The organism is Bacteroides sp. OF04-15BH, assembly GCF_003477995.1.
GTDB lineage: Bacteria > Bacteroidota > Bacteroidia > Bacteroidales > Bacteroidaceae > Paraprevotella.
This window is the reverse complement of record NZ_QUEM01000019.1, coordinates 16764-72952: the sequence shown is the minus strand read 5'-3', so window position 1 is coordinate 72952 and position 56189 is coordinate 16764. Positions and strand designations below refer to the sequence as shown.

General features: G+C 50.0%; 43 protein-coding genes, 1 tRNA gene and 1 riboswitch. Of the genes, 26 read left to right on the top strand and 18 right to left on the bottom strand.

The window, feature by feature from the left end:
- The first annotated feature begins 42 nt into the window (after nt 1-42).
- Entirely contained in the window at nt 43-2289 is a 2247-nt protein-coding gene (locus DXA74_RS09845) for a glycoside hydrolase family 95-like protein (protein WP_370448498.1), read from the top strand.
- Nucleotides 2290-2552: 263 nt separating this feature from the next.
- Here the strand turns inward: DXA74_RS09845 and DXA74_RS09840 are convergent, their stop codons facing one another.
- The 11 genes from DXA74_RS09840 to DXA74_RS09790 form a co-directional block, all read right to left on the bottom strand.
- Nucleotides 2553-5036 (bottom strand): glycoside hydrolase N-terminal domain-containing protein, encoded by a 2484-nt coding sequence (locus tag DXA74_RS09840; protein WP_118527120.1) that lies wholly within the window; start codon nt 5034-5036, stop codon nt 2553-2555.
- 97 nt (nt 5037-5133) lie between these two features.
- Complete coding sequence (locus tag DXA74_RS09835) at nt 5134-6441, bottom strand: S28 family serine protease (protein ID WP_118527118.1); 1308 nt, start codon at nt 6439-6441, stop codon at nt 5134-5136.
- A gap of 50 nt (nt 6442-6491) precedes the next feature.
- On the bottom strand, nt 6492-6836 hold the full coding sequence (locus DXA74_RS09830; protein WP_118527116.1) for a translation initiation factor: 345 nt from the start codon (nt 6834-6836) through the stop codon (nt 6492-6494).
- Nucleotides 6837-6918: 82 nt separating this feature from the next.
- On the bottom strand, nt 6919-8616 hold the full coding sequence (gene ettA / locus DXA74_RS09825) for an energy-dependent translational throttle protein EttA (RefSeq protein ID WP_118527114.1): 1698 nt from the start codon (nt 8614-8616) through the stop codon (nt 6919-6921).
- Between the two features lie 15 nt (nt 8617-8631).
- On the bottom strand, nt 8632-9534 hold the full coding sequence (gene menA / locus DXA74_RS09820; RefSeq protein WP_118527112.1) for a 1,4-dihydroxy-2-naphthoate octaprenyltransferase: 903 nt from the start codon (nt 9532-9534) through the stop codon (nt 8632-8634).
- On the bottom strand, nt 9515-10306 hold the full coding sequence (locus tag DXA74_RS09815) for an EFR1 family ferrodoxin (RefSeq protein WP_118527110.1): 792 nt from the start codon (nt 10304-10306) through the stop codon (nt 9515-9517). The genes menA and DXA74_RS09815 overlap by 20 nt, the downstream gene beginning before the upstream one ends.
- Nucleotides 10307-10345: 39 nt before the next feature.
- Nucleotides 10346-12367 carry a YgiQ family radical SAM protein gene (locus DXA74_RS09810; RefSeq protein ID WP_118527130.1) on the bottom strand — a complete coding sequence of 674 codons (2022 nt, stop codon included), beginning with the start codon at nt 12365-12367 and terminating at the stop codon, nt 10346-10348.
- A 12-nt stretch (nt 12368-12379) separates the two neighbouring features.
- Nucleotides 12380-12709: a hypothetical protein gene (locus DXA74_RS09805; RefSeq protein WP_118527108.1), complete on the bottom strand. Its 330-nt coding sequence runs from the start codon at nt 12707-12709 to the stop codon at nt 12380-12382.
- 63 nt (nt 12710-12772) lie between these two features.
- Nucleotides 12773-15676 (bottom strand): hypothetical protein, encoded by a 2904-nt coding sequence (locus tag DXA74_RS09800; protein ID WP_233550507.1) that lies wholly within the window; start codon nt 15674-15676, stop codon nt 12773-12775.
- Between the two features lie 5 nt (nt 15677-15681).
- Nucleotides 15682-16233: a 1-acyl-sn-glycerol-3-phosphate acyltransferase gene (locus DXA74_RS09795; protein WP_118527104.1), complete on the bottom strand. Its 552-nt coding sequence runs from the start codon at nt 16231-16233 to the stop codon at nt 15682-15684.
- Nucleotides 16230-16505 (bottom strand): hypothetical protein, encoded by a 276-nt coding sequence (locus DXA74_RS09790; RefSeq protein WP_118527102.1) that lies wholly within the window; start codon nt 16503-16505, stop codon nt 16230-16232. Before DXA74_RS09790 ends, DXA74_RS09795 begins: the two co-directional genes overlap by 4 nt.
- A gap of 191 nt (nt 16506-16696) precedes the next feature.
- Between DXA74_RS09790 and DXA74_RS09785 the strand changes: the two genes are divergently transcribed.
- From DXA74_RS09785 to DXA74_RS09775, 3 genes are all read left to right on the top strand, one after another.
- Nucleotides 16697-18334 (top strand): diphosphate--fructose-6-phosphate 1-phosphotransferase, encoded by a 1638-nt coding sequence (locus DXA74_RS09785; protein WP_118527100.1) that lies wholly within the window; start codon nt 16697-16699, stop codon nt 18332-18334.
- A gap of 87 nt (nt 18335-18421) precedes the next feature.
- Nucleotides 18422-19318: a glycoside hydrolase family 25 protein gene (locus tag DXA74_RS09780; protein WP_118527098.1), complete on the top strand. Its 897-nt coding sequence runs from the start codon at nt 18422-18424 to the stop codon at nt 19316-19318.
- A 175-nt stretch (nt 19319-19493) separates the two neighbouring features.
- Entirely contained in the window at nt 19494-20843 is a 1350-nt protein-coding gene (locus DXA74_RS09775) for an OmpP1/FadL family transporter (protein ID WP_118527128.1), read from the top strand.
- Nucleotides 20844-21030: 187 nt separating this feature from the next.
- Here the strand turns inward: DXA74_RS09775 and prmA are convergent, their stop codons facing one another.
- A complete protein-coding gene (gene prmA / locus DXA74_RS09770; protein ID WP_118527096.1) occupies nt 21031-21894 on the bottom strand; it encodes a 50S ribosomal protein L11 methyltransferase in 864 nt (287 codons plus the stop codon).
- A gap of 150 nt (nt 21895-22044) precedes the next feature.
- Between prmA and DXA74_RS09765 the strand changes: the two genes are divergently transcribed.
- Both DXA74_RS09765 and DXA74_RS09760 read left to right on the top strand, forming a co-directional pair.
- Nucleotides 22045-23064 (top strand): hypothetical protein, encoded by a 1020-nt coding sequence (locus DXA74_RS09765; RefSeq protein ID WP_118527094.1) that lies wholly within the window; start codon nt 22045-22047, stop codon nt 23062-23064.
- 35 nt (nt 23065-23099) lie between these two features.
- Nucleotides 23100-24680, top strand: coding sequence for a hypothetical protein (locus tag DXA74_RS09760; protein WP_118527092.1), 1581 nt, complete (start codon nt 23100-23102; stop codon nt 24678-24680).
- A 122-nt stretch (nt 24681-24802) separates the two neighbouring features.
- Here the strand turns inward: DXA74_RS09760 and DXA74_RS09755 are convergent, their stop codons facing one another.
- Entirely contained in the window at nt 24803-25753 is a 951-nt protein-coding gene (locus tag DXA74_RS09755; protein ID WP_118527090.1) for a LysR family transcriptional regulator, read from the bottom strand.
- 196 nt (nt 25754-25949) lie between these two features.
- On the opposite strand from DXA74_RS09755, the gene atpD reads away from it, so the two are divergent.
- The 14 genes from atpD to DXA74_RS09685 all read left to right on the top strand — a co-directional run bounded on the left by atpD (nt 25950) and on the right by DXA74_RS09685 (nt 40885).
- Nucleotides 25950-27473: a F0F1 ATP synthase subunit beta gene (gene atpD, locus DXA74_RS09750; RefSeq protein WP_118527088.1), complete on the top strand. Its 1524-nt coding sequence runs from the start codon at nt 25950-25952 to the stop codon at nt 27471-27473.
- A 7-nt stretch (nt 27474-27480) separates the two neighbouring features.
- On the top strand, nt 27481-27750 hold the full coding sequence (gene atpC / locus DXA74_RS09745; protein WP_118527086.1) for an ATP synthase F1 subunit epsilon: 270 nt from the start codon (nt 27481-27483) through the stop codon (nt 27748-27750).
- Nucleotides 27751-27763: 13 nt separating this feature from the next.
- Complete coding sequence (locus tag DXA74_RS09740) at nt 27764-28177, top strand: hypothetical protein (protein WP_118527084.1); 414 nt, start codon at nt 27764-27766, stop codon at nt 28175-28177.
- Nucleotides 28174-29235, top strand: coding sequence for a F0F1 ATP synthase subunit A (atpB, locus tag DXA74_RS09735; protein WP_199666147.1), 1062 nt, complete (start codon nt 28174-28176; stop codon nt 29233-29235). Before DXA74_RS09740 ends, atpB begins: the two co-directional genes overlap by 4 nt.
- Nucleotides 29236-29279: 44 nt before the next feature.
- Nucleotides 29280-29534, top strand: coding sequence for an ATP synthase F0 subunit C (gene atpE, locus DXA74_RS09730; RefSeq protein ID WP_118527082.1), 255 nt, complete (start codon nt 29280-29282; stop codon nt 29532-29534).
- Between the two features lie 17 nt (nt 29535-29551).
- On the top strand, nt 29552-30055 hold the full coding sequence (gene atpF / locus DXA74_RS09725; RefSeq protein ID WP_118527080.1) for a F0F1 ATP synthase subunit B: 504 nt from the start codon (nt 29552-29554) through the stop codon (nt 30053-30055).
- A gap of 5 nt (nt 30056-30060) precedes the next feature.
- Nucleotides 30061-30618: a F0F1 ATP synthase subunit delta gene (locus DXA74_RS09720; protein ID WP_118527078.1), complete on the top strand. Its 558-nt coding sequence runs from the start codon at nt 30061-30063 to the stop codon at nt 30616-30618.
- 46 nt (nt 30619-30664) lie between these two features.
- Nucleotides 30665-32251 (top strand): F0F1 ATP synthase subunit alpha, encoded by a 1587-nt coding sequence (atpA, locus tag DXA74_RS09715; RefSeq protein WP_118527076.1) that lies wholly within the window; start codon nt 30665-30667, stop codon nt 32249-32251.
- Nucleotides 32252-32256: 5 nt separating this feature from the next.
- Nucleotides 32257-33144 carry a F0F1 ATP synthase subunit gamma gene (locus DXA74_RS09710; RefSeq protein ID WP_118527074.1) on the top strand — a complete coding sequence of 296 codons (888 nt, stop codon included), beginning with the start codon at nt 32257-32259 and terminating at the stop codon, nt 33142-33144.
- Nucleotides 33145-33369: 225 nt separating this feature from the next.
- Nucleotides 33370-33576: riboswitch (cobalamin riboswitch) on the top strand.
- Nucleotides 33577-33802: 226 nt separating this feature from the next.
- Nucleotides 33803-35752, top strand: a complete 1950-nt coding sequence (locus tag DXA74_RS09705) for a TonB-dependent receptor (RefSeq protein ID WP_118527124.1) — start codon at nt 33803-33805, stop codon at nt 35750-35752.
- Nucleotides 35753-35773: 21 nt separating this feature from the next.
- The gene (locus DXA74_RS09700; protein WP_199666145.1) at nt 35774-36985 is read left to right on the top strand and encodes a YncE family protein; all 1212 of its coding nucleotides are present in this window, start codon (nt 35774-35776) and stop codon (nt 36983-36985) included.
- 35 nt (nt 36986-37020) lie between these two features.
- Entirely contained in the window at nt 37021-38058 is a 1038-nt protein-coding gene (locus DXA74_RS09695; protein WP_118527070.1) for a PKD domain-containing protein, read from the top strand.
- A gap of 45 nt (nt 38059-38103) precedes the next feature.
- Nucleotides 38104-39525: a DUF5074 domain-containing protein gene (locus DXA74_RS09690; RefSeq protein ID WP_118527068.1), complete on the top strand. Its 1422-nt coding sequence runs from the start codon at nt 38104-38106 to the stop codon at nt 39523-39525.
- Between the two features lie 16 nt (nt 39526-39541).
- Nucleotides 39542-40885 (top strand): DUF5074 domain-containing protein, encoded by a 1344-nt coding sequence (locus tag DXA74_RS09685; RefSeq protein ID WP_118527066.1) that lies wholly within the window; start codon nt 39542-39544, stop codon nt 40883-40885.
- 78 nt (nt 40886-40963) lie between these two features.
- Here DXA74_RS09685 and DXA74_RS09680 read toward each other — a convergent pair whose 3' ends face one another.
- Nucleotides 40964-42583, bottom strand: coding sequence for a DUF6377 domain-containing protein (locus DXA74_RS09680; RefSeq protein ID WP_118527064.1), 1620 nt, complete (start codon nt 42581-42583; stop codon nt 40964-40966).
- Nucleotides 42584-42853: 270 nt separating this feature from the next.
- Between DXA74_RS09680 and DXA74_RS09675 the strand changes: the two genes are divergently transcribed.
- The 3 genes from DXA74_RS09675 to DXA74_RS09665 all read left to right on the top strand — a co-directional run bounded on the left by DXA74_RS09675 (nt 42854) and on the right by DXA74_RS09665 (nt 48988).
- Entirely contained in the window at nt 42854-45130 is a 2277-nt protein-coding gene (locus DXA74_RS09675) for a TonB-dependent receptor (RefSeq protein ID WP_118527062.1), read from the top strand.
- A gap of 55 nt (nt 45131-45185) precedes the next feature.
- A complete protein-coding gene (locus DXA74_RS09670) occupies nt 45186-47375 on the top strand; it encodes an alpha-galactosidase (RefSeq protein WP_118527060.1) in 2190 nt (729 codons plus the stop codon).
- Nucleotides 47376-47653: 278 nt separating this feature from the next.
- On the top strand, nt 47654-48988 hold the full coding sequence (locus DXA74_RS09665) for a GTP-binding protein (RefSeq protein ID WP_118527058.1): 1335 nt from the start codon (nt 47654-47656) through the stop codon (nt 48986-48988).
- A gap of 155 nt (nt 48989-49143) precedes the next feature.
- Here the strand turns inward: DXA74_RS09665 and DXA74_RS09660 are convergent, their stop codons facing one another.
- Genes DXA74_RS09660 through DXA74_RS09645 form a run of 4 tightly spaced genes read right to left on the bottom strand, consistent with a single transcriptional unit; the run spans nt 49144 to nt 53683 of the window.
- Entirely contained in the window at nt 49144-49959 is an 816-nt protein-coding gene (locus DXA74_RS09660; RefSeq protein ID WP_118527056.1) for a Cof-type HAD-IIB family hydrolase, read from the bottom strand.
- 5 nt (nt 49960-49964) lie between these two features.
- A complete protein-coding gene (locus tag DXA74_RS09655) occupies nt 49965-52109 on the bottom strand; it encodes a Tex family protein (RefSeq protein ID WP_118527054.1) in 2145 nt (714 codons plus the stop codon).
- On the bottom strand, nt 52093-52635 hold the full coding sequence (locus tag DXA74_RS09650; RefSeq protein ID WP_118527052.1) for an FHA domain-containing protein: 543 nt from the start codon (nt 52633-52635) through the stop codon (nt 52093-52095). The genes DXA74_RS09655 and DXA74_RS09650 overlap by 17 nt, the downstream gene beginning before the upstream one ends.
- 31 nt (nt 52636-52666) lie before the next feature.
- Complete coding sequence (locus tag DXA74_RS09645; RefSeq protein ID WP_147401075.1) at nt 52667-53683, bottom strand: SPOR domain-containing protein; 1017 nt, start codon at nt 53681-53683, stop codon at nt 52667-52669.
- A 194-nt stretch (nt 53684-53877) separates the two neighbouring features.
- Here DXA74_RS09645 and DXA74_RS09640 point away from each other — a divergent pair, with 194 nt between their 5' ends.
- The 3 genes from DXA74_RS09640 (at nt 53878) to DXA74_RS09630 (ending at nt 56174) form a co-directional block, all read left to right on the top strand.
- Nucleotides 53878-55191, top strand: a complete 1314-nt coding sequence (locus DXA74_RS09640) for a UDP-glucose/GDP-mannose dehydrogenase family protein (RefSeq protein ID WP_118527048.1) — start codon at nt 53878-53880, stop codon at nt 55189-55191.
- Nucleotides 55188-56003, top strand: coding sequence for a DUF4738 domain-containing protein (locus DXA74_RS09635; RefSeq protein ID WP_118527046.1), 816 nt, complete (start codon nt 55188-55190; stop codon nt 56001-56003). Before DXA74_RS09640 ends, DXA74_RS09635 begins: the two co-directional genes overlap by 4 nt.
- A gap of 97 nt (nt 56004-56100) precedes the next feature.
- Nucleotides 56101-56174 (top strand) — tRNA-Arg (locus DXA74_RS09630).
- The last annotated feature ends 15 nt before the right edge of the window (nt 56175-56189 follow it).

Genomic DNA, 56189 nt, shown 5'->3' with positions numbered 1-56189 from the left:
GCAAGAAGGACGCTGAAGAGCTTAGTTGCGGATTTGAGGTTTATGAAAAAAGACCGATTGCTTTTGTGGGGAGGAATCTTCCTCCTGATGGGGTGTCGTGGGGTGACTGTCTGTGAGGTCACCCCCACAGCTCAAGACTTGACTTTTGCAGAAGCGGCTCCCACCTGGGATGAAGGAATTCCTTTGGGAAATGCTACTGTGGGTGTTCTGGTGTGGCAGAAAGATTCTTCTTTACGCTTTTCCTTAGACCGCACCGACTTGTGGGATTTGCGCCCCAGCGACAGCCTTTCCGGCGACCGCTACCGTTTTTCGTGGGTGAAGGAGCAAATCCGTAAAAACGATTATCTGCCCGTACAGAAGAAATTCGACTGGCCTTATGACCGTGACCCGGCACCTTCGAAGATACCGGGTGCTGCTCTGGAGTTCTCGCTGAAACATTTGGGGGCTCCCGATTCCGTGCATCTTTATCTGGACAACGCTTTGTGCGAGGTGAACTGGAAGAATGGTGTGCGCATGCAGACTTTTGTTCATGCCACAGAGCCCGTTGGCTGGTTTGCCTTTTATAACCTGAAGGATTCTGTGCTTCCTCAGATCGTGCCTCCGGTTTATGACCGCTCGTCGTCCGACCGGTCCAACGACCATTCCGGACCGGATTTGGAACGGTTGGGCTATAAGCAGGGTAAAATTACGGAAACGCCCAACCGCATTGTGTACCATCAGCCGGGTTGGGGAGACTTTCATTATGATGTCGTGGTAGAATGGGAACGCCGTGGTGATGCCTTGTATGGTGTGTGGAGCGTCACCACCTCACTGTCTGCCGATCAGGCCCTGAACGAGGTGGAAGAGGCCATGCAGCGGGGCATGAACCGTGATTATCGCGAGCATCTGGCTTTCTGGAAAGACTACTGGAAGGCTTCTTCCGTAAATTTGCCCGATCCTGTATTACAGAAACAATATGACAATGAAATGTATAAGTTCGGTTCCGCAGCACGTGAGGACTCTTATCCCATCTCCTTACAGGCCGTGTGGACGGCCGATAACGGCAAACTGCCACCTTGGAAGGGAGACTATCACCACGATCTGAATACCGAGTTGAGCTACTGGCCGGCTTATACGGGCAATCATCTGAAAGAAGGAATGGGCTATCTGAATACCATCTGGAATCAGTGCGATACCTACCGGAAATGGACCCGTCAGTACTTTGAGACCGAGGGACTGAATGTGCCCGGAGTGGCTACCCTTACCGGAGAACCGATGGGAGGCTGGATACAATATTCCATGTCGCAGACTACCGGTGCCTGGATTGCCCATCATTTCTATCTGCACTGGAAATATTCTGCCGATAAAGAGTTTCTGAAAGAGAAAGGCTATCCGTTTGTGCGCGATGTAGCCACTTTCCTGGAACAGATATCCAAGGTGGATGAGTCTACAGGAGTTCGTCGTCTGGAGTTCAGCAGCAGTCCGGAGATTTTTGACAACTCCATTCAGGCTTGGTTCAAGACCATGACCAATTATGATTTGTCTTTGATGACCTTTATTTACCGTGCGGCTTCGGAAATGGCTGATGCCTTGCAGCTGTCTCAGGAGGCAGTACATTGGCGGGAAATCGGTTCGCAACTGCCTAAGTACGATCTGGCAGATGACGGTAGCCTTACTTTTGCCAAGGGCTTCCCTTATGAAGCATCCCATCGCCATTTTTCACATGCGATGGCCATTCATCCGTTGGGACTGATTGACTGGAGCGACGGACCGGAAGCACAGCGCATCATCCGTGCCACGGTGAAACGGTTGGATCAGTATGGTCCGGATTATTGGACGGGATATTCCTATGCCTGGCTGGGCAATATGAAAGCGCGCATGTTTGATGGAGAAGGGGCGGCAAAAGCCTTGCGTACCTTTGCCGAATGCTTCTGCCTGAAGAATACCTTCCATGCCAACGGAGATCAGAGCGGTACCGGAAAATCGTTGTTTACCTATCGCCCGTTTACGCTCGAAGGTAACTTTGCCTTTGCGGCAGGTGTGCAGGAAATGCTGTTGCAGAGCCATACGGATGTGATTCAGATTTTCCCGGCAATACCGGCAGACTGGAAGGATGTGTCTTTCGAGAAACTGCGTGCTATGGGTGGCGTACAGGTTTCGGCTTCCATGAAGAACGGAAAAGTGGACGAAGTGCGGATCTGTTCTGAAGTTGGTGGCGATCTGACACTGGGAATTCCTAAAGGAATGGGACAGCGAGACACCATTCAGGTGCATGCTCCAAAAGGAAAATGGATATCGGTAGATTTGTGAAACCGATAACATAAAAATATTTGCTTTGATAATGTCAATCCAAAAAGAGCCGTATCACACTGGTTTTTTCAAGTGCTGATATGGCTCTTTTAGATTTGTTGCCTGTAGGGTTGCAACGCTTTCTATTTATATGTATATAGAAACGAGCCTTATCATAATTCTTTTTGAGATTATGATAAGACTCGTTTATATTGGGAATTTACAAGAGATAGCCTTTCATAGAGGCCGATTCACTTTGGATTTGGCCTCTTCTTTTACGGTTTTTACTTGTCTTCCCAGGTCAGGACATATTCTTTGCCGGCTTCTGTTTCCAGAATAAGGCGATTCTTGCCGCATTCTTTTTGGCCTTTGAATCTTTTTCCGTTTTCTTTGATTCGGGCATTTTCAATACCAGGGTAGGCGAGAACTGCAGGTTTTCCCGAGCCGGAACGGAGATGCAGGCGGCATAACTGGTGATTCTTCCATTCCAAATCCAGTTCGAAATTGCCGATGGCCCTCAACCCTTTTATAGAACCTTCAGACCACGCCTGTGGCAGAGCGGGAAGCAATACCATAGAATCCGGCCGGCTTTGCAGCAACATTTCGGCCATACCGGCGGTGGCGCCGAAGTTTCCTTCAATCTGGAATACGGAAGTGGCGTGTGCATCGAGCATATTGTCGTAGAGACCGCCGTACCAGTTGTAGGAAAGTGCGTCGGTGTGTGTCGTGAACTTTCTCAGGAAGGTGTAGGCTTTCTGGGCATTTCTAGCGCGTGACCACAGAGCGATGCGCCAGGCCAGTGCCCATCCCGTACCGGTTTCTCCTCTGTCCTTTAAAGATTGTACGGCAGCCTTGAAGATGGTATCATTCTTTCCCGGATCAATCTCAAAGCCCGGATAGAGGGCTACCAAATGTGAGGTGTGCCGGTGTCCTTGCCATACGTTGGCTTCGTCATTGGCAAAATGGTTCTGATTGGCCGGTTGGTTGGGAGTGTTCTCCTGATATTTCCACTCGCGCAGCTCGCCTTTGGAGTTTATGCGCAGGCCGCGGTCTATGCGTGCCAACTTCTCTTTTAAGGTCTGCCGGAAGGCATCGTTTGCCGTTTCGCCGGCAGCATCCAGTGCATCGAGTGTGTTAAGGAAGAGTTGCGTTACCAGTTGCTGTCCGTGTGCCGTGGCGTTTTGTATGCGTCCCTGTTCGGGAGAATATTCGTAGGGACACTCCAAGGTTCCGTCCGCTGCCTCGACCAGTCGCTCAAACCAGAACTCACAGGTGGATTTCATGACGGGTAAAGCCGTCTGGCGCAGGAAGGTCGTGTCGCAGGTATACAGGAAGTGCTGCCAGAGATGTTCGCAGAACCAGGCATTGGCTACCGAGTATTTTCCGGCTTTATAATAGCTGGCCCCACCGAAAATATTTCCGGCAGTATGGACCACCCATCCGGAGCGGACACCCAGATCGCGGGCATTCTGCTGCCAGGTTCCGTTAGGGCGCATGGCTTCGTTGTAGATGTATTGCAGGAAGGGCAGATGGCATTCGCTCAAGTTGGTCGGTTCGGCCGGCCAATAGTTCATCTGCACGTTGATGTTGGCATGAATGTCCGAAGCCCATACGGCATCTTGAGTGGCATTGCCGTCCTTGTTCCAGATTCCTTGCAGATTGGAGGGGAGGGCTACACCGCGCGATGAGGCTATGGTGAGATAGCGTCCGTATTGAAAGGCAAGCATGTCCAGAGCGGCACTATAAGAAGCATTTTCGTGCTGTTCCTCCAAAAGGGTAGGAGTTGGTGCCTTGAAATCTGCCTGCTTCAGGCTGAAGTCTACGCGATTGAACAGTGCCGTATAGTCGTCGATATGCTTTCTCCGGATGCGTTTGTATCCCATTTTCTGTGCATCGGTGAGCCGTTGCTGTATCCGCTTTTCCAGTTCCTGGGTATTTCCGGTCATGTGGTTCGGAGCAAGCGGATCAAAATCCGTGTCGCAGGCCAGGTAAAGAATCAGTTCACGGGCATCGGAAATTTGGATGCCCGAAGTGGTTGCAGTGACCTTTCCTCCTTTCTGTTCGACACTCATTTGCGCCCGATAATGCATACCGTTGGCCAACTGTCCGCCGAATACTGCGCCCTCGTTGGAATAGGAAGTGCCATCCCCTTGGACATGGAGCAGTTGCAATTCCAGATTCAGGGGATGCCCTTTTGAAGCCATATAGCGTATGGCGATTACTTTGTTGGGATAGCTGGCCAGATATTCTTTACGGAAATCAATGCCGTTCTGGGTGTATTCCACCTGAGCGATGGCCTCTTTCAGGTTCAGACCGCGCTGATAGTCCGATACCGGTGCGCTTTCCTTATTGATAATATAGAGCTCGCCGAAATTCAGATATGAACCCAGATCTCCGGTCTTGGCGCTTCCTTTCCAAAGCGTCTTGTGATTGAACTGAATGCGATCTTGAGCTATTCCGCCAAAAATCATGGCTCCAAAATCACCACCTCCGATGGGAAGTGCCTGAGTCACCCAGTTGGTTGCCGGTTCTTTATACCATAAGGTGAGCGGTTCGTGTGGCGGAATTTCTTTGGCTGTGATTTTAACTTCCGGGTTTGTTGAAAGTGTAGTGGATATTCCAGTGTAGTCGCCGGTTAAAGAAGCATGGGTTTGATAGAGACTGCGAGCTTCCGACTCCATCTGTTGTTGGAAAAGAGGCGTTGCGGCATAGGTGCTGCAAATAGTGCAGCAGGCGAAAGCAATGCCCCGAAAAGTGTGTGCAAACATAATTAAATAAGGTGTTATAGATATTGGTTTATAGGTTACGGAATAAGTGAGGGATAGCAAGAAGAAGGAAAGCCGCCTTCGGGAGGCAGCTTTCTGTTTATTTCATCCACTCTTTGAGGATGCGGATAGCCTCCTCGCGCTGTGTGGCCGGCATGGTGCCGATACGGGAAATGTGTGAACCGGTAGGGTCGATGAACAGTTTCATGTTCTTCTTCTTGGAGAAGTCCAGCCAGGTGTTCACGCCCGAAGCGGTCCAAGGATCGTTTTCGCCATAGATGAACATCATCTTGCAGTCTTCCTTCTTCAGGAACTTGCGGGTATCGCGGTAGAGTGTCTTGTCGAACTTGATGCCTTGCAGCTCTTTCGGAAGCATGACATCGTTCAGATAATTCTCGGCAGTCTTGAGACCGATGTAAGGACGCAGCGGACGCACGTCATAGCCGTAATATCCCAATTCGCGGGCAGCCTGCACATAGAATGATTTGCTGGAAGTTTCGTACTGGAAATAGTCCGGTGAGGAATGGGCAATCAGAGCCTTCAGCATTTCTTCGTCACTGGCACCGTTGGCATCCGGAAGAATGTGCACATCCTTGCCCCACTGCCAGAAGGCAAACGGGAATTCCAGCACACAGTAGTCGTATACATCCTCCAGAGAAATGTTATACTTGTAATTGTTCTTTTCGCAGAAGCTGCGGAACTGAGGCATGATGGCTGCCTTGCGCTTGAGCAGGGCTTTCTGGAAATCCAGAATGCAGGCACGTTCCATCGGAGTTCCTACCTGGTGCTCCAGGAATTTTTCATGGCGTCCGTCCTCAACAGCCTTGTTGAACGGAGCAACATAAGGTACTGATACTTCCACATCGTTCGGGAAGTAGGCACGATAGAAGATGGTCGTCATACCGCCTTTGCTGATACCGGTGGCCAGCCATTTCTTGGGATAGATTTCTTTGAGTGCCGTTACGATTTCGTGCAGGTCATTCAGAGAATTCCACACGGTGAGGTACTGCCACTGGCAGGGTGATGGGGTTGATTCCTCGAAATAACGGTATTCCACATGAATCAGATTAGCCTGAAGAATTTCGGCCAACTCCTCTGTGTAGTTCTCGTTCTGGGCATAGCTGCCGCCGTAGCCTTCAGTCACGATCACTGTCGGACGGTCATATCCGGTGTGAGAAATGACAACACGCTGGTTAAAACGGCCGGCGCTGCTGTTTTTGTAGTCTACCGGATGGTTGAAGTTCACGAGATACTTTTCCTTAAACTTGCTGCTTTTCAGCGGCCGGATGTTGTTGATGCTTTTGATCTGTTCCAGTTTCTCGGTCAGTGAGTCGGCATAAATGCCTAAAGGCAATACCAACAGCAGGAACAGAACGGTCAGTGCGGATTTGATTTGCGTTCCTTTCATACAAAAATTCAATCTATTACTGGTTAATAATTTTCTGCGTCTGATTGACTTTATTTCGTCTGCGTGTATCCTTCCTTTTTCAGGAGTTCAATCACTTTTTCCTTGATTTCTCCCTGGATGATGATTTCGCCGTCCTTGCACGAACCGCCCACGCCGCATTTGGTTTTCAGCAGCTTGGCCAGATCCTTGCAGTCGTCTTCTTTGCCGACAAAGCCTTTCACAACTGTGGCAGTTTTTCCGCCCCGGTTTTTCTTCTCGATGAACACACGCAGCTTCTGCTGGTTCTTATCCAAAGTTTCCGGTTCGTCTTCTTCATCGGTTTCGAACTGAAAGTCGGGATTTGTGGAATACACCATGCCCAAACGGGTTTTCCAGTCATTGTCTTTTGTTCCCATAATGTTTTTCTGTGATTAACGGATAAAACAATTGTCACCTCATAGCAGAGATGACAATTGTTTTTTAAGAGGATATTTGAAATTAGTCTTCCATCAGTTTGCGGTAGCGGATGCGTTTCGGCTCTTCCAGTCCCAAACGCTTCATCTTGTTGCTCTCATATTCAGAGTAGCTTCCTTCGAAGAAGAATACGTTGCCGTCTCCCTCAAATGCCAGAATGTGTGTACAGATACGGTCCAGGAACCAACGGTCGTGGCTGATGACAACGGCACAACCGGCAAAGGATTCCAAACCTTCTTCCAGTGCACGGAGGGTATTTACGTCGATATCATTGGTCGGCTCGTCGAGCAGCAATACGTTGCCTTCCTCTTTCAAAGCCATAGCCAGATGCAGACGGTTACGCTCACCACCCGAAAGCACACCGCATTTCTTTTCCTGATCTGCACCGGCAAAGTTGAAACGGCTCAGGTAAGCGCGGGCGTTCACATCGCGGTTACCCATGCGAATCAGCTCGTTGCCCTGGCTGATTACCTGATAAACGCTCTTGTTCGGGTCGATATCCTTGTGAGTCTGGTCCACATAAGCGAGCTTCACGGTTTCGCCCACCTCAAAGGTTCCTTCATCCGGAGTGTCCAGTCCCATAATCAGACGGAACAGGGTAGTCTTACCGGCACCGTTCGGACCGATGACACCAACGATACCGTTAGGCGGCAGCATGAAGTTCAGGTCGTTGAACAGAACCTTCTCGCCGAAAGCCTTCTTGACATGAATTGCTTCGATAACCTTGTTTCCGAGGCGTGGTCCGTTCGGGATATAGATTTCCAGCTTTTCTTCTTTCTCTTTCTGATCCTCGTTCAAGAGTTTGTCGTAAGAGTTCAAACGGGCCTTTCCCTTTGCCTGGCGTGCCTTCGGAGCCATGCGCACCCATTCCAACTCGCGTTCCAGAGTCTTGCGGCGCTTGCTGGCCACTTTCTCTTCCATTTCCATACGTTTGGTCTTCTGCTCCAACCAAGAAGAGTAGTTGCCCTTCCATGGAATACCCTCGCCACGGTCCAACTCCAGAATCCATCCGGCCACATCGTCCAGGAAGTAACGGTCGTGCGTTACGGCGATAACCGTACCTTCGTACTGGTTCAGGTGCTGCTCCAACCAGTCGATACTTTCTGCATCCAGGTGGTTGGTCGGCTCATCGAGCAACAGCACGTCCGGTTTCTGCAAGAGCAGACGGCACAGAGCCACACGGCGGCGCTCACCTCCCGACAGATTTTCTACGCTCTGGTCTGCCGGCGGACAACGCAAGGCATCCATCGCACGCTCCAGTTTGCTGTCCAGATTCCAGGCATCGTTGGCGTCGATGATGTCCTGCAATTCACCCTGACGGGCAAACAGCTCGTTCATCTTGTCGGCATCTTCGTAATATTCCGGCAAGCCGAATTTCTGGTTGATCTCTTCATATTCTGTCAGTGCATCCACAATAGGCTGCACGCCTTCCATAACTACTTCCTTCACCGTTTTGCTGTTATCCAGCTGCGGCTCCTGTGGCAGATAGCCTACACTGTATCCGGGTGAGAAAACCACCTCGCCCTGATAGTTCTTGTCCAAACCGGCGATAATTTTCATAAGCGTGGACTTACCGGAACCGTTGAGACCGATAATACCAATCTTAGCTCCGTAGAAGAAACTCAGGTAGATGTTCTTCAGAACTTGTTTGTTGGTCTGCTGTATGGTTTTGCTTACGCCAACCATAGAGAAAATAATTTTCTTGTCGTCAGTTGTTGCCATAAATTTATAATAATGTTAGAATAATAGTCCTATTGATATGAGTATTCCTAAGATAAATATGTTTCGTGCTGTAGCTCCCAGCACTTCGTTCAGTTGTTTTCCCTGATTGATGCTTACCATCTTGCGCCAGGTGAGCACATGCGGAATCAGATAAACCAGAGAAAAGACCAGAGCCATGCGTTTTCCTTCCAGATATAAAGGAATGCAGCAGAGGCAGGCGATGATTCCCAGAGCCAGATAAAGCCATTCGGTATTTCGTGCTCCGATCAGGATGACCAGCGTACGTTTTCCGGAAATCACGTCTGTATCGCGGTCCCGGTAGTTGTTTACAATGAGTAAGGTGTCCGTGGCCAGTCCGATGGACAGTGCGAGCCAGATTGTAGCCGTGGTCATGACCTGTGTCTGGATGTAGTAGGTAATTCCTACCGGAACAATACCAAAGAACAACAGTACGAGCACATCACCCAATCCGCGGCGTGCCAGAGTGGTTGTGTAGAGGAAACTGAACAGCACGCAGGCAATGCCGATGGCTATCATTTCCGTTCCCCCATACCAGATGAGCGGCATACCGATGAGGCAGGCAATCAAGGTGGTCAGCGCGATGCCGGTACGCATGGCACTGGGAGTAATCCACCCTTCGGCACAGGCTCTTTTCGGTCCCAAACGGTCTTCCCGGTCCACTCCCTTGACAAAATCAAAATAATCATTGATGAAGTTTGCGTCGATCTGCATCATGAATGCAAAGAGCAAACACAGAATTGCCGGAATCCAGTGAAACGGTTCTCCGACTCCTCTCTGGTCGTGCCACGCATTGGTCAGGGCCACCAGAATAGGAGCGGCCGCACAGGTCAGTGTGACGGGGCGCGCAGCCAACAGCCAGGCTTGGGATGAATTGGTTTTAATAGTTTTCTTTTCCATATCTCAATAAATCAGGGTGCAAATATTGCCCCTTATCCTTTTTCGCAAAGAAATAGATGGCCCGTTGGGGGCAGACATGATAACAAGCCAGGCAGGCGGTACAGTTTCCTTGCCACTTCGGGTGTTTGTCTTCCAGCTTGATGTTATGCACCGGGCATATCCGGACACATTTACCGCAAGCGATACACCGGTCTGTTGTGTGGAAATACTTGTCGTTAATCAGAAATCTTTTGAACAGGGGCAGTATCAGATAACTCTTCAGGCGGGGCATGCTTCCGGGATGCAAACGGAATGCTGTTGTTTTGGAGCAGACCTCCTTTTCTATCCGTTCCAGTTCGGGAACGGCGTTTTCCAGTTTCTGTTTTTGAATCTCCGGAGCGTCGATGTCAAATCCCGGCAGTGCAATGTACGTATTGGGCATCAACAGGGAAAAACCGGCATGCAGACAGATTCCGATTGCCGACAATGCCCGTTCAAGAATCTGGCGGGTGCAGCCCATATCATCTCCACAAGTTGCCACAAAATAACAGTACTGTTTCTGATAATTCGTGAAATGGAGCTGACGGATAAAACGCAGCACGATTTCCGGTGGTCCCCACGAGTGAATGGGAAAGACAAAGCCGATCCGTTCTTCTGCCGATAAGGTATATTCCTTGGGAGAAGTCCGTTCTGCCATTTCTTTTGGAATGGACACCAGTCTTTCTCCTGTAGCTTGTGCCAGATGGCGGGCGGCATATAACGAGTTGCCTGTTCCTGAGAAATAAAAAATCATAATGGGTTATTCTTTGGATGCCCCGATATTCAGGTCCGCTTACCGTCGGTTTCTTCGGGGAGCGGCATGCTCGGTCTGACGTCTTTTGCCCGGACCGTTTGTTCCTTCCTGTTTTTTGCGTCGGGGATTCTTGTTATCCTCTCTTTTATAGTTTCGTCCTGACGGCTGACCGAACAGTCTGTCTATCAGGTCCGTTCTTTTCATACGGATCAGTTCCTGACGGATGCGCTGCTGTTCCTCCGGCTTGTACCAGAAGAAGAACATGCGTTGCGCCAGCTTTTCTTTTACGGAATGTGCCGAGTACACCTCTTCCAAAGTGTAAGGGTGATAGCCTGTGGCCCATGTTTCCGTACTCACGGTCATCGGGGTTGGTGTAAAGTCCTGTACCTGTTCCAGCTGGAAATCCATCTGTTTGGTCAGAACGGCCAGTTCGGCCATATCCTCCTCTGTGCATCCCGGATGACTGCTGATGAAATAAGGGATAATCTGCTGTCGCAAGCCTTCTTCCGCATTAATCCGGTCGAAGATGCGTTTGAACGTTCCGAACAGGCTGAACGATGGTTTGCGCATCAGGTACAGCACCCGGTCGGAAGTATGTTCCGGGGCCACTTTCAGGCGTCCGCTGACGTGGCGTGTAATCAGTTCGCGTGTATATTTCTCGGCAGCCTGGTTGATGTTTTCGTCCTTGCTCTTATGGAGCAGCAGGTCATAACGCACACCGCTTCCGATAAAGCTCTTCTTGATTCCCGGCAGGGCATCCACCGCTTTATAAACCTCCAGCAGCGGAGTGTGGTCGGTGTTCAGGTTCGGACAGATGACGGGATGAATGCACGAAGGCTTCTTGCATTTCTCGCAGATGCTGAGGTTCTTTCCCTTCATGGCATACATGTTGGCCGAAGGACCGCCCAGATCCGAAAGATATCCCTTGAAATCTTCCATTTCGGTGATGGCCTTGACCTCTTTGAGAATGCTTTCCTTGCTGCGGCTCATGATGAACTTACCCTGATGGGCTGAGATGGTGCAGAAGGCACAACCGCCGAAACAGCCCCGGTGCATGTTGACCGAGAATTTGATCATTTCGTATGCCGGAATACGTTTGCCCTTATATTTCGGATGGGGCAGACGGGTGTAAGGCAAGTCGAAAGAGTGGTCCAGCTCATTCTGATTCATCGGAGGGTAGGGCGGGTTCACCACCACAAAGCGGTCGCCTGTTTGCTGAATGATGCGGCAGGCGTGATATTTGTTGCTTTCCTCCTCGATGTGTCGGAAGTTCTCCGACTGTTTCTTCGGATTTTTCAGGCATTCCTCGTGACTGTGCAGCACAATGTCGTCGGGTTGTATGCCCTGAGGAATATCTTCTTTCCGGAACAGAGATACCGTTTGGGGAACGGCAGTCTGGTGTTGTAAAGCCTCTCTGAAGGTACGTACATTGATTTGTGCTTCTCCCTCTTCGTTGTACGAAAGCGGACCGTTGCCTGTTTCACACAATTCCAGCAGGCGTCGGCTGATTTCCAGCACCGGTTTCTCGCCCATGCCATATATCAGCATGTCTGCGCCACTGTCGCACAGAATACTCGGAGCGAAGCGCTCTTTCCAGTAGTCATAGTGCGTCAGTCGTCGCAGAGATGCCTCAATGCCTCCCAGAATGACAGGCACGTCGGGATAAAGTTTCTTCAGGATTTGTGTGTAGACGATGGTTGGATATTCCGGACGCAGGTCGTGCCGTCCGTCCGGTGAGTAGGCATCCTCGCTGCGCAGGCGTCGGTTGGCGGTGTATTTGTTTACCATCGAATCCATGCAGCCCGGTGCTACTCCAAACCACAGACGCGGTCGCCCCAATTTCTTGAAATCACGAAAATCACCGTGCCAGTCCGGTTGCGGAACGATGGCAACCTTCAGTCCTTCCGCTTCGAGTACGCGACCGATAACGGCGGCTCCGAATGAAGGATGATCCACATAGGCATCGGCACTGAAGAGTATGATGTCCAACTGTTTCCATCCGCGCAGTTCCATTTCCTTTTTGGTTGTGGGCAACCAGTCTGTCAAGCGATATTCTTTCATGAATGATTTCAATTATTCGGGTTCTTGTTCTATGTTTTCTTCTATTTCGTCTTTTGTTTGAATCCAGTTCTGATACAACTGCAGCAGCTGGTTCAGTCCGTGTGCCTTCATGTTGTCGTTGTAAAGCACTTCGTGGCTGAAGTTAATCAAATCGTGGCTTTCCGGTTCTGCTTCCATGAGGGAGCGTACCATCAGTTTCAGCTTGTCGAGCACATCTTCGTTGACAATGCCGGTGCTTCCCACCAGGTCCTTGAAGAGTGAACGCTCTTTGATTGTCTGCAAATGTTCGTCTGTGATAAACATTTCACGGCTGCCCGTGATGTTGGTTTGGATTTTATACATGGCTATTTCTTATTAAGGTTTTACTTATGAAGATACAAATATAGGTATGATTTTCTAAAAAAACTATTTTGTCAATAGAAATTTTAGGATTGCTGCCATCATTTTGTCCCGTGTCTGATCTTCCTGAATACATTCAAACGGGAAGCCCAGAGCCATGCAACGGTAGTCCCGTCCCGCATAGGCAATTCCGGCGCTTACCTGATTGTTGTAGAGCATTACGGCAAAGGAGTCATGAGTCGGCGTGATGCAGTCCACCCATGTTGTCGTATAGTGCTCCTCGTTGAGCCGGTTATACAGGCTGCACGAGGTGTTCATACCCGTTACGGTCTGAATCTGATTGGCCTGAACCCGCCCGGAAGTCTTGAATTTCAGAATGTTCTGAGTGAACATCTGTTCATCCACTCCCAGCATGTCCGAGCCGATGTATGCTCCGCTCACCAGCAGATTACCCTGCATGCGCACATATTCTTTCAGGGCATTCTGCAGGGGCAGGGTAAACGTCTTGTAGTCCTTCAGGCTGTATCCGTCGTTGCGCTGCAGACCCATAATCAGGTCCACCGCGTTGTAATCGTTCAGATTAACCTCGCCACGCTCCACCGCCTCGCGGCTGCATGAGGCAAAGGAATAGCCGCCGGCTGCGGCGATGGACTTGCCATGCTCGCGCGGATAGTCAAAGGTGTTTCCGACAATCAGCATTCCTGAGAGTTCGTTGCCGCTGTATCCCAGTCCGTCAGGACCTTCGCGTCCGCTGGCCGAGCGGTTGAAATTAATCTGTGCCCCGCAGTATCCTGGGAAAGCATCCTGGTAAATGCCCGGATCGGCACTGAGGTCAAATCCCTGTTGGGAATCCGTGTCGATGGGCTGCGGTCCGGCCAGTCTTTGGAATCCGTTGACAATCATGATAGTGGCACGGGTGTCGTCGGCAATATATGCCGTGAGCTCTTCCGACGGCAAACTGCTTCCTCCGCTGTTCAGGGCGCACACTTTAAAGCTATACATCGTGTTGGGCGTAGCCTTGATGGTAAAGCGCGGGTCACGGATGTATGTTCCGTTGTCAAAGTCCTGTTCGCCTATTTTAGTATAGACGATGTATCCGGACGGTTTGGCCGAAGGTTCCAACGGGTCCGGGGTGGGCGACCAGTGTAAAGAGATGGTACGCCGTGACACATCAATGGAAGTATAGCATTCTGATACCGGAAGCGGCTGTACGGTATAGTCCTGATCGTGCTGTGTGGCCGTATATTTCAGGATACCTTTATACAAGGCACGCGACAGATGGAACTTGAATACCGGGTCGTGCGCCTTTTTCATATCGGCAAAGTTCTGATGCGAGAGCGTTTCGATGATTACCGAAGGAATTTGTGGCACACGGGTCTCACTGTAGTTGCGGTCGAACAGCTGGCGCCGGCTCCAGTTTCCGAACAGACGGGTCAGGTCTTCCTTGGCCTGAGTCACCATCATGTCGCACAAATCGCGCGAAGCCAGACGCGACATACCTTCCGGAAAAACTCCGTCGTCCGTCTGCGTGGTGTAAATACCCAATGTGCCGACATAAGAGTCATTGCGGCGCACTCCCGCATCGCTGTGAATTGCGATGGAAGCCTCTATCGGCACTTTCAGTCCGCTGCCCGATGGCAGATAGTCCGAACCGCCGGCCAGATAGTTGGTCATGCGTGAGCGCACATTGATGTCGTCGGCATAATCGTTGCTTCCCTGCTTGGAACTATATACGTCATAAGGCATTCCCGCCCATTGTCCGTAGTAGCGCGCTCCTTCCAGGAAGCGGGGCATGCCGCTGGTACTTCCGCCGCGCACGATGTTGCCCATGCCGCCTCCAAAGCGCACGGCATCCGCTGTGACGAGACCCTCGTCGTTGCTGTAGTTGCTCAGCAGCACACTGTTCTGAGGGTTCTGTCCCTTTGAAAAATAAAAGGTGCCGAGATATACCCAGGTGCTTCCGCCCATGCGCTGATTTACATGGAAGGTCGTTTCGATGCCCTGATGCACCACGGTATATGCCGCATCCTGCACATTGTTTGCATCCTGTGGATAAGACACATACACCGCATAGTTTCCGTCTGCCGGAATGTTGGGAGTCCAGCGGGCATACGATGCCTGTGATTTCTTGCCGACACTCTGGGTCAGTATGGTTGTGCCCATGCTGAACGGATTCTCCCCGTCGCTCAGCGGCTGGTTGGGAGCGTAGGAAAAGCCCCTTTGCGGACCGCCCGTCCAGGCATGTTTCTTGTTGGTCATTTCAAAGCGACCGTTTTCTTCCGGACGGTCGTTGTCCACAATCACCTCATGTTTCTGCCAGTTGTGCTCGCGTGGGGTGAATACATAGGCCCCGGCGTGCTCCAGCATCGGAATGAGATAAGGCACCACGAATGTTTGCGTCAGCAGATCCTCGTTGGTGCAGAACAGGTTCGGGCGCTGCCATTTCCAGATGCCCTGTTCCTGTCGGTAGTAACGTCCGTGGCTGGCCCACACCGACAGATGCCGATTGCGCAGTCCGCGTGTGAATTCCGGAAGCGGAGATTCGCGGGTCACCCATACCGGAGTGTGCCCTTTCGCTTTCCACAGCTTTTCCGCATCCTTCTTCCGGGCTCTGCTGTTGGGAATCATTTTCTCGATCGGGTAATAGCTGCCCAGAACGGTCAGTTCGTATCCTTTATATTTGGCCGGCAGCAGTTTGCGCACGTTTTTATAGATCTGGTCAACCGTCTTGTCCGAAAAGGGGATGGACGAAAATATCTCGTCTCCAAAGACCTGAACCGACTTTTTCTCGTCGCTGATGACCACACGATCCACCTTGGCATATTCCGGTTGCGACAGGGTGACGGGGAGGTTCAGTTCTCTGAAGTAATCATTGATTTTGTTCTTCAGACCTGTTTCTGTGTTCTGTGCAAAAACAGAAAATCCCAGCAGGAAGAATCCTGCCAGGAAACTGGTATATCTTTTATTCATGCTATTCATTTTGGAAATCCGAATTTTTCGGGATGTCTTCCCTGGAAAGACTTAAAATAACTGATGATTTCCTGCATTTGCTCCTGAATGTTTCCGTCGGGCATCACAGCCTTGTGGCATACAATTCTTTTTTCCTTGAAGTCCAGCCCATAGAGCATGATCGGGATGCCGGCTTTCAGGGCAATATAATAAAATCCTTTTTTCCATTCTTCTACCCGCGAGCGGGTGCCTTCAGGGGTGATGGCCAGGCGGAAGGTGTCCATCTTTTTGGACGCTTCGGCCAGCTGGTCGGTGAGGCTGCATTTTTTGCTCCGGTACACCGGAATGCCCCCCAGGCTTTTCATAAAGGGACCCAGCGGTCCGACAAACCATTCCTTCTTCATCAGAAAGTTGGCCTTAAGCCCGATGGCCCGGCTATACAGGATGCCGATGATGAAATCCATATTGCTGGTATGGGGTGCCACGGCGATGATGCATTTCGGAGGGAGCTGGACCGAGATGTCCGCGGTCCAGCCCATCCATTTGAAAAGGATTAATTTGCTGAGTGCTTTAATCATTCTTCCAGTTTTCCGATGTTGTCAATAATCTCTTGTACGCGCTTGTTGAAGTCTTCTTTCAGTTTCTTGTAGAACACCTTCACGCTGCCCGGTTCGGTATGACTCACTCTGGAAATGATGTCGTTCTGCAGGTCAATGATGTCTGCAATGATCTTATGAGCCTGTTCCTTTTTCTCTGCCGACGGGTTCTGTCCGAGCAGGAAAGCGCAGCTCAGAAAAAGTTCTCCACAGATACCATTGATATTTTTCTTCAAAATTCTTCTTTTTGCCATAATACAATGCTTTAAATGAATAAATGTGTCGTAAAGGTAATAAAAAAAAATGGATAACAACGGTTCGGGCTCACGAAATCAAAAAAAAATACTTTTTCATGAGATTATGTTTCCTTATGTCTGCGGAATTTCGTATTTTTGTATCGATAAAAGAACATTTATTATCAATTTTAAAAACGATATTTAGAATTATGGAAAAAAGTGCACTGCAAATTGCAAGAGCGGCTTATCAGCCAAAGTTACCAAAAGGACTGCAGGGTAATGTAATCGTAAAGGAGGGAGCTCCTACACAGTCTGTTGCTGACCAGGAGGAAATCAAGAAACTGTTCCCGAATACTTACGGTATGCCTCTGATCGAGTTCGTTCAGGGCGAGGCTAAGGAATATGCACAGACTAACGTGGGTGTAATCCTTTCTGGTGGTCAGGCTCCTGGCGGTCACAACGTGATTTGTGGTTTGTTTGATGCCTTGAAGCGCTTGAACCCGGCTAACAAACTGTATGGTTTCATCCTGGGTCCTGGCGGTCTGGTTGACCATAACTACAAGGAACTGACTGCTGACATCATCGACGAGTACCGCAACACCGGTGGTTTCGATATGATCGGTTCTGGTCGTACCAAGTTGGAGAAAGAAGAGCAGTTCGAGAAGGGTCTGGAGATCCTGCGTGAGCTGGACATCAAGGCTGTTGTTATCATCGGTGGTGACGACTCTAACACCAACGCTTGTGTATTGGCTGAGTACTATGCTGCCAAGAACTACGGTGTTCAGGTAATCGGTTGCCCGAAGACTATCGACGGTGACTTGAAGAACGAGCAGATTGAAACTTCATTCGGTTTCGATACTGCATGTAAGACTTATGCCGAGGTTATCGGTAACATCCAGCGCGATGCCAACTCAGCTCGCAAGTACTGGCACTTCATCAAGCTGATGGGTCGTTCAGCATCTCACATCGCTTTGGAGTGTGCTCTGCAGGTACAGCCAAACATCTGTATCGTATCTGAGGAGGTTGAAGAGAAGAACCAGACTTTGGACGATATCGTAACTTACATCGCTCAGACTGTAGCTAACCGTGCTGCTGACGGTAACAACTTCGGTACTGTATTGATTCCGGAAGGTTTGATCGAGTTCATCCCGGTTATGAAGAAACTGATTGCCGAGTTGAACGACCTGTTGGCTACTCCAGAAGGTGCAGCTGTTGAGAAGGACGAGCAGCGTGCTTGGATCCTGAGCAAGCTGTCTGCCGAGAACAAGGCTGTTTACGAATCATTGCCATTGGGCGTTGCTGCTCAGTTGACTTTGGAGCGTGACCCACACGGAAACGTACAGGTATCTTTGATCGAGACAGAGAAGTTGCTGTCTGAGATGGTTGCCACTAAGCTGGCTGAGTGGAAGAAGGAAGGCAAGTATGTGGGCAAGTTCGCTCCGCTGCACCACTTCTTCGGTTACGAAGGACGTTGCGCAGCTCCTTCTAACTACGATGCTGACTACTGCTATGCTCTGGGTACCAGCGCTGCTATGTTGATTGCCAACGGTAAGACCGGTTACATGGCTATCGTACAGAACACTACAGCTCCTGCTATCGACTGGGTTGCCGGTGGTGTGCCTATCACTATGATGATGAACATGGAGAAGCGTCACGGTGAAATGAAGCCGGTAATCAAGAAGGCTCTGGTTCGTCTGGACGGTGCTCCATTCAAGACATTCGTTGCTAACCGCGACAAGTGGGCTCGTGAGACTTGCTTCGTTTACCCTGGTCCTATCCAGTACTTCGGTCCTTCTGAAGTATGCGATCAGCCAACCAAGACTTTGCAGTTGGAGCAGGCTAAGTAATTTCAGTAACATGACGTAACAACAAGATCCCCTTGTCTGATTTCCGATGAGGGGATCTTTTTATACCTTATTATATTCATAATATATATGACGACACAAAAAGAGAGTAAAACAACACTGAGGGTCAGAAAGGCTTCGTCTTCGGCAAATGCTTCGAAGACAAAGGTGCGCCGGAAGCCCAGACGCAAGCGCAGTGGTGGCAAGAGACTCCTTCCTTTCTTGAAAGTTCCGGCCTGGAAAGTGTGGCTCGGAGCGGTGTTGGTTGCTGTCGCCTATATATTGTTTTTCTATTATTTCTTTGTAGATCCGTTTTCTTTCCGCTGGAAGGCTCTGTATGGCGACGAGGGATACCCTTCGGGCTATGACGTGCATGGCATAGACATATCGCGTTATCAGGGTAATATCGACTGGGAAATGCTGCGCAATGCCAGCATACAGTCTTCGCCGGTGCGCTTTGTCTTTATCAAGGGCACGGAGGGTGTTTCCATTGTGGACGAGAACTTCAATCTGAACTTCTATCAGGCCAAGAAGAACGACTTTATCCGCGGTGTATATCATTTTTATACGCCCGATGTGGATGCCACCCGTCAGGCCCAGTTCTTTATGAAGCAGGTACATCTGGAGCCGGGCGACCTGCCGCCGGTGCTCGATGTGGAAAAGGCGGGCGACTTGTCGAAGGAAGACCTCCAGCGTGAGGTCAAGAAATGGCTGTCTCTGGTAGAAGAGCGCTACAAGGTAAAGCCCATTATTTATTCCGGCTATAAGTTCAAGATGAAATACCTGAGCGATTCGCTGCTGAACACCTATCCGTTCTGGATTGCTCATTATTATGTAGACAAACTGTCCTATAAGGGTCCCTGGCACTTCTGGCAGTATACCGACAGCGGCAAGCTGAAGGGCATCAAGGGAAATGTAGACTGCAACCTGTTTCACGGCAGTCTGAAGGAATTGGAAGCAATGACCATACCTGATGAATCGGATTAAGCAGATCCGTTTCATCAGGTTTTTTGTTTTTCTGCCGCTTTTTGAGGTTTTCGTTTTTCAAATCAGGCCGTTTTTTTGCTTTTGTGAAGAAATTTTCAGAAATAAATGGTTTCAATAGAAACAGTTTCAAGAAAAACTATTATCTTTGCCGCATTGAATGACAAAACCAGAAAAAATGAGAAAGAATTTATTTATCGGAGCTTTTGCTTTAATTTCATGCAGTCCGCTTTATGCCGGCGACTATTTGACCAACACCAACCAGCATGCAGCCTTCCTGCGTATGGCTGCCCGTGGTGCCTCAATCGACATAGACGGAGCATACAGTAACCCGGCCGGTCTGGCTTTCCTTCAGAAAGACGGTTTCTTTCTTTCCCTCACCGGACAGAGTGCTTACCAGACCCGTGAGATTCACGCCACTTCTCCTCTGTGGACGATGGACGGCCAGAACACGACCCAATATTTCAAGGGTACGGCGTCGGCACCGATCATCCCTTCCTTCCACGGAGCGTATAAAAAAGACAAGTGGGTGGTTTCTGCGGCTTTTGCCATTACCGGCGGTGGCGGTAAGGCATCGTTCAGCAACGGTCTTCCCATGTTCAATGCCCTGGCTACAGGACTGATTTCGCAGAAGACCGGCGGTATGGTCAAGCCGAACATGTATCGCATCAACTCTGCCATGGACGGCAAGCAGTATATCTATGGCTTCCAGCTGGGAGCGAGCTACCGGATCAACGACTGGGTATCGGTGTATGCCGGCGGTCGCATGAACTATTTTACCGGTGGTTATGAAGGATTCCTGAACGCTTCGCTCACTGACGATTACAAGGCAATGGCTCCGGCGCTTGGTTTGCCGGATGCTACTCTGGCCAGCATCGACCTGAAGTGCGACCAGCAGGGATGGGGTGTGACTCCGATTCTGGGAGCCGACTTTAAGTGGAACAAGCTGAATATCGGTTTGAAGTATGAGTTCAGGGCCAATCTGAACATTGAGAATGTCAATACCGAAATGGAACTGTTCAATGTGAGCGATGCATATCTGGCCGATTACAAGGAAGGTGTGAACACACCGAGCGACATCCCCGCCATGCTGTCTGTGGCTGCGGGCTATGAGATTCTGCCTTGTCTGCGCGCTTCTGTGGAGTATCATTTCTTCGACGACAAGCATGCCGGAATGGCTGCCGACCGCCAGAAAACTCTGAAACACGGCACACACGAATATCTGGCCGGTGTGGAATGGGATGTGATGAAATACCTCACTCTGAGTGGCGGATTCCAGAAGACCAATTACGGACTCAGTGACGATTTCCAGACCGATGCCAGCTTCTACTGCGATTCTTATTCCCTGGGTGGCGGTGCACGCGTGCACTTCAACGAAAGTCTGAGTCTGGATGTGGCTTATTTCTGGACCAAGTATAGTGATTACACCAAGGCTTCTACCGACTATTACGGTACCAAACTGGCCGGAACCAACGTATATGGCCGCACGAACAAGGTGTTTGGAGTGAGCTTGAATTATAACTTCTGATACCTTTTCAGGCTTTAAAAGAATAATGCCATGCCCATCAGCGGGCATGGCATTATTTTGTTTTCTTAAAGACATCAGGATGTTTTTCGTATTTGATCCCAATGATTTTTTAATTTCTTCGGGATGATTTTTTGAGGCTCGTTCCGCGAAAAATATCCGCGCCTGTTTCCTCTTGAAAATTAGACTGTTATGCCAGTCCGGAATTCTGCTTGACGAGGAGCAGGCAAGCCCAGCCGTTGCGCTCTTTTTGCAGCACTTTTTCCAGGCCCAATGCCTGGGCCGCTTCGACCAGTTGCGCCACATCTTCGGTATAGAATCCGCTCAGAATCAGTTGGCCGCCGTTTTTCAGCACCCGAACAAAGTGCGGCATGTCCGCCAGCAGGATATTGCGGTTGATGTTGGCCAGCACCAGATCAAAACGGTTTTCCAGATTCTGCAAGACTGAGGCATCGCCCTCGTGTACGATGATATTCTCCACATGGTTCAGCGCGCAGTTCGTGCGGGTGTTGTTCACGCTCCATTCGTCAATGTCGTAAGCCATTACTGAGGCGGCTCCCTTCAGTGCCGTCATGATGCCCAGCACTCCGGTGCCGCAACCGGCATCGAGCACCTCCTTGCCGTTCAGGTCCATGGTGAGCAACTGCTCCAGAATCATGTATGTGGTTTCGTGACTTCCGGTTCCGAAAGCCATCTTCGGGTCGAGCAGGATTTCGTATCGGGTATTTGAGGGACAGTCGTGTCCGGTGCCCTGCACGGTCAGTTCCGAGCCGATGATGATCGGTTCAAATCCGTTTTTCTCCCATTCCTCGTTCCAGTCCTTGTCTTCGGCATCGGCGGTGGAGTAGGTGATTGCCACTTCCGGCATCGGGAAAAATTCCAGCGTGTCGCGCAGCTGCTGCTCGTCGAACACAGACTTCTGGATGTAGCCTTTCAGGAAAGGTTCTTCGGTGACAAATGTTTCAAAGCCCATGTCGCCGCAGAAAGCAGCCAGAATGTCTGAAGCCGCTTCGTTCCAAGGGTTCAGCTGGAAGATAACTTCAACGTATTTCATGTTCAGTTAAGTTTATAATGAATTAAATCTGCTACACAAAGATACTAAAATTTTACTCAAAAGGCTGTTATATAACTTTTATTACATCTTTTTTTTTTGCTTACAGCGCCTTATATTCTATATTTGCATAGGTACTTAAAATGGATCATTATGAAGAATAGAATATGGGTATTGGTAGCGCTCGGGCTAGGTTTGGTGCCGCTTTCCCTGAGAGCGCAGGATGACATGTACTTCATACCAAAGAAAAAAACACAGCCGGAGAAGGTGGAAGAGCAGCCGGCTAAAAAAGCGACAGAACAGACTGAACAGACAACGACCCGTGAGCTGAGAATCAAAAGCTCGCCGGGCTATTCCTTTACTTTCGTAGATCAAGAAGATGCCGCATCCGAACGCGATGTGGATGAATATAACCGCCGTTACCGCTTCAGTGACGCCGACACCAATTTTGTGGCCGAACAGAATGCGGTAGAAACGGAAGAAGACGGACTGTGGGTCGATGGCTTTGACGGATCGGACGAGGATTACGCGTATGCCAAGCGCATTCTGGCATTCCGTTCGCCCACCGTGGGCGTGCCCGTGAGCAGTCCGCTTTATTGGGACTTGTGCTACGGACCGAACTCCATTTACTGGAATGTCTATGACGACGGTTTCTATGCCTATGCCTTCCCGACCGTGTGGAATCCTTATTACTACTCACCGTGGCGAAGCAGCTTCTGGTGGGGCTTCCATTACGGCTACCCGTATTGGGACTGGGGCTTCGGGGTGTCCTGGGGCTGGCACTATCCTTACTGGCATCATCACCACTATTGGCCGGTCTATTCCGGAGTGTCTTACCGTCCGCATCCTACCTACCGCACCAACCGTCCGTCTTTGGGACGCACCGGCGTGACGCGCCGCACCAGTGGCCGTCCGGTACAGGGAACAACCGTGCGGGGCACATCCAGCAGCCGTACCGGCGTTACCCGTGGAGCGCGTATCTCTACCGAAAGAGGCACGCAGAACAGCAACCGCGGCAGTAGGGTTGTGATACCGCGCCGCACCACTGAGCGCACTGTGGAGCGTACGAACAGCACTTTCTCCCGTCCGGTGATGGAGCGTTCTACCCCAATGCGTTCCGGAGGCAGTTCAAGAGGCGGAGGCCGTAGCGGTGTATCCCGCGGCGCTCGTTAAACAACGGTTTGTTGAATGCTAAAAATGAAACACAGATGAAAAAGAAATATTATGGAGCCTTGGCGGCCGCATTGCTGTTGGTGCCGGGGCGGGGACTGGCTCAGAACACTTATGTCAACGAGCAGATGACTTCGCAGACCGATCTGAACGGAACGGCCCGCTATGTAGGTATGGGTGGCGCCTTGGGTGCCTTGGGTGCCGACATGTCGGTCATTTCTTCCAATCCGGCCGGTATCGGTCTGTATCGTAAGGACGACATTGCAGGAACCATCAGTGTGATGACGCAGGCCGACAAGACTGCACCGAATGACTACTTCACGCATTTCTCTCTCGATCAGTTGGGCTTTGTGCTGAATGCCCCGATTCAGGGACCGGTGTTGAAGTTCCTGAATTTCAGTGCCAACTATCAGAAGAAAGCCAACTATAACCACTCTTTTGTGGCCGATAACGGAAATACCAAAGGACTGTCGCAGACCCATCAGCTGGCCAGCCTGACCAATCAGTTCGGTTCGTGGGGCGACGACGGGAAAACATTCTATTTCCCGGGAGATCTGGCTACCACGGCTTATGATGCCTTCCTGTTGAACCAGACGGATAAGGGCGTGTTCTACGGACAGGCATCGCAGGGTAACCAGTTTGCGCGTGTCACGAAAGGTTCGCTTCAGGGATTTGACTTCAACGTGTCGGCCAATCTGAAGGACCGCTTCTATCTGGGATTTACCTTTGGCGTGGATTATGTGGACTATTATTCTGAGTCTTTCTACACCGAACTGTATGAAAAGCAGGGTTCTTTTTACGACTATAATGCCTTCTCTCTGCAAAGCACATCGGGCTATGGCATTAATGCCAAGTTCGGTTTCATAGTCCGCCCGATAGAGAATTCGGCATTCCGTCTGGGTCTGGCCGTGGAAACACCTACTTTCTATACCCTCGAAACGGTGGGAGACATGTATCTGGAAACCCACTACGACGATAAGGGGAAATACGACAATGCAAACCTGTACCGCTATTATGGTCCGGAGGACAATTATCTGAATTATACGGTGCGCACTCCGTGGAAGCTGCGCGTCAGTGCCGGACATACCATCGGCGATTTCTTTGCCATCGGTGCGGAGTATGAATATGTGGACTATAGTCTGACCAAGATGGGTTATGTGGATTATGGCAGCTGGGGCGGAACACGTGAGGATCAGGACATGAACGATCATACCCGCACGAACCTGAAAGCCGGCCATAACTTTAAGTTCGGTATGGAATTCAAGCTGACCGATTGTCTGACCGGACGCTTCGGTTACAATTATTATGCCACGGCTTATGAAAAGACATCGCGCATGAATCAGAATTTGGATTCCTATGCCCTGAACTATAGCACCTATACGGATTACATGAACAAGTCCGACGCGAACCTCTATACCATAGGCCTGGGTTATAAGCGCAAGAGTTTCTATGTGGATCTGGTTTATAAGATTCGTACTCAGTCGGCCGACTTCTATGCTTTTGACGACAGTTTCGTAAACGATCCCGACTATTCTGGCGACCGCACTGTCCGTCTGGATCCGGTCAATGTGAACCTGAACCGTCATCAGGTGGCCATGACCATGGGATTCAAGTTCTAAATGCTGACACAACTGGCAGGCTACTGAATTTTTGATATTATATATAATAGGTAAGAGTCATATCAAACTCGAGAATAGAGAATGATATGACTCTTATTGTTTTGTTGGGGAATTCGGCCGTTTTATTCAGTCGGTACACTTTCCTGGTTTTGTGCGTTGCGCATTTCTTTTTCTCTCATGCGCTCCCTTTTGTCTTCCTGATGAATTTCTTTCAGCATATCGATGAATTTCTCTGTGAGCAGTGATTTCTTTTTCCCTTTGAGCGAAAGGAAGGCAGCCTGCATCGATTCACTACTGCCTTTTATGGGAATAGATTTCAAGTCAGGGGTATGCCGGGCAATATCCTGTGACAGAAGAGAAATCCAGTGTCCGGTAGCAACCATTTCCAAAAGAATTGTCGTGCTGTTTACTTCTACTTGAGGCCGTACCTTGACATGTTGCTGCAGGAGTATTCTTTCGATGACTTTTCGTGTATACAGATTCTTGGGGAAGAGTGCGAGTGGATAGTCATTCAGGTCCTTCAGGTCGAAGACCTTGCGGACGGCAGCCGGGTGGTCCTTGGCGGCGATGACGCAGAGCGGAAAGTTCAGGAAGGAACGGATTTCCAGCACCGAGGCCACCTCGTCGGGCTTGTAGCTCAACGCAAAATCCAGTTCGTTGTTGCTCACCATCTCCACCAGTTCCAGGATGGAATGTGAATAATAGATGGACAGCTGCGCATCCGGATAGCGGCGTGAAAATTTCAGAATGCAGGTGCTGATAAACGGGTACAGACTGTGGATGACCCCGATGCGGATTTTGCCGTTGAAAATCTGCTGTTTTTCCTTGATTTCTTCAATTCCCGAAGAAATCTCCTCCAGAGCATTGCGCGCATAGCTCAAAAAGCTTTGTCCGGCTTCTGTGATATAAATTTTTTTCCCGATTCGATCGAAGAGTGGAGCGCCCAATTCCTCTTCAAGTTGTTTAATGCTCTGTGAAAGAGTACTTTGTGTGATAAATAATTCTTTTGCCGCTTCGGTGAAGGAAAGCACTTCCGCCAATTTGCAAAAGTATTTCAATGGTGTCAGTTCCATAAGCCAAATTAATGATAAGGATGAAAATAATTAATTTTTCAAATTTACCAAAAAGAAAAAAAACTCCTACTTTTGCACTGTGAAAAGATTAAAAATCAGACGGATTTTATCATAAACAGCATTGTTTTCGGGAAGTCTGAAGAAAGGATAAAGATAGGTAAAAAGAGTATTATTTTAAGGTATAAAAATTAGGCTTATGTCAGGAATCATAGGACATATTTCGCAAGTAATCGGCCCGGTCGTGGACGTTCATTTTGAACATTCAGAGGTGAACCGCGGACAAAACTTGCCAAGCATTCACGATGCATTGAGAATCGAACGCAACGACGGTCGTGTACTTATTGTCGAAGTGCAGCAGCACATCGGAGAGGATACCGTGCGCACCGTAGCGATGGACAGTACGGATGGTTTGCAGCGAGGGATGAAAGTCTATTCTACCGGAAAACCAATTACCATGCCGGTGGGAGCGCAAATCAGAGGACGTGTGATGAACGTGGTGGGAGAGACCATTGACGGTATGCACCACCTGTCGGTAGAAGGCGCACAGCCTATCCACAAAGATCCTCCCAAATTTGAAGACCTGTCTACTTCGCAGGAAGTGCTGTTTACCGGTATCAAGGTGATCGATTTGCTGGAACCTTATCTGAAAGGTGGAAAGATCGGTCTGTTCGGTGGAGCCGGTGTAGGAAAAACCGTGTTGATCAAGGAGTTGATTAACAATATCGCCAAGAAGCACAACGGTTTCTCTGTGTTTGCCGGAGTCGGTGAACGTACGCGTGAAGGAAATGACTTGCTGCGCGAAATGATTGAATCCGGAGTAATCAAATACGGCGACGAGTTCCTGAAGAGTATGGAAGAGGGCCATTGGGACCTTTCCAAGGTAGATTATAAGGAAGTGGAGAAATCACAGGTGGCCATGGTGTTCGGACAGATGAATGAGCCCCCTGGAGCACGTTCTTCCGTAGCCCTTTCCGGTCTGACACTGGCCGAGTCTTTCCGTGACTCCCAGACCAATGAAGGACCAAAGGATATCCTGTTCTTTATTGATAACATTTTCCGTTTCACCCAGGCCGGTTCCGAGGTTTCCGCTCTGTTGGGACGTATGCCTTCGGCCGTAGGTTACCAGCCGACACTGGCTTCGGAGATGGGAAAGATGCAGGAGCGCATCACCTCAACCAAGAACGGTTCCATCACTTCTGTGCAGGCAGTGTATGTGCCGGCCGATGACTTGACCGACCCGGCTCCGGCTACCACCTTTACTCACTTGGATGCCACTACGGTGTTGAGCCGTAAGATTACGGAGTTGGGTATTTATCCGGCTGTAGATCCGTTGGAGTCTACTTCCCGTATTCTGGATCCGCTGATTGTGGGACAGGAACATTACGAGACCGCCCAGCGCGTGAAACAGATTCTTCAGCGTAATAAGGAACTGCAGGATATCATTTCCATCCTGGGTATGGACGAGCTTTCTGATGAAGACCGCATAACCGTGAACCGTGCCCGTCGTGTGCAGCGCTTCCTGTCACAGCCGTTTGCCGTGGCCGAACAGTTTACCGGAGTACCGGGAGCCATGGTTTCCATTGAAGACACCATCAAGGGCTTCAAGATGATCCTCGACGGTGAAGTGGATTATCTGCCGGAACAGGCCTTCCTGAATGTGGGTACCATCGAGGATGCCATCGAGAAAGGAAAGAAACTGATGGAGGCCGCACAAAAATAAAAGGATTATGGAGAAGGATTTATTGACACTCAAGGTCGTTTCGCCCGAGAAGACCATTTTCGAAGGCAACGTGCGCTATGTAGAGATCCCCGGAGCTTCCGGCCTGTTCTCCGTATTGCCCGGCCATGCTCCCTTAATCACCAGCCTGACGGAAGGAACGCTCAAGTTCAAGGGCGGAGATACGACACATCGGTTTGGAGTGTCGGGTGGTTTTGTGGAAGTCAATCACGACACCGTGTCCATTTGTGTGGAGCATATAATTGAAGCCAAGGATTAAAAACAAAAGAAAGATGATGCAGTTCTGGAAGAAAACAAGAAGGGTCTTTGTCATAAAGCTGACAATCATGACGTTGGTGCTGGCTTTGCTGGGACGAGGTGTGTTCTGGCTCTGTTGTCCGGAATATTACTTTGCGGGTTTTCCGCTGGTTCCTCTTTTCTTCTATATCTATGGACTGATTTATATCTTTCTGTTTGAGTTCTTCGGCAGTCATAATGTAAAACAACTAATCTGGGTCTATCTGGGTTCCAAATGTATGAAGCTCCTGCTGAGTGTGCTGTTTCTGCTGCTCTACGGTCTGCTTTGCGAGGAACCGGTGGCCAGATGCTTCTTAACCTTCATCCTCTATTATATCGGGTTTCTGGTATTTGAAACAGAGTTCTTTGTGAGGTTTGAGCAAATATATCAAAGAAAGTTTGAGGAATGAAAAAGATTCGTTTACTATTGATTCTGTGTTTGGGGCTGCTGATGCTTCCGGCCGGAGCCCGTGCCGAAGAACAGGCGCAACCGGTGGATGTCAATGAAGTGGTGTTCGGACACATACAGGATGCTTATGAATGGCACATTGTAACCGTGGGCGACAAGGTGGTGAGCGTTCCGTTGCCGGTCATCGTCAAGAGCAGCACCGGATGGCATTGCTTCTCCTCGGCACGACTGGAGGATGGAGCCACTTACGAAGGCCTTTACATTGCCCGGGATGGAGCCTACAAAGACAAGATTGTTGAGCGTGATGCTTCCGGACAGGAGGTGCGCCCGTGGGATATCTCCATCACCAAGAATGTGCTTGCCATGATGATCAACAGTGCTTTGCTGATATGGATCATGCTGGCCTGCGCGCGGTGGTACAAACGCCATGAGGTGTCGCAGGGAGCTCCGAAAGGAGGAGTGGGCATGATGGAATATCTCATTCTGATGATTCACGATGATGTCATCAAAGGCGGTATCGGACCGGACTACAAGCGCTACGCGCCGTATCTGCTGACGGCCTTCTTCTTTATCCTGATCAATAACCTGATGGGATTGATTCCGATCTTCCCGGGAGGTGCCAATGTGACGGGTAACATTGCCATAACGATGGTATTGGCCTTGTGTACTTTCATCTTGACCAATGTATATGGTACCAAGACTTACTGGAAGGATATCTTTTGGCCGGATGTGCCGATGTGGCTGAAGGTGCCCATACCGATGATGCCTCTCATTGAGTTCTTCGGAATCTTCACCAAGCCGTTTGCGCTGATGATCCGTCTGTTTGCCAACATCATGGCCGGACATGCTGCCGTGCTCAGTCTGGTGGCCATCATCTTTATCACGGTCAAAGCCGGTCCCGTAATCAACGGTTCCATGACGGTTGTGGCTGTTCTTTTCGGAATTTTCATGGACGCGCTGGAGTTGCTGGTGGCATTCATTCAGGCTTATGTGTTCACCATGCTGTCCTCCGTATTTATCGGACTGTCGCGTATCAAACACGAACACGTAGAGAAATAATTTAAGGTAAAAAATATTATTCAAACAATTAAAAACAGAAGATTATGTTATTATCAGTATTATTACAAGCAGCAGCAGGAGTAGGTATTAGTAAGTTGGGTGCAGCTATTGGTGCAGGTATCGCTGTATTGGGTGCCGGACTGGGTATCGGCCGTATCGGTGGCTCTGCAATGGATGCAATGGCCCGCCAGCCAAAAGAATCCAGCAATCTGCGTACCAACATGATCATTGCGGCCGCTTTGGTCGAGGGTGTGGCTCTGATTGCCATTGTCGTTTGTTTGTTGACATTGTTCTTATAATCTAGAAACCTAAGAATATGGGATTATTAACGCCGGATCCCGGTACCGTTTTCTGGATGATCATCATATTCGGGGTTGTATTCTTCATACTGGCCAAGTATGCCTTCCCCGTGATCATCGGAATGGTCGAAGAACGGAAAAAGTATATTGATCAGTCGCTCGAGGCAGCCCGTCAGGCCAACGAACAGCTGGCGCAGGTGCGTGAGGAAACCGACCGCATGCTGAAAGAGGCGCGTGACGAGCAGACCCGCATCCTGAAGGAGGCTTCACAGACCCGTGACCGGGTGATTAAGGAAGCTCGCGTGCGGGCACAGCTCGAAGCCCAGAAGGCACTCGAGGAAACCCGCCTGCAGATTGTAGCCGAGAAAGAAAGCGCCCTGAACGATATACGCCAGCAGGTAGCCATACTTTCGGTTGATGTGGCCGAGAAAATTCTGCGTAAGGATTTGAAATCCGATCAGGAGCAGTTGGAGCTGGTAAACCGTATGATCGACGAAATGGTAGCGGCATCTAAAAAATAAGAGATATGAATTCAGGTGCAATTTCCAGACGTTATGCCAAGGCACTGCTTGCCTATGCCAAAGACACTAATCACGAAGATTTGGTCTACAAGCAGGTGAAAGGCTTTATCCGTCATTATTTAAGAGTACCCGAACTGCGCTTGGCTCTTGAAAATCCTACCGTAGATAAAAATAAGAAACTGGCGCTTCTGGAAGAGGCTTCCCGCAGGGGAGTGACTTGTGAGGAGCTGACCCGCTTTCTGAAACTGGTACTTGACAAGGGACGCGAGAAGTTGTTGCTGTTTATCTTCTATTCCTATATGGATCTTTATCGTACGGAAAAGAATATCCATCGCGGAAAACTGATTACGGCCGTTCCTCTGCCTCGCGAAACCAAGGAGGCCTTGCGCACACTGATAACCCGGAAACTGACCGGAACCATTGAGTTCGACACAAAGGTCGATCCTGAACTGTTGGGTGGATACATCCTGCTCATGGAGTTTCACCATGTGGATGCCAGTGTGGCCAGTCAGCTTCGAGGGGTGAAGAAACAGTTTATTGACAAGAACAGAAGAATCGTTTAGCTTCGGCTGCGACTTCCTTCTGCGAGTAAAAACAGAATGAATTATTATGCCTGAAAATATTAAACCAAGCGAGATTTCTGAAGTGCTGCTCCAGCAGCTGCGCGGCATCAACGCCTCCATCCAGTTTGACGAGGTGGGTACCGTGTTGCAGGTGAGCGACGGTGTGGCCCGTATCTACGGACTGCTGAAGGCCGAAGCCAACGAGCTGTTGGAGTTTGAAAACGGCATTATGGCCGTGGTGATGAATCTCGAAGAAGATAATGTGGGTGCCGTGTTGCTCGGTCCTACAGACCAGATTAAGGAAGGAATGATTGTGAAGCGCACCGGTCGTATCGCCTCAATCCAGGTGAGCGAGAATATGCTGGGCCGTGTTATCGACCCGCTGGGTGTGCCTTTGGACGGACGTGGCGCCGTGGGAGGCGATCTTTGTGAAATGCCTTTGGAACGCAAGGCACCGGGAGTCATCTTCCGTCAGCCGGTGTCCGAGCCGTTGCAGACCGGTATCAAAGCCATTGACGCGATGATTCCAATCGGTCGCGGACAGCGTGAGCTGATCATCGGCGACCGCCAGACCGGCAAGACTGCCATCGCCATTGATACCATCATCAACCAGCGTGCCGCTTACGAAGCCGGCAATCCGGTTTACTGTATCTATGTGGCCATCGGTCAGAAAGGTTCTACAGTGGCCAATATTGTGAATACATTGCGTGAGAAAGGCGCCATGGACTATACCGTGGTTGTAGCCGCAACGGCTGCCGATCCTGCCGCATTGCAATATTTCGCCCCGTTTGCCGGAGCCGCCATCGGTGAGTATTTCCGCGACACCGGTCGCCATGCGCTGGTGGTTTACGACGACCTCTCCAAGCAGGCTGTGGCCTATCGTGAGGTATCTTTGATTCTGCGTCGTCCTTCCGGTCGTGAGGCCTATCCGGGAGATATCTTCTATCTGCACTCCCGTTTGTTGGAGCGTGCAGCCAAGATCATCAACCAGCAGGAAGTGGCCGAGCAGATGAACGACCTGCCCGAGAGCCTGAAGGGAAAAGTGAAGTGCGGCGGTTCGCTGACCGCATTGCCGATCATCGAAACGCAGGCCGGCGACGTATCTGCTTATATCCCGACCAATGTGATTTCCATTACCGACGGTCAGATCTTCCTCGAAACCGACCTCTTCAACCAGGGATTCCGTCCGGCCATCAATGTGGGTATCTCCGTATCCCGTGTGGGTGGTAGCGCACAGATCAAGAGTATGAAGAAAGTGGCCGGTACGCTGAAAATCGACCAGGCACAGTATCGTGAACTGGAGGCTTTCTCCAAGTTCAGCAGCGATATGGATCCGGTGACTGCCATGGCCATCGACCGCGGACGTAAGAACAATCAGCTGCTCATCCAGCCTCAGTATCAGCCGATGCCGGTGGCCGAGCAGATTGCCATTCTTTATTGCGGAACCCATGCCTTGATGCGCGACATCGCCATCAGTCAGGTGCGTGCTTTCGAACACGAGTTTCTGGAAACTCTGCGCACAGAGCATCAGGCCGATGTGCTGGACGTACTGAGTTCGGGTGCTGTGAACGACGAGGTGGCAAAGATTATTGAAAAAGTGGCAGCTGACACCGTCAGACTGTTCAAAAAATAAGAATTATGGCATCACTTAAGGAAGTAAAAGGACGTATCGGTTCCGTGAAAGGAACGCTGAAGATTACGTCGGCAATGAAAATGGTTGCTTCGGCCAAACTGCATAAGGCGCAGGAAGTCATCGAAGGTATGCTTCCTTATGAACAGCAGCTTTCGCGCATCTTCACTGGTTTTATGAGTTCAGGCAGAATGCCCGATACTCCCTTGATCAACGAGCGTCCGGTGAAGAACATCGCATTGGTGGTGTGTTCGTCTAACAACAGTCTTTGCGGCGGTTTCAATGCCAATGTGATCCGCATGGTGAACCAGTGGTTGCAGCAACACGAGGATTTGGGCAAAGACCACATAAAAATCTTTGCCGTTGGCCGAAAAGTGGCCGAAGCGGTCCGCAAGGCCGGTTACGAAGTGGTGGGCGACTATACCCATCTGGCCGACAAACCGTCGTATGATGAGGCCGCTGCCTTGGCCGAAACCCTGATGCAGGCCTTCCTGCAAGGCGAAGTGGACCGTGTGGAACTGATTTATCATCATTTCCGGTCTACGGCATCGCAGACTCTGGAGCATGCCGTGTTCCTGCCTTTCGTGCAGCCTGCGGTGGAAGAAACGGAAAACGAAAATAAGGAAGCTGAAGAGGAAGAACTGGCCGACTATATTGTAGAGCCTTCCGTTCCTGAGTTGCTTCAGCAGTTGTTGCCCTCCGTGTTGCGTACCAAAATCTACACGGTGGTGCTCGATTCCAGTGCTTCGGAACATGCCGCGCGCACCATGGCGATGCAGGTAGCTACGGACAATGCGAATGATCTGATTCAGGATTTAACTATAATGTATAATAAAAGTCGTCAACAAGTCATTACGAATGAGTTGTTGGATATAATGGGAGGTTCGATGTCCTGATGACTTTTGGGCATAAATTAGATGTGAAATTGTTTTTACTTCCCCGTCAGTAATATTTTACTGCCATAGCGGTAATTTATTACTGACGGGGAAGTTTTTTATTTACAAACGCTTCTTCCCGGCATTTCTCTTTTCTGAAAAAGGCGTTTTCTCATGAGTGTTTTCTGCTTTCCGTCGTTTGGTTCCGGTTGGGTTTACGCATTAGAAAATTCCGAATTTTATTTCTATCTTTGTTTCCGAATTGGTTCCGGAGTGCTTGTTCAAGCCCTCGGATTAAAAGGGAATCGGGTGAGAATCCCGAACAGTCCTGCTGCTGTGTAGCTCCATTCAACCTTTTGAATTTCACTTCTGCCACTGATATGGGACGGCCATATTGGGAAGGCTTCAAAAGGGGAGTCAGTCAGAAGACCTGCCATCATTCATGGTTCTGTTGCTCTCTAGGGTTAGGGCGGCAGTCAACGATTATTTCCATTTACGAATCGGAGCCTGGCAGGGTTCCGTATTATTGATTCTGTCAGAACAGACTGTCTGTTCCGGCTCGGGACGACTGTATGCTTTTCCGGGAATGGGCGCGCTCTGTATCTGCAAGTTTTTAGGTATGTTGAAAAAGACGATTGTCATTGTCGGGGGAGCATGGACTCTTCTGACTGGAGAAGGTATGCCTGTTTTCGCACAGAGCACACCGGATACTTTGCGCCATTTGGACGAAGTTCCCGTAGTGGTGCAGGCCCGTTCGCGCGAGGTGATTCCCGTGCAGCAGCTTGACGGGCTGCAATTGGAGCGGCTGAGCGCGCACAGTGTTGCCGATGCCTTGCGCTATTTTTCGGGCGTACAGATTAAGGATTACGGCGGAGTGGGCGGATTGAAAACCGTGAATATCCGCAGTATGGGTTCGCAGCATGTGGGTGTGTTCTACGATGGCGTGGAGTTGGGAAATGCGCAGAACGGGCAGGTGGATTTGGGACGTTTCTCACTCGACAATATGGAGGCCATCTCGCTGTATAACGGACAGAAGAGCGATGTGTTCCAGTCGGCCAAGGATTTTGCTTCTGCGGGAGCGGTCTATATGCAGTCGCGCACGCCCGTCTTCGGGGAAACAGAGCGTACACATCTGAAAGCCACTTTCAAGACCGGTTCTTTCGGGCTGGCCAATCCGGCACTGCTTTGGGAGCGGAAACTGAGCGACCGGCTCAGTACCTCGTTGAGCGCTGAGGGAATGTATACCACGGGCAAGTATCGCTTCACGTATCAGGTGAAGGACGGATATGACACAACGGCCGTGCGTCATAACGGTGATGTACGGGCTCTGCGTGTGGAGAACGGCTGGTTCGGTAAGGCGCAGGGCGGATACTGGCGCGCCAAAGCCTATCTGTATGCTTCGGAGCGCGGCTATCCCGGTGCCGTGGTGCGCAATAAGTTCATGCACGAAGACCGGCAGTGGGACTGGAAAACCTTTGTGCAGGGAATGTACCGTAAGGATCTCTCGGAGCGCTATCATCTGATGGTTAAGGGAAAATATGCCTATGATTATCTGCGCTATCTGGCTGATCCGAATAAGGACGAAACCTTGTTCTATGCCGATAACCGCTACCGGCAGCAGGAGTCGTACCTGTCTTTGGTACAGGGGCTGCGCCTTTTGCCCGGTTGGGATTTGGGAGTAGCCGCCGATTATCAGTTCAATGCGCTGAATGCCAATCTGAGAGATTTTGCCTATCCCCGCCGTCACACAGCCCTGCTTTCGGTGGCCACCTCGTGGCAGGTTCAGCGCCTGAAGGCGCAGGCCAGCCTGTTGGGCACCTGGGTGCACGATGCGGTGCGTACCGGAGCAGAGCGGGCCGCCGACCGTCTGGAGTGGACACCCACCGTGGTGTGCTCGTGGCAACCTTGGGCCGCTCACGACTGGCATCTGCGCGGATTCTATAAACGGATTTTCCGGATGCCCACGCTGAATGATTTGTATTACACGCTTATTGGCAATACACGGCTGAATCCTGAATATACCGACCAGTATAATGTGGGGATGACCTACGGACACTCTTTTGCGCATGGCTTTCTGCGGCGCATAGAGGGGCAGGCCGATGCCTATTATAATAAGGTAGAAGATAAGATTGTGGCCATACCTACAGCCAATGCCTTCCGCTGGACGATGCTCAATCTTGGAGAGGTGCATATCAAAGGAGTGGATGTGGCGGTACAGGCTGTCGGGCAGATCGGAAAGGATTTCACGGTTCAGGCCCGTTTGAACTATACCTGGCAGCAGGCAAAGGATGTAACTGACCGGACTTCGGAATTCTATGGCGGTCAGATTCCCTACATACCGTGGCATTCCGGTTCTGCGGCGCTGAATCTCGGTTGGCGTCATTGGGAACTGAATTACAGCTTTATCTACACCGGAGAGCGCTATGCCTCGCAAGCTAACATTCCGGAAAATTATCTGTTGCCGTGGTACACCAGCGATTTGGCTCTGGCGCACCAGTTGCCCCTGAAAAAGGGAGCCTTGCGGTTGGTGCTTGAGGTGAATAATCTGTTTAACCAGCAATATGAGGTGGTGCTCTGCTATCCGATGCCGGGAACCAACTTCAAGTGCACGGCACAATATAGCTTTTAGTGAAAAATAAAACGATTGAATATGAAAAGAACATACAGAATGATTTTGTCTTTGTCCGCACTCCTGATGTTCGGGCTGTTGGCTTCCTGTCGGGGAGAATTGCCCGGAGTGCAGCACGAAGAAGATATTGATCTGGGAGGAAATACCGGTCCTGATTCCGACAGTGAAACCGTTACCGATCCGGATTCTTCCGAAGCGGAAGCGCACCGGATAAAGGGATTTTTCCTGCTGAACGAAGGGAATATGGGCAGCAACAAGTGCACACTCGACTTTTTTGATGCTACGACGGGCCGTTACAAGCGCAACATTTTTGCGGCGCGCAATCCCGAAGTGGTCAAGGAGTTGGGAGATGTGGGCAATGACATCGCCATCTATGGCAACAAGCTTTATGCCGTGGTAAACTGTTCGCACTTGGTGGAAGTGATGGACAAGCGTACGGCCCGCCATTTGGGGCGCATTGACATTACGAACTGCCGCAATATTGTTTTTGCCGGCGATAGGGCGTATGTGAGTTCGTATGCCGGTCCCGTACAGATTTCTCCGGAGAAACGGCCCGGAAAGGTGGTCGAGGTGGACACGGCCAGTCTGAGCATTCTGCGCGAAGTGATTGTGGGGTATCAGCCCGAGGAGATGGTGGTTTACGACGGCAAACTCTATGTGGCCAATTCCGGCGGCTATCAGTATCCCGATTACGACCGCACCATTTCGGTGGTGGATCTGAATACCTTCCGGGTGACGGATACGATTGATGTGGCCGTGAATCTGCATCGCATGGAACTGGCGCCCGACGGTATGATTTATGTCAGCTCGCGCGGTGATTATTATGGCGTGGAGTCTGACGTGTATCTGGTCGATCCCCGAACGCAACAGGTGACAGGTCATCTTGGAGTGCCGGCCAATGAAATGACGCAATGCGGTGATTCTCTGTTTATCATCAGCTCGGGATGGAGTTATGTCACGGGCACTTATCAGCCGGACTACCTTATATATAATACGCGCGAACGCCGGATGGTGAGCCGAAACTTCATTACCGACGGTACGGACCGTGAAATCACCATTCCCTACGGACTGGCAGTGCATCCCGAAACGAGGGAGATGTTTGTGACCGACGCCCGGGATTATGTCACTCCGGGATACCTGTACTGCTTTACTCCCGACGGACGGCGCAAATGGAAGGTGCGCACCGGAGATATTCCGGCTCACTTTGCCTTTACGACCGAAACATTGAAATAGAACGAAAAGGAAACTATATCAAAATCAAGTTTACGATGAGAAAAGAACAAATCTTAAGGAATGTGTGCCTGTGGGCACCGGTGCTGTTGGCGGTTTCCTGCTCTCCGGAGGATGGATCGGGTACGCAGCCTGCGCCTCAGGATGCCTCGCCTTACGTCACACGTGTGCTGGACTATCTGCCCGCTCCGGGGCAGTTTGTCAATACGATGCCCGCATACGAGGAAGGCGATACGCAGGAAACCATGAACCGCAAGGTGCTGGAAGCCATAGGCGGCAACCGTCGCGGACTGATTTCGCTGGGAGGCTATGGCGGTTATGTGGTGGTGGGCTTTGACCATACCATCGAGAACAAAGCCGGACAGTGCGATTTCCGCGTGTTGGGTAATGCCTTTTATGCAGCAGCCAATCCGGCTTCCGGTCGTCCGGATGGGGGACATTGTGAACCGGGCATCATCCGGGTGGCCTACGACCGCAACGGCAACGGTCAGCCCGATGCGGATGAATGGTACGAGATAGCCGGCAGCGCACACCGAAATCCTCAGGGAGAGGCCTGGTATGCCTTGGCACAGGAGCAGGGCAATGTGATGAATCTGTATCCCGATTATGCCATTACCTACCATCGTCCGGCTTCGGAACCGACAGATGCGGAGGCCATGAGCCGTTATATCCGATGGTCTGACAATCAGGGACAGACAGGCTATCGCAGTATGAATGCTTTTCATAAACAACCCTATTTCCCGCAATGGGTGCAGCAGGACAGTCTGACATTCCAGGGCACTTGTTTGCCGCAAAATGCTGTGGATGAGTCGGGAAATGGCAGTTACTTCGTGCTGTATAAGTTTGCCTATGGCTATGCCGATAACGATACGAACTCTTCCAACGGTTCGGCTATTGACATTGACTGGGCGGTGGATCGTCAGGGCAATGCCGTCCGCTTGCCGGGAGTGGACTTTATCATGATTTACACCGGCGTGAATCAGGAGAGCGGCAGACTGGGAGAATGCTCTACGGAGGTTTCCGGAGTGGAAGACCTTCATCTGCTGGGCGTGGAAATACCAAGCAATGCGCATTGACGATAGAAATACATTATTATCAATTATCAAATACATCATTAATTTATGAAAATGAAATCATGGTTGGGAGGTCTTCTTTTAGTTGGAGGCCTTCTCTTTACCGGTTGCCAGAACGAAGAGGCACCGGCAGTAAAATTTGCAGTAAACGAACTGGTGTCGGGCGATTCGCTTACCGTTTTCCCGGGGCAACAGTTGGCTTTGAGTTACTCGGCCGAGAACATGACTAATCTGGAAGTGGGCACTTTGCCCGATAACTGGAAGGCGGAAGTGGACCCGCAATCCTCAAAAATCCTGATCACGGCACCGGTTGCCGAGGCTAGAGAAGGCGTTTATCCGGTGATTCTTCTGGCAAATGGAAATGGCAGCGTTGCTTCGTTTACCGTGATGGTAGAGCTGGAAATGTATGACCGCTCAAAGGGTGTTTTCGTGCTGAACGAAGGAAACATGACCACCGAGAATGGTTCTCTGTCTTATATCTCTCCGTCGGGAACCGTAGTGGCCGATGCCTACAAAACCTCTAATGGCACCGAACTGGGAAATGTATGTCAGGATATGTCTGCTTCCGGCGGCTTGCTTTATATCATTTCTCAGAACGGCGATCTGGCCCCTACAGGAGCGCAGTTCAATAACGACGGCATGTTGGTGATTGCCGATGCCCGCACGCTGCAAAAGAAAAACGCTTTCAGCCGTGCCGAGCTGGCACAGTTGGAGTGGCCTACACACATTGCCGCTTTGGACAAACAGCATGTTTACATCCGCGACAAGAAAGGAATCTGGCGTCTGGACACCGAGAGCCGTCAGCTGACTTTCGTTGAAGGCTCTGAGGGAGCACCTCAGGCTCCATTTGTGATGATGAACGGTAAGGTATATACCTATTACTCTTCTTCATATTTGGGTTATATCTGGGAAATAAGTCCTGATGCGGATCAGATCAGCAAAATCCGTCTTCCGATGTATGGCACAAAGTATGACATCAATTCCGTGCTGGGTATCCGTGCAGCTGGTGAGAATGAGTTTTGGGTAGTCGCTCATGGTTTTGGCAACTATTCTGTGGGTAAATACAATCTGGAAACCAAGAAAATCGTACAGAAACGAATCGAAGGCGCTCCCGACGTGGCCTCTTCCGGAGCCATCTTTACCACTTCCGGAAATCAGTTCTATTATGCTTCCGGCACAACCATCTTCAAAGTCTCTTTTGATGATGAAGCAAGTGGCGAAGAATTTTTTGCGGATGTAAACTCATTCGGCAACAAGGCGCGTATGCTGTATAATGGTATTGCGGTGCATCCGGTTACCGGAAAACTTTATGTGAATACCATCAAGGAATATCAGACCTATACGGAAAATAATATCTGGGTGGTAGACGTGGCCGTGCAGGACACCGTAGCGCATTATGATAATGTAACCCGTTTCCCGGCCGGATTCTATTTCTCTGAGTCAGCGAACATAAACAACATCAGACATTAAAAGAATGAATTTATCAATGAAAGCAAATAACTTGTTGAAGGCATTGCCTTTATCTTGCATTTTGGGAGCCTTGTTGGCTGTCAGTGTTTCCTGTACCGAAAAAGATCCCTTTCCCGAACCGCCCGGTTCCAAACCGCCATCTTCCGGAAACGACTCCACACAGATGCCGGTGGATTCGGCTGCCGTAGACACTCCGGTGGTATCCTATCGCGGGTATGCCCATCCCGACGGAACCTTTCTGTTGAATTGTGGCGACCGGATAACCGAGAACGGTTCGGTGACTTACATTGCTCCCGACGGCACGGTCGAGGAGGATGTCTATAAGAAAGTCAATGGCACCGAGTTGGGAAATGAGGCGCAGGCCATGTGTCTGTATAATGGAAAGTTCTACATTTTGTGTACCGATTATTTCCGTTTGGAAGGTAAACCGAACGATGGTGCCCTGATTATTGTAGATGCCGAGACTTTCCGCAAGGAGAAAGCCTATCGTTTGGAGGAACTCCGTTTCCCGATTCCGGATGGAGTCAACAACCCGGATTTCAATCCGATACCCAACAGCTTAAGTAATCTGGCGGTGATGGACGAGCAGAATATCTTTATCTGCGATGTCAATGGACTGTATCGTTTTGACAGTACTACCGGAGAACTGAATCTGTTGGAAGAGTCCTTCAGAGTAGACAATGGAGGTGCCGGAGTAGCTGGTCGGGTTTACGACCGCAATATAGTCATCAAGGGCGACCGGGCCTATGTGGCAGTCGGCGGATGGACCTCGGCAACCGATGAGTATAACCTCGGTATTTACGAATATAAGAAAGGCAGCAACAAGATTTCCCGCAAACTGGGAATTGCCAACGGAGGCTATGTCAGCGGCCTGTGTGCCGGTGAGAAGGACACCATCTGGTTTGCGACCTTTGCTGATGAGAACAAGGGCAGCAATAAGATTTATTGTGTAGATAGCCGCAGCTTCACGGTTTTGAGCTCCAAGAGGGTAGACGGCAGTCTGAACTCCGGATTTACCAATACTCCGGGAATATCCGTTGCGGGACTGTCCTTCTATTATTCCGGCAGAACGACCCGTCTCAGCCGCTTTGACTATCAGAAAGGACGCAGTGAGTTTCTGGTTGATGCCTTACAGGATGAACCGAAGGCAAACTATCTGACTTGCAATCCGATGTTTGACCCGAAAAAGCAACTCCTATATCTGTCAACTACCGAAGAGAATATGGAAGGATTCCCGACAACCGATCATATTCTGGTGTACGACTGCAGTGTCTCTCCGGTTGTGTTGCATCGGGAGATTTCCGGAAAAACCTCATACGTATCCGGAATCTATCCGGTTTCGATGTTCTATAAGAAGTAACCAAACGAAAAAGGTATTCAGAAGAGCGCCATACGCTGCTTCTGAATACCTTTTTCGTTTTCTATTGTCTGGGAATATTTATTCCTCCTTGTTTTCCATAATCGGACACAATTGCTTAACCTGTTCCTCGAAGTTCTCCCGGTCGCGAGCCCGGTTCCTTACCGCCGTGCGATAGTTGTAGATGGTCTGGGGCGAGTAAAAGAGCAGGGTGGCAATGCGCGAACTGTCCTTCACGCCCATACGGATCAGCGCAAAGATGCGCAGCTCGGTGTTCAGCAGCTCGCCGCGTTTTACCTCTATTTCTTCCCCTTCGCGCAGCAGTTCGTTAAACTCTTTGATGAAGTTCGGATAAAGAGTCAGGAAGGCCGTGTCAAAATTCACAAAGAAATGTTTGGCATCCGATTCTGGCATTTTGGTGGAATTGGCTATTTTTAGTAAGTCGTCAATCTGTTTGGCCTTGACTTTTCGGCGCACTAACTCCTGGTATTTACTCAGCTTGTCAATATATGCGGCGCACAAATCCAGAAACAGACTGATATATTCCTCACGCGAACGGTTGGTGTGCAGCAACTCCTGATTGAGCAGCCGCAGTTTTTGGTTCATTTCTGCAATGGCTCTTCGGCGCAGACGGATCTGCTTTACCTGTTGACGGATAAAGATGAGCGATACGACCAGACCGGCAGAAAGAATGCAGATAAAGACAAACGCCCAGGTCATTCTCCGGTTCTTGATATTGCTCTGTTCCTGATAGGAGCTGACAATGGAGGGGAACTTGCGTGCGATTTCAAGCATGCGCAAGCGGTTGTTGTAGAACATGGCATCCTCCATCGACACGTTCAGATAGCGGTTGGCCCGTTCCAGATCGCCGTCCTTGTTCTTGAAAATATACATGGCCAGTTCCTGCATGGCCAGATTCTCCTTTAAAGGACAGATCATATCCGATATGGCAGCCATGATCAGATAGCGTTCGTATTCTTTCATTTCTCCCCGGCGCATATAGGTAAAGGCTATACCGCAGGTGACGCAGGCATAGAGCCGTGTGTCTTGCGGCAATCCTTTCAGGGCTTTCTGATAGGCTTTTTCTGCTTCGTCCTGTTTGCCGGTACGCGCCAGATATTCTCCCCGCCAATAATAATAGCGGGCAGATTTCGGGGGCAGGACAGAAAGCAGAGAGTCTGTATATTGGATTTCCAGATTCCGGTATGTGGGCGAGTACAGGTCGTCGTTCAGGTATTCGCTCCACACGCTGTATACCCATTCATAAGCCTCGTAGTATTCGGCCAGCAGGGACGGGTCTATCTTTGCGCGGTCAATGTCGTCGAGCATTTCTTTGGCCTGGCTGAAATAGCCGGTGGTGGAGAGCAACAGCGACTTGTGGATAATGCACCGGTCCTTATAAACAGGACGGTTCAATTGTTGGGCCAGCTGATAGGCCATGTCAATATAGTAAAAAGCCGAATCGGAACGATAGGTATAATATTCCTGAAAGATTTTGAAGCAGAGCTGGTATTTCTGTTCCAGAGGCATCTGTCGCTTCCATTGTTTTTCGATGCTGTCAATGCGTGCTTCCTTGTTTTGGGCATATTCCGGACGTTTTGCCAGGCATTCTTCCAGTTGCAGGTATAAAATATCTACCGATGCACCTTGGGCGCTTCCGGATACGATGAACAGGAGCAGAAGGAGGAATATATTTTTCATTTTGACTTTCTTTACGGTTCATCAGCAAATATAATCAAAAGATTTTTATTCTAAAAACATCTACTTGAATATCTTATATTATTTTTTATAATGAACTGATTAGTAATGATATATAGAAAATATTATATGTATGCAATCTACTTATTTACTACTTTTAATAACAACTTAAATTTTTGCTTACTACATTTGCCTACGTCTTCGGAGGAAGCACAAAACAAATGCCATGAAAAGAAGAAAATTACCCGAGAAACCCTTATAACAACTATCGATATGAAAAAGAATATTATTCCTTGCTTTGTAATCGTAGCCCTTTGGACTGCATTACCTGTTTCAGCACAGAAAGCAAAAAAAGTAGAGAAAGCAAAGACGGAACAAGTTGCCGATACCATTCAGACCAAGAAGGCCGACGGCAGCGAACGCAATGTCATGTTGAATGCATCCGATGCCAACAAGCCGCGTGAGATTCAAATCGGTTTGCCGAGTGAGGATGTCAATGTATACGAAAACGGTCTGCCGGCCGTATATTCATCTTCTGTTCACAAATTGTCTGCCCACTGGCGTAGTGATGCCAGCTTGGGAGAGGTGGGACTGATGACTCCATCCGAGTCTGCCATTACCACCGGTAACATTGCCTATTCGGTGAATTCATTCAGCCGTTTGGGACAGAAAGATTTTAAAGGAATTGTGAACTACCGTGCCAACCACTATGGCATGCAGCAGGTAGACATGAATGTTTCCGGAGGTATTGGAAACAAATGGCTCTATACTGCCAGCGTTTATCAGAATTTTGATCCCGGAAGTTTCGATGTGAAGTTTGACGAATATTCTGACCGTACTCAGATTTATCATGCCGGACTGACCCGTTTGTTCAACAACAACCGTGGTAAGATCAGTTTGCTTTATAAGTATGCTTACAGCCGCAACCCGGGAAATATGCTGAACGCCGCTCCATTTATTTATGTAGGCGACGGTTCCATCAAGGAACTGGAGGGATTTGAGCCGGGATTGGCTTCATATGGTCCTGTAAGCGGTGAGATTGAATATATGGACATCATGGACGGAAAGATGAAGAAAGCCAATCTGCGCGATCTGAACGACAACCGTTCACACGAGGTTTCCTTGCTGACCGACTATGCCTTCAAGAACGGTTTGAACTTCAAACTTGACATGAAGTACATGAACGCTCCTGAAGCCAACTATGTGGATTTTGGTGGAAGTACCATTTCCAATGTGACTGCCGATCAGGGTTATACTCTTGCCGACGGAACTCCTTATTCAGGACTGGTAGACGGTCGCCGCACCTGGTTGCACTTCGGTAAGGTACAGAACTTCCTGGTGACTTCAGAATTACAGAAGCAGTTCAACAATCATAATGTTCGTCTGGGATTGAACGAATGGTTCTATGATCTGGACTATCATTCATCTTCACTCCAGTGGACCGGTTCTGTAAAAGAGTATCCTGATGTATTGGTCGGTCCGGACGGAAACCAGTTCCGCGGTTTCAACGAGCTGAGTCCGGAATATACCGTCGGAAATGAAAACAAGCTGGCCTTGTATCTGACCGATGACTGGCAGATTACTCCGAAACTGAATCTGTACTATGGCGGACGTCTGGAATACTATCACATGTCTGCCGATCAGATTGCTCATCCGCGTTATTCCGGTTTCTATATCGGCGGTACAGCACCCGACGGCACGGTTATTACTCCGGCCAATGTAACCAAAGACAAACTGAACTATGCGGCTACCGCACGCGTTACTTATAATGTAGGTAAGGGCTTCGGTCTGACAGCCGACGGAACCGTGGCTACCCGTTTCCCAAGAATCAACGAATATGCCGGTACAGGTCCTACAGAAGAGCAGTACAACCGTGTGACTATTCCTCTGGTACGTGGTGGTCTGTTCTACAAGAACAACTGGTTGGATTTGACTTCCATGGTAACTTATATTGCCAAGACCAATAACATCGACCAGCAGAACCTGACCAAGCCGGGTACTGACGAAGGAAAGACCGTGTTGCTGATCTATGATATCCAGACTTTGGGTTGGACCACTTCTGCCGAGATTGATCCGTTCAAGGGATTCCACCTGCATGCCCTCTTCACTTATCAGAAGCCGGTTTACAAGAACTACAATGCCAGTGTGACCTTCAACGACGGAACTCAGATGTCTGTCAACGCCAACAATATGATCGTAAAGGAAATTCCTCAGGTACTTGTTGAGTTGGATCCAAGCTATAATATCACCGATGATTTGCGTTTGTGGTTAAGTTTTCGTTACTTTGGAAAGACCTATGCCAACTTGCAGGAGGCTCTTTACTTTAACGGACGCTGGGAAACCTTCGGAGGTGTGAACTGGAAGGTGAACAAACATCTGGATCTGGGTGTTACCGTGGTGAACTTCCTGAATCAGAAAGGTGTGAAGGGAACCATCAGCGGTTCAGAGCTGATTACCAAGGAAGAGGCCGGACAGTATGCCGGTTACTACATGAGCGGAAGCTACCTGCGCCCATTCACTGTAGAGTTCAATGCCAGCATCAAGTTCTGACTTGCTCTTCGAATCCGAATCCTAAAAGAAGAAAAACCCTTAAACATTACAAATAATGAAGAATTTACTGATAGCAACAGCCCTGATGGCAGGTGTCCTGACCACACAGGCTGAAGAGAAAAAAGTGTTCCGTATTTCGACGGACAAGACAGACCTGGTACTCCAGGTGGGTGATAACGGTCGTTTGTATCAGACCTATTTCGGTGAGAAACTGCTCAACGAGGCCGATTACCAGAATCTGAGTTGGGATGTGCATGCCGGTTCCGACGGCAGTATCAGCCAGAGAGGATGGGAAGTGTATAGCGGTTCGGGCAATGAAGATTATTTTGAGCCGGCCATCGCCATTACACACAACGACGGTAAGAATTCCACCTATTTATATTATGTGTCTTCTACCACACAGCCGGTAGAGGGAGGAACACAGACCACCATCAATCTGCGCGATGATAAATATCCGGTGGATGTAACGCTGCATTATGTGGCCTATCCTAAAGAGAACGTCATCAAGACCTGGAGCGAAATCAAGCATCAGGAAAAGAAACCGATCATTCTTTCCACTTATGCTTCTACCATGCTCTATTTCTGCAACAGCTCTTATTACCTGACCGAGTTCAGCAGTGACTGGGCCTGTGAGGCAAGAATGAGCAACCAGCAGCTTCAGTTCGGCAAGAAGGTTATCGACACCAAGCTGGGAAGCCGTGCCGCCATGCATACTCATCCATTCTTCGAAGTGGGACTGGACCAGCCGGTAAGTGAACAGCAGGGACAGGTCTTGATGGGAACTCTGGGATGGACCGGTAACTTCCGTTTCACTTTCGAGGTGGACAACGCCGGTAATCTGCGCGTGATTCCGGGCATCAATCCATACGCTTCCAACTATGAACTGAAAAAGGATGAAGTGTTCACCACTCCGGAGTTTATCTTCACCCTCAGTTATAACGGAACATCAGAAGGTAGCCGCAACCTGCACGAGTGGGCCCGCAACTACAGTCTGAAGGATGGTAAGGGCAGCCGATTGACCTTGCTCAACAACTGGGAGAACACCGGTTTTGACTTTAACCAGGAAATTCTGGCCAACTTGATGAAAGAAGCCAAGCATCTGGGTGTGGACATGTTCCTGCTCGACGACGGATGGTTTGCCAACAAGTATCCGCGTAAGGATGACAAGGCCGGTCTGGGTGACTGGGAGGTGACTCACGACAAGTTGCCTGGCGGTGTGCCTGCATTGGTGAAGGCTGCAAAGGAAGCCGGAGTGAAATTCGGTATCTGGATTGAGCCGGAAATGGTGAACCCGAAGAGCGAACTCTTTGAGAAACATCCGGATTGGGCCATCCACGACGAGAACAGAAAGATTTATTACTACCGCAATCAGTTGGTTCTGGATTTGAGTAACCCTGAAGTGCAGGACTATGTATATGGAGTTGTTGAGAAGTTGATGAAGGAAAATCCGGAAATTGCTTTCTTCAAATGGGATTGCAACAGCCCGATTACCAATATTTACTCTCCATATTTGAAGGAGAAGCAGGGACAGCTTTACATCGACCACGTGCGTGGCGTATATAATGTGATGAAGCGCGTTAAGGAGAACTATCCGAACGTTCCGATGATGCTCTGCTCTGGTGGTGGTGCCCGTTGCGACTACGAGGCCTTGAAGTACTTCACTGAGTTCTGGTGCAGCGACAATACCGATCCTGTAGAGCGTGTATATATCCAGTGGGGATTCTCACAGTTCTTCCCGGCCAAGGCCATGTGTGCACACGTGACCAGCTGGAACAAGGCAACTTCCGTTAAGTTCCGTACCGATGTGGCTTCTATGTGCAAACTCGGTTTCGATATCGGTCTGAAGGATCTGACTGCCGAGGAACTGGATTACTGCCAGCAGGCTGTAGCCAACTGGAAGCGTTTGCAGCCGGCCATTATGGATGGCGACCAGTATCGTCTGGTATCTCCATACGAAACCAACCATATGGCTTTGAACTATGTAACTAAGGATAAGAACAAGGCTGTGCTCTTTGCTTACGACGTACACCCACGTTTCCAGGAGAAACTGATGCGTGTGAAACTGCAGGGCCTCGATGCACAGAAAAATTATAAGGTAGAAGAGATCAACCTGATGCCGGGAACAGAATCTACGTTCAAGGCTAACGGTAAAGTGTTTTCAGGAGATTATTTGATGAAAGTTGGTTTGGATGTATTTGGTTTTGCACAGACACAAAGTCATGTAATAGAGGTTACGGCTCAATAAAATGAGTCAATTTCATTAGGTATTGGTTATTTGGGAGGAATGTGGCAGGGATGCCACATTCCTTTTTTTGTGTTCTTCCGGAAAAATGATTGTGATGAACTGAAAATTTCATTGGGATGGTTTTCGCATTTCTTCCCAATGAATTTTCTGCGCTTTCTGATGCCGGATGATTCTGTATGGCAGCGTGGAATTATTTAACTGTAAACCTTACGCTTTTTGATAAATATGGAGTAACTTTGTGAGGCAATTTATGTAGAACAAGATTATAAAAGACGACAATGATGATGAAAGAAGTTCCGGTACTGCTCCTGACAGGATATCTGGGCAGTGGAAAGACCACTCTGGTGAATCACATCCTTTCCAATGAAAAGGGAATCAAGTTTGCTGTGGTGGTGAACGATATCGGTGAGGTGAATATTGATGCCGAGCTGATTCAGCGCGGCGGAGTAGTAGGACAGGGCGACGACAGTCTGGTGGCCCTGCAGAACGGCTGTATCTGCTGTTCGCTCAAGATGGATCTGATGAAACAGATCGACGACCTGATGAAGATGAACCGCTTTGACTATATCGTGATCGAGGCCAGCGGCGTGTGCGAGCCGGCACCGATTGCGCAGACCATTGCTGCCATGTCGCGCATGGGTAGTGAATACACCAAGCACGGACTGGTGCGTCTGGACTGCATCGTGACCGTGGTAGACGCTTTGCGTCTGCAAAGCGAGTTCAATTGCGGCGATGCCCTCACCAGTGATCAGGTGGACGATGAGGACATTGAAAACCTGATTATCCAGCAGATAGAGTTCTGCAATATCATTCTGTTGAACAAGGCATCGGAGGTGGCTCCTGAAGAGTTGAAGCGAATTACCCATATCGTGAAGACCTTGCAGCCGGGCGCTGAAATCATTCCTTGCGATTATGCCGACGTGGAACTCGACAAGATTCTCAACACCCGTATGTTCGGTTTCGAGCAGGTGGCTACATCGGCTGCCTGGGTACGTGAGCTGGAGCGTCCGGCCACAGAGGAAGAGGAAGAAGCGGCACACCATCCGCACACGGCAGATGAGCATCACCATCATCACGACCATGACCACGAGCATGAGCACGAACACGATGAGGAATGCAGCTGCGGCCACCATCATCACCACGATCATGAGGAGGGTGAGTGCACTTGCGGTCATCACCACGATCATGAACACGAGGAAGGTTGCTGTTGCGGTCATCACCACCATCACGGAAGTCATACGGAGGAGTATGGCATCAGTACCTTTGTGTACTACCGCCGCAAGGCATTCGATCTGGTGAAGTTCGATCATTATGTGGCAGCCAAGTGGCCGGCCAGCGTGATCCGTGCCAAGGGTGTGTGCTATTTCATGCAGAATCGCGACATGTCTTATCTGTTTGAGCAGGCCGGCAAGCAGCAGAGTCTGAAGGAAGCCGGACTGTGGTATGCCACGGCTCCCGAAGAAGATTTGGCGGAACTATTACGTCAGGATCCCGGCATGATGCGCGACTGGGATGAGGAGTATGGCGACCGTATGGAGAAAATCGTGTTCATCGGTCAGCACATGGACAAGGAGCAGATTATCCGTGATCTGGATGCCTGTCTGGAGCCTTAAGGGCAAACGCAGGGTTTTGACCTGCAGTGATAAAATAAAAATCCCCGCAGCAAGGAGAAACCGGCATCCGGTGTTCCTCTGTTGCGGGGATTTCTTGTTTCCATATCCCGATGCTTTGTGATGATCGGGAACGGATATTTCATCCGCGGTGCGGATTATTCTGCATTCAGCATGAATTTTTCTACGGCATGAGCCACACCGTCCTCTTCATTGGATAGGGTGATGTAGTTGGCAGCCTGGCGCACAACCTCCTGAGCGTTGGCCATCGCTACTCCCAGACCGGCATATTCAATCATCGACAGGTCGTTGAATCCGTCGCCACAGGCCATCATCTCGTCCGGAGTCATGCCCAATTCTTCGAGCAGAACGGCCAGACAGCGTGCCTTGTCAATGCCTTTGGGCACCAGCTCCAGGAAAAATGGTTCTGAGCGGAATACATTCATTTTGCTTTCCAGTTCCTTCTTCATCACCGGTTCCAGTTGGGCCAGCGGTTCCGGATCGCCTACAATCAGACATTTGGCCACCGGGAAGTTGATGACATCCAGAAAGTTCTCTACCGTCTTGCTGGGCATTCGGTTCAGGAAAGCCTCGTGCTGCACATACTGGTCGTCGGCATTCTCCGAAATGATGTATTCGTCCTTGTAGCTCAGAATCTGGAAGCCGTTGCTCTTGGCGCACTCATAGAGATAAGGATATACGGCTGGGTCGAGCACATTTTCATACATCAGTTCACCGGTCTTGCAGTCGATGATCTGTCCGCCATTGTAGGCCAGGATATATCCTTCGTACTTGTCAAGTTCCAGTTGGCGTGCCAGCGGCATGATGCCGTAGGTGGGGCGTCCGGAGGCCAGCACGATTTTGACACCGGCTTCCTGTGCGCGAATCAGTGTTTCGCGCGTGTGCTCGGTGATTTCCTTTTTCTTGTTGGTCAAAGTTCCGTCCAGGTCGAGAACCAATATTTTATACTTCATAAGAATCAAATGTTTTTAAGAGATAATGCAATGCGGTTGCGGGCCTTGTCTACACTCAGCACCCGCACTTTCAGCTGTTGGTGCAGGGTGACCACGGTATTGGGGTCGCTGACATAGCGGTCGGCCATTTCAGAAATGTGTACCAGTCCCTTTTCGTGCACACCGATGTCCACAAAACAGCCGAAGTTGGTGATGTTCGACACAATGCCCGGCAGAATCATTCCCGGTTTCAGGTCGTCAATTGTTTCCACATCCGGTGCGAAGGAGAACACCTCGATGGCCTTTCTCGGGTCGCGTCCGGGCTTGTCCAGCTCGCTCATGATGTCGGTCAGTGTGGGCAGACCACAGTCGTCGGTGACATATTGTTTCAGGTCAATGCTTTCACGAAGGGCCTTGTTGCGGATCAGTTCCTCCACGGTTGTCTTATGGTCGGCAGCCATGCGGCGCACCAGAGCATAGCGCTCGGGATGTACGGCTGTGGCATCCAACGGGTCCGTAGCATCGGGTATGCGGAGGAAACCGGCGCATTGCTCAAAGGCCTTGGCGCCCATACGCTTCACGTGCATCAGATCCTTGCGTGAGCGGAAGGCTCCGTTTTCCGTACGGTAGTCGATGATGTTCTGCGCCAGGTTCGGTCCCACACCCGCCACATACGTCAGCAAATGCTGGCTGGCGGTGTTGAGGTTTACGCCTACGGAGCTTACACAGAACTCCACCACGCCGTCGAGCGATTTCTTCAGCTTGGTCTGGTCCACATCATGCTGGTACTGGCCCACACCGATCGACTTCGGGTCGATCTTGACCAGTTCGGCCAGTGGGTCCATCAAACGGCGACCGATGGAAACGGCACCACGTACCGTCACATCATAGTCCGGGAACTCATCGCGTGCGATCTTCGATGCCGAATAAACCGAAGCACCGTCCTCGCTGACCACAAAAGCCTGTACTTCTCGGTCGAAAGAGATGCTTTTGACAAGGCGTTCGGTCTCGCGGCTTGCCGTACCGTTGCCGATGGCAATGGCTTCAATGTTATATTGTTCTACCAGCTGAGCCAGTTTGCGCTGTGCCTGCGCGTATTCGTTGCGCGGCGGATGCGGAAAGATGGCTTCATTATGAAGCAGGGTTCCCTGATTGTCCAGACAAACCACCTTGCAGCCGGTGCGGAATCCAGGGTCGATACCCAGTACCCGTTTCTGACCGAGTGGGGGAGAGAGCAGCAGTTGTTTCAGATTGGCGGCAAACACACGGATGGCCTCTTCTTCGGCCTTGGCGCGACTTCCGGCCGCAAATTCCGTTTCGATGGACGGGCGCAGCAGGCGTTTGTAGGAATCGGCCACGGCTTCCGAAACCAGACGTCCGCACACATCGTTCGAACGTACGAACTGGCGGTTCAGCTGGTTCAGACAGTCTTCATCCTCGGCCGGTGCGATGCTGACACGCAGCACCCCTTCGGCCTCACCGCGGCGCAGTGCCAGCAGGCGGTGCGAAGAGCATTTGCGCAACGGCTCCTGAAAGTCAAAGTAATCCTTGAACTTGTCTCCCTCTTCTTCTTTGCCCTTGACCACCTTGGCGGTGATGAGAGCGGTGCGTTCAAACACGCGGCGCACCCGTTTGCGGGCCTCCTCGTTTTCGCTGACCTGCTCGGCAATGATGTCACGGGCACCGGCAAGAGCCTCTTCCTTGTCCTTCACCTCACCACGCACAAATTTCTGTGCTTCGGCGTCCAGATTGCAGCCACGCTGCATCATGATCTTGAGGGCTAGCGGTTCAAGTCCCTTCTGGCGGGCTATTTCGGCCTTGGTACGTTTCTTGGGTTTATAGGGCAGATACAGGTCCTCCAGCAGATTGGCATCCCAGCACTGCTCGATGCGTTCCTGCAGTTCCGGAGTGAGTTTCCCCTGTTCTTCGATGGTGGTCCGAATGGTTTCCTTGCGCTTGCTGATGGTTTTCAGCTTGTCGTATTGCTCCTGAATGGCAGCAATCTGCACTTCGTCCAGCGAGCCGGTGCGCTCCTTGCGGTAACGGCTGATGAAAGGAACCGTAGCGCCCGAGTCGAGCAGTTCCAGCGTGTTGCACACCTGACGGGCGGTAAGCGAAAGGTTTTCGGAAATCAGTTTTCCGAAAATGGGGAGATTATTCGTTGTTTCCATTGTCCTCGTTGGCAGCTCTCAGAATCAACGTCGTGGCACCGATGGTCACGATGGCTCCGTCTTCAAGACGGATGCGGTCGTTGTCCTTCAGAATTTCGTTCATATAAAAAGTTCCCGTATTACTCGGAGCATCGCGCAGGATATACATCAGTTTGCCCTGCTTGTTGCGCTTCACCTGAATAATGCAGTGGGTGGTGTCGATGCTCGGATCCACGGTCTCGATGGGAACATTGATCTTGGAGCCTTTCACATAGCGGCCGATGACATTGTCGCCCATGGTGAGCGGCAACACCTGCTTGTAGTGGAATACATTCTCCACCACGACAATACTACCGCATGCGTCGGCATTCTCCTGCTCGTCGATGACTTCTTCTTTTCTCACGGATTTGAGTTTGGACAGACCGATGCGAATGCCGAACTGCTTGTGACACATTTCGCATTCAAACACCAATGACTGTCCGTCCTCATACTGTGTCTCATCAAAAGTAATATAATGATCACACTTAGGACAGCGCACTCTTTTCATTGTTCTATTATAAAGATTAGGATGATTGATTTTATTTCATTTGCAAAATCCAGGTTCCCCGGAATTCCGGTACGCTCTGCAGGGCCTGCATCTTGTTTTTGGCTTCGGTTTCGGTGGCGAAACCGCGGAAAAGCACACGCACCATGGCGCCGTGCTGATGGATACAAGCGTCTGTGTAACCCTTTTTGTGAAGATGGGCTACATAATCGCGTGCATTGCTTTCGGGAACGGCACTGGCAATGACTACGGCAAATTCATGCGTCAGGTCGGTTGCCTGAACCTCCTGCTCCGGAGCCGGAGCAGCCTTCGGGGCGGCGTTTTTAGAAAGCGGGGTAATGGGGCGGGCACCGATACCAACCGTATCAGGCTGTGCCGTTTCCCGGGTTTCCATCCGCGGCATAAAATTCAAGGCCGATGTCAGGATGTCCTGAGCCAGCAGTGCCTGATTCTTATACCATATATTCGTATTTACCGGAGTAGATACCATGAAAAACAACAGAATGGCCGCTGCTACCGATATGGCGGTGTGGAGCATGCGGCGATTGATGTTCAGTGTGATGTGTTCCGGACGGGCGGTATGCTCGGAACCTGTAGCCGCATTGTTCTGCGGATATACTACTGTGGCGGTCTCATCCAGACGCTGGAAGTCCAGCGCCTCAAGTCCGAAAAATTCCGGAGCGGCCCAACCGTTGTTGGGCAGGAAATGAATACCTCCGTCTTCGTCCTGCTCTAAAACGCCCAGACGCCCCAGGTTGTAACTTCCCTGATGGAGCAGTTGCTCGCGCATATCCAGAATGTCCGACTGGAGCAGACGTTTGGCCTCCGCTTCCTGAAGTCCGTACGTTTCCATATAGGAATGCACCAGAATGCCGTCATTTCCAAACAGCTTGTCGTTGAAGCCCACAGTGCGGGCAGGCGGCATGAATGAGTCTCCCGAGTCCGTCGTATAAGCGCTTTGCACTTGAGTGACGAACCCGCCGAATTGAGGCACAATGACACATTCATGTTGCCATACTAATGTTTCAATATGTTTTGCCAAATGATTCACAATGCAAATTTATGGTATAATTTTTTTCTAAACTAATTTTTTGATAAAATTTATATTCATATAAAGCATAGTTCTTGCTTAATCGGCCGCTTTTACCTACCTTTGTCCAAAATAATAAGGACTTGGAAGCTGTCGGGCAGGGCTGAATCCTGAAACGGAACTTCCGGGTCGAAGGCTAAAAATTACGATTAACCATGAATATAGCGATTGTAGGAACCGGTTATGTCGGTTTGGTGACAGGTACTTGCTTTGCAGAAATCGGAGTGGATGTGACCTGTATTGATGTAGACCAGAACAAAATCCAGAAACTGGAAGAGGGTATCATTCCTATTTACGAACCCGGACTGAAGGAAATGGTCCTCAAGAACAAAGCGGCCGGACGACTGCGTTTCTCCACCTCTCTGGAAGAATGTCTGGATGATGTGGAGGTGATTTTCAGTGCTGTGGGAACCCCACCGGACGAGGATGGCAGTGCCGACTTGAGCTATGTGCTTCAGGTGGCGCACACCATTGGAGCAAATATGAAAGACTACAAGCTGATTGTGACAAAGAGTACCGTACCCGTTGGAACCGCACGCAAGGTGCGCCAGGCGGTGCAGGAGGAACTCGATAAACGCGGTGTGCAGATCCCGTTCGACATTGCGTCCAATCCTGAATTCCTGAAGGAAGGAAATGCCATCAACGACTTTATGAGTCCCGACCGTGTGGTGGTGGGTGTGGAGTCAGAAAAGGCTAAAGAACTGATGACTCGTCTTTACAAGCCGTTTGTGATGAATAATTTCCGCGTGATCTTTATGGATATCCCGTCGGCAGAGATGACCAAGTATGCGGCCAATTCCATGCTGGCTACCCGTATCAGTTTCATGAATGATATTGCCAACCTGTGTGAGTTGGTGGGAGCTGATGTCAATATGGTGCGCAACGGTATCGGTGCGGATACCCGTATCGGCCGTAAATTCCTGTATGCCGGTATCGGTTACGGTGGCTCCTGCTTCCCGAAAGATGTGAAGGCTCTGATCAAGACTGCCGACCAGAACGGATACGACATGAAGGTGCTCAAGGCCGTGGAAGAGGTGAACGAGAAGCAGAAGTCCGTTCTGTTCCGCAAGCTGAAAGAAACTTTCCAGGGCGATCTTGCCGGAAAGACCGTTGCTTTGTGGGGACTGGCCTTCAAGCCTGAGACGGATGACATGCGTGAGGCACCGGCTTTGGTGCTGATTGACTTGCTGCGTCAGGCCGGCTGTCAGATCCGTGCTTATGACCCACAGGCCATGAACGAATGCCGCCGCCGTATCGGAGATGCCATTTATTACGCCCAGGACTTGTATGACGCCGCTCTTGATGCCGATGCCATCCTGTTGGTAACCGAGTGGAAAGAGTTCCGTTTGCCTACCTGGCGTGTCATCAAGAAAACCATGAAGCAGTTGGTGGTGATTGACGGACGAAATATTTATGATAAAGACGATTTGGCTCAATTGGGCTTTGAATATCATTGTATAGGTCGATGAAAATACATAAGATAAAAGCTGTATGTCTTTGTCTGTGTATCTGTTTCTTGACCGCATGCGGCGGAAATGCTCGGCAGGAGAGCGGCAGCGCGAATCAGTCTGCTCCGGCAGATACGACCCTGCGTCTGTTGCAGGGTATCTGGATTGACGAGGAGACCAGTCTGGCTTTCTGTAAGATTGAAGGAGACAGCATCTTCTATCCGGATACCATGAATGTGCCTCTTCGGATAGAGGCCACGGCGGATACCTTGACATTGATTGGCAGCGAGACGGTGCATTATCCCATAGATCGGATCACGAAAAACAGTCTCTCTTTCCATGGAGCTACGGGAGACGTGGTGAGTCTGAGAAAATCTGAGGATTTGAACGACACCATTTATTTTACGCACAAAGTGTCCAAACCCATAACGTATAACGAAGTGGTGAAGAAAGACACGGTGGTGTATCGCGAAGGAGAACGCTATCGGTGCTACATCTATGTAAACCCGAGCAAGCATAAAGTTTACAAGCAAAGCTATACCAATGAAGGTGTGGCTGTGGAGAATGTCTATTATGACAATGTCATCCACATCTGTGTATATAAAGGTAAGGTTTGTCTGTATTCGAGAGATTATTCGCGAAAATCTTTTTCCAACATCATCCCGGAAGGTTTTCTGCAGCAGGCAATCCTGTCGGATATGAAATACGGATTTACGGATAAGGACGGATTTCACTTTAATGCCACTGTTTGCATCCCGGATGGAGCAAGTTGTTATGTAACAGATATTTGCGTGTCACCAGATGGTAATGTTCGCATGGAGCTGGTACAGTAGACAGAACAAAAATAAAGAAAAAGATAAAAAAAGTGCCCGAAAAATTTGGTGGTAAAGGAAAAAAGCTATACCTTTGCACACGAAAACAAAAGACAACGGTTCCCTAGCTCAACTGAATAGAGCATCTGACTACGGATCAGAAGGTTACAGGTTTGAATCCTGTGGGAATCACTTTTGTTCGGGGAA

Bases quoted from the DNA above. Each gene is read 5' to 3' on its own strand.
- DXA74_RS09845 (WP_370448498.1), top strand. From the start codon at position 43: ATGAAAAAAGACCGATTGCTTTTGTGGGGAGGAATCTTCCTCCTGATG.
- DXA74_RS09720 (WP_118527078.1), top strand. From the start codon at position 30,061: ATGAATTCAGGTGCAATTTCCAGACGTTATGCCAAGGCACTGCTTGCC.
- atpA (WP_118527076.1), top strand. From the start codon at position 30,665: ATGCCTGAAAATATTAAACCAAGCGAGATTTCTGAAGTGCTGCTCCAG.
- atpE (WP_118527082.1), top strand. From the start codon at position 29,280: ATGTTATTATCAGTATTATTACAAGCAGCAGCAGGAGTAGGTATTAGT.
- atpD (WP_118527088.1), top strand. From the start codon at position 25,950: ATGTCAGGAATCATAGGACATATTTCGCAAGTAATCGGCCCGGTCGTG.
- DXA74_RS09660 (WP_118527056.1), bottom strand. From the start codon at position 49,959: ATGAAGTATAAAATATTGGTTCTCGACCTGGACGGAACTTTGACCAAC.
- DXA74_RS09685 (WP_118527066.1), top strand. From the start codon at position 39,542: ATGAAAGCAAATAACTTGTTGAAGGCATTGCCTTTATCTTGCATTTTG.
- DXA74_RS09815 (WP_118527110.1), bottom strand. From the start codon at position 10,306: ATGATTTTTTATTTCTCAGGAACAGGCAACTCGTTATATGCCGCCCGC.
- DXA74_RS09775 (WP_118527128.1), top strand. From the start codon at position 19,494: ATGAGAAAGAATTTATTTATCGGAGCTTTTGCTTTAATTTCATGCAGT.
- DXA74_RS09640 (WP_118527048.1), top strand. From the start codon at position 53,878: ATGAATATAGCGATTGTAGGAACCGGTTATGTCGGTTTGGTGACAGGT.
- DXA74_RS09650 (WP_118527052.1), bottom strand. From the start codon at position 52,635: ATGAAAAGAGTGCGCTGTCCTAAGTGTGATCATTATATTACTTTTGAT.
- DXA74_RS09790 (WP_118527102.1), bottom strand. From the start codon at position 16,505: ATGGCAAAAAGAAGAATTTTGAAGAAAAATATCAATGGTATCTGTGGA.
- DXA74_RS09665 (WP_118527058.1), top strand. From the start codon at position 47,654: ATGATGATGAAAGAAGTTCCGGTACTGCTCCTGACAGGATATCTGGGC.
- DXA74_RS09810 (WP_118527130.1), bottom strand. From the start codon at position 12,367: ATGAAAGAATATCGCTTGACAGACTGGTTGCCCACAACCAAAAAGGAA.
- DXA74_RS09760 (WP_118527092.1), top strand. From the start codon at position 23,100: ATGAAAAAGAAATATTATGGAGCCTTGGCGGCCGCATTGCTGTTGGTG.
- DXA74_RS09690 (WP_118527068.1), top strand. From the start codon at position 38,104: ATGAAAATGAAATCATGGTTGGGAGGTCTTCTTTTAGTTGGAGGCCTT.
- DXA74_RS09700 (WP_199666145.1), top strand. From the start codon at position 35,774: ATGAAAAGAACATACAGAATGATTTTGTCTTTGTCCGCACTCCTGATG.
- DXA74_RS09765 (WP_118527094.1), top strand. From the start codon at position 22,045: ATGAAGAATAGAATATGGGTATTGGTAGCGCTCGGGCTAGGTTTGGTG.
- DXA74_RS09830 (WP_118527116.1), bottom strand. From the start codon at position 6,836: ATGGGAACAAAAGACAATGACTGGAAAACCCGTTTGGGCATGGTGTAT.
- atpF (WP_118527080.1), top strand. From the start codon at position 29,552: ATGGGATTATTAACGCCGGATCCCGGTACCGTTTTCTGGATGATCATC.
- DXA74_RS09780 (WP_118527098.1), top strand. From the start codon at position 18,422: ATGACGACACAAAAAGAGAGTAAAACAACACTGAGGGTCAGAAAGGCT.
- menA (WP_118527112.1), bottom strand. From the start codon at position 9,534: ATGGAAAAGAAAACTATTAAAACCAATTCATCCCAAGCCTGGCTGTTG.
- DXA74_RS09785 (WP_118527100.1), top strand. From the start codon at position 16,697: ATGGAAAAAAGTGCACTGCAAATTGCAAGAGCGGCTTATCAGCCAAAG.
- DXA74_RS09635 (WP_118527046.1), top strand. From the start codon at position 55,188: ATGAAAATACATAAGATAAAAGCTGTATGTCTTTGTCTGTGTATCTGT.
- DXA74_RS09680 (WP_118527064.1), bottom strand. From the start codon at position 42,583: ATGAAAAATATATTCCTCCTTCTGCTCCTGTTCATCGTATCCGGAAGC.
- DXA74_RS09755 (WP_118527090.1), bottom strand. From the start codon at position 25,753: ATGGAACTGACACCATTGAAATACTTTTGCAAATTGGCGGAAGTGCTT.
- DXA74_RS09840 (WP_118527120.1), bottom strand. From the start codon at position 5,036: ATGTTTGCACACACTTTTCGGGGCATTGCTTTCGCCTGCTGCACTATT.
- DXA74_RS09800 (WP_233550507.1), bottom strand. From the start codon at position 15,676: ATGAATAAAAGATATACCAGTTTCCTGGCAGGATTCTTCCTGCTGGGA.
- atpC (WP_118527086.1), top strand. From the start codon at position 27,481: ATGGAGAAGGATTTATTGACACTCAAGGTCGTTTCGCCCGAGAAGACC.
- ettA (WP_118527114.1), bottom strand. From the start codon at position 8,616: ATGGCAACAACTGACGACAAGAAAATTATTTTCTCTATGGTTGGCGTA.
- DXA74_RS09675 (WP_118527062.1), top strand. From the start codon at position 42,854: ATGAAAAAGAATATTATTCCTTGCTTTGTAATCGTAGCCCTTTGGACT.
- prmA (WP_118527096.1), bottom strand. From the start codon at position 21,894: ATGAAATACGTTGAAGTTATCTTCCAGCTGAACCCTTGGAACGAAGCG.
- DXA74_RS09835 (WP_118527118.1), bottom strand. From the start codon at position 6,441: ATGAAAGGAACGCAAATCAAATCCGCACTGACCGTTCTGTTCCTGCTG.
- DXA74_RS09705 (WP_118527124.1), top strand. From the start codon at position 33,803: ATGCCTGTTTTCGCACAGAGCACACCGGATACTTTGCGCCATTTGGAC.
- DXA74_RS09695 (WP_118527070.1), top strand. From the start codon at position 37,021: ATGAGAAAAGAACAAATCTTAAGGAATGTGTGCCTGTGGGCACCGGTG.
- DXA74_RS09795 (WP_118527104.1), bottom strand. From the start codon at position 16,233: ATGATTAAAGCACTCAGCAAATTAATCCTTTTCAAATGGATGGGCTGG.
- DXA74_RS09655 (WP_118527054.1), bottom strand. From the start codon at position 52,109: ATGGAAACAACGAATAATCTCCCCATTTTCGGAAAACTGATTTCCGAA.
- DXA74_RS09740 (WP_118527084.1), top strand. From the start codon at position 27,764: ATGATGCAGTTCTGGAAGAAAACAAGAAGGGTCTTTGTCATAAAGCTG.
- DXA74_RS09710 (WP_118527074.1), top strand. From the start codon at position 32,257: ATGGCATCACTTAAGGAAGTAAAAGGACGTATCGGTTCCGTGAAAGGA.
- atpB (WP_199666147.1), top strand. From the start codon at position 28,174: ATGAAAAAGATTCGTTTACTATTGATTCTGTGTTTGGGGCTGCTGATG.
- DXA74_RS09805 (WP_118527108.1), bottom strand. From the start codon at position 12,709: ATGTATAAAATCCAAACCAACATCACGGGCAGCCGTGAAATGTTTATC.
- DXA74_RS09670 (WP_118527060.1), top strand. From the start codon at position 45,186: ATGAAGAATTTACTGATAGCAACAGCCCTGATGGCAGGTGTCCTGACC.